Annotated in this window: 52 protein-coding genes (2 of these 52 cut by a window edge); 26 read left to right on the top strand and 26 right to left on the bottom strand. The window is 60.7% G+C overall.

What is annotated here, in order from left to right:
• The 4 genes from J2046_RS18940 to J2046_RS18925 all read left to right on the top strand — a co-directional run.
• Positions 1–176 carry the 3' end of a GntR family transcriptional regulator gene (locus tag J2046_RS18940; RefSeq protein ID WP_210054488.1) on the top strand. Its footprint begins 541 nt before the window's first position, so 176 of the gene's 717 nt are visible here — the last part of the coding sequence; its start codon lies off the left edge, out of view; its stop codon occupies positions 174–176.
• A 67-nt stretch (positions 177–243) separates the two neighbouring features.
• A complete protein-coding gene (locus J2046_RS18935) occupies positions 244–1533 on the top strand; it encodes an NAD(P)/FAD-dependent oxidoreductase (protein ID WP_210054486.1) in 1290 nt (429 codons plus the stop codon).
• A gap of 50 nt (positions 1534–1583) precedes the next feature.
• The gene (locus tag J2046_RS18930) at positions 1584–1964 is read left to right on the top strand and encodes a cupin domain-containing protein (protein WP_210054485.1); all 381 of its coding nucleotides are present in this window, start codon (positions 1584–1586) and stop codon (positions 1962–1964) included.
• A 61-nt stretch (positions 1965–2025) separates the two neighbouring features.
• Positions 2026–2907, top strand: coding sequence for a creatininase family protein (locus tag J2046_RS18925; protein WP_210054483.1), 882 nt, complete (start codon positions 2026–2028; stop codon positions 2905–2907).
• A 289-nt stretch (positions 2908–3196) separates the two neighbouring features.
• Here J2046_RS18925 and J2046_RS18920 read toward each other — a convergent pair whose 3' ends face one another.
• The 4 genes from J2046_RS18920 to J2046_RS18905 are packed head-to-tail and all read right to left on the bottom strand — an operon-like array spanning position 3197 to position 7254.
• The gene (locus tag J2046_RS18920) at positions 3197–4342 is read right to left on the bottom strand and encodes a threonine synthase (protein WP_210054481.1); all 1146 of its coding nucleotides are present in this window, start codon (positions 4340–4342) and stop codon (positions 3197–3199) included.
• A gap of 11 nt (positions 4343–4353) precedes the next feature.
• On the bottom strand, positions 4354–5865 hold the full coding sequence (locus tag J2046_RS18915) for a tripartite tricarboxylate transporter permease (protein WP_210054479.1): 1512 nt from the start codon (positions 5863–5865) through the stop codon (positions 4354–4356).
• Positions 5866–6288 carry a tripartite tricarboxylate transporter TctB family protein gene (locus J2046_RS18910; RefSeq protein WP_210054477.1) on the bottom strand — a complete coding sequence of 141 codons (423 nt, stop codon included), beginning with the start codon at positions 6286–6288 and terminating at the stop codon, positions 5866–5868. It abuts the gene before it with no gap.
• A 3-nt stretch (positions 6289–6291) separates the two neighbouring features.
• Positions 6292–7254 carry a tripartite tricarboxylate transporter substrate binding protein gene (locus J2046_RS18905; protein ID WP_210054475.1) on the bottom strand — a complete coding sequence of 321 codons (963 nt, stop codon included), beginning with the start codon at positions 7252–7254 and terminating at the stop codon, positions 6292–6294.
• Between the two features lie 211 nt (positions 7255–7465).
• Between J2046_RS18905 and J2046_RS18900 the strand changes: the two genes are divergently transcribed.
• The 4 genes from J2046_RS18900 (at position 7466) to J2046_RS18885 (ending at position 10232) form a co-directional block, all read left to right on the top strand.
• Complete coding sequence (locus J2046_RS18900; RefSeq protein ID WP_210054473.1) at positions 7466–8647, top strand: M24 family metallopeptidase; 1182 nt, start codon at positions 7466–7468, stop codon at positions 8645–8647.
• A gap of 107 nt (positions 8648–8754) precedes the next feature.
• The gene (locus tag J2046_RS18895) at positions 8755–9525 is read left to right on the top strand and encodes an IclR family transcriptional regulator (RefSeq protein ID WP_210054471.1); all 771 of its coding nucleotides are present in this window, start codon (positions 8755–8757) and stop codon (positions 9523–9525) included.
• 9 nt (positions 9526–9534) lie between these two features.
• Positions 9535–9705 carry a hypothetical protein gene (locus J2046_RS18890; protein WP_210054468.1) on the top strand — a complete coding sequence of 57 codons (171 nt, stop codon included), beginning with the start codon at positions 9535–9537 and terminating at the stop codon, positions 9703–9705.
• A gap of 323 nt (positions 9706–10028) precedes the next feature.
• The gene (locus J2046_RS18885; RefSeq protein WP_152601074.1) at positions 10029–10232 is read left to right on the top strand and encodes a hypothetical protein; all 204 of its coding nucleotides are present in this window, start codon (positions 10029–10031) and stop codon (positions 10230–10232) included.
• A gap of 179 nt (positions 10233–10411) precedes the next feature.
• Here J2046_RS18885 and J2046_RS18880 read toward each other — a convergent pair whose 3' ends face one another.
• Positions 10412–11266 (bottom strand): LysR substrate-binding domain-containing protein, encoded by an 855-nt coding sequence (locus J2046_RS18880; protein ID WP_210054466.1) that lies wholly within the window; start codon positions 11264–11266, stop codon positions 10412–10414.
• 154 nt (positions 11267–11420) lie between these two features.
• Here J2046_RS18880 and J2046_RS18875 point away from each other — a divergent pair, with 154 nt between their 5' ends.
• From J2046_RS18875 to J2046_RS18850, 6 genes are all read left to right on the top strand, one after another.
• Entirely contained in the window at positions 11421–13028 is a 1608-nt protein-coding gene (locus J2046_RS18875; protein WP_210054464.1) for an ABC transporter substrate-binding protein, read from the top strand.
• Positions 13029–13094: 66 nt separating this feature from the next.
• Positions 13095–14498, top strand: a complete 1404-nt coding sequence (locus J2046_RS18870; protein ID WP_210054463.1) for a class-II fumarase/aspartase family protein — start codon at positions 13095–13097, stop codon at positions 14496–14498.
• On the top strand, positions 14498–15481 hold the full coding sequence (locus J2046_RS18865) for an ABC transporter permease (RefSeq protein WP_210054461.1): 984 nt from the start codon (positions 14498–14500) through the stop codon (positions 15479–15481). The genes J2046_RS18870 and J2046_RS18865 overlap by 1 nt, the downstream gene beginning before the upstream one ends.
• Positions 15478–16689: an ABC transporter permease gene (locus J2046_RS18860; protein ID WP_210054459.1), complete on the top strand. Its 1212-nt coding sequence runs from the start codon at positions 15478–15480 to the stop codon at positions 16687–16689. The genes J2046_RS18865 and J2046_RS18860 overlap by 4 nt, the downstream gene beginning before the upstream one ends.
• Before the next feature lie 14 nt (positions 16690–16703).
• The gene (locus J2046_RS18855) at positions 16704–17672 is read left to right on the top strand and encodes an ABC transporter ATP-binding protein (RefSeq protein WP_210054457.1); all 969 of its coding nucleotides are present in this window, start codon (positions 16704–16706) and stop codon (positions 17670–17672) included.
• Positions 17673–17685: 13 nt separating this feature from the next.
• Positions 17686–18687, top strand: coding sequence for an ABC transporter ATP-binding protein (locus tag J2046_RS18850; protein ID WP_233470082.1), 1002 nt, complete (start codon positions 17686–17688; stop codon positions 18685–18687).
• A 366-nt stretch (positions 18688–19053) separates the two neighbouring features.
• Here J2046_RS18850 and J2046_RS18845 read toward each other — a convergent pair whose 3' ends face one another.
• The 11 genes from J2046_RS18845 to J2046_RS18795 all read right to left on the bottom strand — a co-directional run bounded on the left by J2046_RS18845 (position 19054) and on the right by J2046_RS18795 (position 30265).
• On the bottom strand, positions 19054–19434 hold the full coding sequence (locus J2046_RS18845) for a COG4315 family predicted lipoprotein (protein ID WP_210054453.1): 381 nt from the start codon (positions 19432–19434) through the stop codon (positions 19054–19056).
• A gap of 195 nt (positions 19435–19629) precedes the next feature.
• Positions 19630–20406 (bottom strand): anti-sigma factor family protein, encoded by a 777-nt coding sequence (locus J2046_RS18840; RefSeq protein WP_210054451.1) that lies wholly within the window; start codon positions 20404–20406, stop codon positions 19630–19632.
• Positions 20403–20927, bottom strand: coding sequence for a sigma-70 family RNA polymerase sigma factor (locus J2046_RS18835; RefSeq protein WP_210054449.1), 525 nt, complete (start codon positions 20925–20927; stop codon positions 20403–20405). The genes J2046_RS18840 and J2046_RS18835 overlap by 4 nt, the downstream gene beginning before the upstream one ends.
• Positions 20928–20979: 52 nt before the next feature.
• A complete protein-coding gene (locus J2046_RS18830; RefSeq protein WP_210054447.1) occupies positions 20980–22434 on the bottom strand; it encodes a YncE family protein in 1455 nt (484 codons plus the stop codon).
• A gap of 13 nt (positions 22435–22447) precedes the next feature.
• Complete coding sequence (locus J2046_RS18825) at positions 22448–22948, bottom strand: DUF305 domain-containing protein (RefSeq protein WP_210054445.1); 501 nt, start codon at positions 22946–22948, stop codon at positions 22448–22450.
• A gap of 303 nt (positions 22949–23251) precedes the next feature.
• Positions 23252–24766, bottom strand: coding sequence for a gluzincin family metallopeptidase (locus J2046_RS18820; RefSeq protein ID WP_210054444.1), 1515 nt, complete (start codon positions 24764–24766; stop codon positions 23252–23254).
• Complete coding sequence (locus J2046_RS18815; protein ID WP_210054442.1) at positions 24763–25800, bottom strand: ABC transporter ATP-binding protein; 1038 nt, start codon at positions 25798–25800, stop codon at positions 24763–24765. Before J2046_RS18815 ends, J2046_RS18820 begins: the two co-directional genes overlap by 4 nt.
• Positions 25797–26834: an ABC transporter ATP-binding protein gene (locus tag J2046_RS18810; RefSeq protein WP_233469988.1), complete on the bottom strand. Its 1038-nt coding sequence runs from the start codon at positions 26832–26834 to the stop codon at positions 25797–25799. Before J2046_RS18810 ends, J2046_RS18815 begins: the two co-directional genes overlap by 4 nt.
• On the bottom strand, positions 26834–27679 hold the full coding sequence (locus J2046_RS18805) for an ABC transporter permease (RefSeq protein ID WP_210054439.1): 846 nt from the start codon (positions 27677–27679) through the stop codon (positions 26834–26836). Before J2046_RS18805 ends, J2046_RS18810 begins: the two co-directional genes overlap by 1 nt.
• Positions 27676–28614: an ABC transporter permease gene (locus tag J2046_RS18800; RefSeq protein ID WP_037148332.1), complete on the bottom strand. Its 939-nt coding sequence runs from the start codon at positions 28612–28614 to the stop codon at positions 27676–27678. Before J2046_RS18800 ends, J2046_RS18805 begins: the two co-directional genes overlap by 4 nt.
• Before the next feature lie 73 nt (positions 28615–28687).
• Positions 28688–30265 carry an ABC transporter substrate-binding protein gene (locus tag J2046_RS18795; RefSeq protein WP_210054437.1) on the bottom strand — a complete coding sequence of 526 codons (1578 nt, stop codon included), beginning with the start codon at positions 30263–30265 and terminating at the stop codon, positions 28688–28690.
• Between the two features lie 173 nt (positions 30266–30438).
• On the opposite strand from J2046_RS18795, the gene J2046_RS18790 reads away from it, so the two are divergent.
• Genes J2046_RS18790 through J2046_RS18760 form a run of 7 tightly spaced genes read left to right on the top strand, consistent with a single transcriptional unit; the run spans position 30439 to position 37701 of the window.
• Positions 30439–31449 carry a GntR family transcriptional regulator gene (locus J2046_RS18790; RefSeq protein ID WP_210054435.1) on the top strand — a complete coding sequence of 337 codons (1011 nt, stop codon included), beginning with the start codon at positions 30439–30441 and terminating at the stop codon, positions 31447–31449.
• Positions 31450–31464: 15 nt separating this feature from the next.
• Entirely contained in the window at positions 31465–32166 is a 702-nt protein-coding gene (locus tag J2046_RS18785) for a creatininase family protein (RefSeq protein WP_210054433.1), read from the top strand.
• Positions 32163–33182, top strand: a complete 1020-nt coding sequence (locus J2046_RS18780; RefSeq protein WP_210054431.1) for a ketopantoate reductase family protein — start codon at positions 32163–32165, stop codon at positions 33180–33182. The genes J2046_RS18785 and J2046_RS18780 overlap by 4 nt, the downstream gene beginning before the upstream one ends.
• The gene (locus J2046_RS18775; RefSeq protein WP_210054429.1) at positions 33179–33925 is read left to right on the top strand and encodes an SDR family NAD(P)-dependent oxidoreductase; all 747 of its coding nucleotides are present in this window, start codon (positions 33179–33181) and stop codon (positions 33923–33925) included. Before J2046_RS18780 ends, J2046_RS18775 begins: the two co-directional genes overlap by 4 nt.
• Complete coding sequence (locus tag J2046_RS18770; protein WP_210054428.1) at positions 33922–35337, top strand: dipeptidase; 1416 nt, start codon at positions 33922–33924, stop codon at positions 35335–35337. Before J2046_RS18775 ends, J2046_RS18770 begins: the two co-directional genes overlap by 4 nt.
• Before the next feature lie 2 nt (positions 35338–35339).
• A complete protein-coding gene (locus tag J2046_RS18765; protein WP_210054426.1) occupies positions 35340–36701 on the top strand; it encodes an amidase in 1362 nt (453 codons plus the stop codon).
• Between the two features lie 58 nt (positions 36702–36759).
• Complete coding sequence (locus tag J2046_RS18760; protein ID WP_210054424.1) at positions 36760–37701, top strand: acetamidase/formamidase family protein; 942 nt, start codon at positions 36760–36762, stop codon at positions 37699–37701.
• A gap of 158 nt (positions 37702–37859) precedes the next feature.
• Here the strand turns inward: J2046_RS18760 and J2046_RS18755 are convergent, their stop codons facing one another.
• On the bottom strand, positions 37860–39356 hold the full coding sequence (locus tag J2046_RS18755; protein WP_210054422.1) for an ABC transporter substrate-binding protein: 1497 nt from the start codon (positions 39354–39356) through the stop codon (positions 37860–37862).
• A gap of 388 nt (positions 39357–39744) precedes the next feature.
• Here J2046_RS18755 and J2046_RS18750 point away from each other — a divergent pair, with 388 nt between their 5' ends.
• From J2046_RS18750 to J2046_RS18740, 3 genes are all read left to right on the top strand, one after another.
• Positions 39745–41268 carry an ABC transporter substrate-binding protein gene (locus J2046_RS18750; RefSeq protein WP_210054419.1) on the top strand — a complete coding sequence of 508 codons (1524 nt, stop codon included), beginning with the start codon at positions 39745–39747 and terminating at the stop codon, positions 41266–41268.
• A gap of 89 nt (positions 41269–41357) precedes the next feature.
• Positions 41358–42275, top strand: a complete 918-nt coding sequence (locus J2046_RS18745; RefSeq protein WP_210054417.1) for a succinylglutamate desuccinylase/aspartoacylase family protein — start codon at positions 41358–41360, stop codon at positions 42273–42275.
• 76 nt (positions 42276–42351) lie between these two features.
• Positions 42352–43119 carry a transporter substrate-binding domain-containing protein gene (locus tag J2046_RS18740; protein WP_210054415.1) on the top strand — a complete coding sequence of 256 codons (768 nt, stop codon included), beginning with the start codon at positions 42352–42354 and terminating at the stop codon, positions 43117–43119.
• Between the two features lie 161 nt (positions 43120–43280).
• Here J2046_RS18740 and J2046_RS18735 read toward each other — a convergent pair whose 3' ends face one another.
• The 4 genes from J2046_RS18735 to J2046_RS18720 form a co-directional block, all read right to left on the bottom strand.
• Entirely contained in the window at positions 43281–44621 is a 1341-nt protein-coding gene (locus tag J2046_RS18735; protein WP_210054413.1) for an HlyD family type I secretion periplasmic adaptor subunit, read from the bottom strand.
• A gap of 14 nt (positions 44622–44635) precedes the next feature.
• On the bottom strand, positions 44636–46801 hold the full coding sequence (locus J2046_RS18730) for a type I secretion system permease/ATPase (RefSeq protein ID WP_210054411.1): 2166 nt from the start codon (positions 46799–46801) through the stop codon (positions 44636–44638).
• 11 nt (positions 46802–46812) lie between these two features.
• On the bottom strand, positions 46813–48885 hold the full coding sequence (locus J2046_RS18725; RefSeq protein ID WP_210054409.1) for a hypothetical protein: 2073 nt from the start codon (positions 48883–48885) through the stop codon (positions 46813–46815).
• A gap of 116 nt (positions 48886–49001) precedes the next feature.
• Positions 49002–50693 carry a hypothetical protein gene (locus tag J2046_RS18720; RefSeq protein ID WP_210054408.1) on the bottom strand — a complete coding sequence of 564 codons (1692 nt, stop codon included), beginning with the start codon at positions 50691–50693 and terminating at the stop codon, positions 49002–49004.
• Between the two features lie 637 nt (positions 50694–51330).
• On the opposite strand from J2046_RS18720, the gene J2046_RS18715 reads away from it, so the two are divergent.
• Together J2046_RS18715 and J2046_RS18710 are read left to right on the top strand one after the other, a co-directional pair.
• Positions 51331–52146: a response regulator transcription factor gene (locus J2046_RS18715; RefSeq protein ID WP_210054406.1), complete on the top strand. Its 816-nt coding sequence runs from the start codon at positions 51331–51333 to the stop codon at positions 52144–52146.
• Positions 52091–52624, top strand: a complete 534-nt coding sequence (locus J2046_RS18710) for a hypothetical protein (protein ID WP_052182745.1) — start codon at positions 52091–52093, stop codon at positions 52622–52624. The genes J2046_RS18715 and J2046_RS18710 overlap by 56 nt, the downstream gene beginning before the upstream one ends.
• Before the next feature lie 182 nt (positions 52625–52806).
• On the opposite strand, the gene J2046_RS18705 is transcribed toward J2046_RS18710, so the two are convergent.
• The 5 genes from J2046_RS18705 to J2046_RS18685 all read right to left on the bottom strand — a co-directional run.
• Positions 52807–53721, bottom strand: a complete 915-nt coding sequence (locus tag J2046_RS18705) for a polysaccharide deacetylase family protein (protein ID WP_210054405.1) — start codon at positions 53719–53721, stop codon at positions 52807–52809.
• Between the two features lie 9 nt (positions 53722–53730).
• On the bottom strand, positions 53731–55122 hold the full coding sequence (locus J2046_RS18700) for an MmgE/PrpD family protein (RefSeq protein WP_210054403.1): 1392 nt from the start codon (positions 55120–55122) through the stop codon (positions 53731–53733).
• 113 nt (positions 55123–55235) lie between these two features.
• The gene (locus J2046_RS18695) at positions 55236–56066 is read right to left on the bottom strand and encodes an ABC transporter substrate-binding protein (RefSeq protein ID WP_210054401.1); all 831 of its coding nucleotides are present in this window, start codon (positions 56064–56066) and stop codon (positions 55236–55238) included.
• Positions 56067–56125: 59 nt separating this feature from the next.
• Positions 56126–56896, bottom strand: a complete 771-nt coding sequence (locus J2046_RS18690) for an amino acid ABC transporter ATP-binding protein (protein ID WP_210054399.1) — start codon at positions 56894–56896, stop codon at positions 56126–56128.
• 14 nt (positions 56897–56910) lie between these two features.
• A protein-coding gene (locus tag J2046_RS18685; protein WP_210054397.1) for an amino acid ABC transporter permease crosses the window boundary here: on the bottom strand, positions 56911–57671 show its 3' portion. Its footprint extends 112 nt past the window's final position; only the last 761 of its 873 coding nucleotides appear in the window; its start codon lies off the right edge, out of view — the gene reads right to left on this strand; the stop codon is at positions 56911–56913.

Here is a 57671-nt window from a genome sequence, read left to right as displayed (position 1 = left end):
AACTGCGGGACGTGAACAACGAGACGACCGTATCCCACCACCAGATCGTGGAAACCTTGGCCCGTGGTGACCAGACGGCTGCACGGGAAATCATGATCCGCCACAACGAACAGACGCGCCAGGGCCTGTTCCAGGCGCTCGCGACAGGGCGGGGATACGACCTGATTAATCTCTAGCACGGGGAGATCTCGCTCCGAAACTCGAAAGGCGAGGGGCCAAGGTCCCGCATGAACAGGAATGATGATGGAAGTCGGGTCATTGTGGGAGGCTATCACGCCATCCCCGCCCAAATGTGCAAAGCTGACGGGAACGATCGCCGCTGATGTCGTGGTGGTGGGTGCGGGTTACCTTGGCCTTTCATCCGCCCTGCATGCGGCTGAGGCAGGGCTCGACGTCGTTGTGCTGGAAAGTCAGCAGCCCGGCTTCGGCGCGTCCGGGCGCAATACAGGCTTTGTGGTTCCGAGCCTCAAGACATCGCTGGGGCCCTCAGAGGTTGTGGCCGTACTCGGCGCCGATCATGCGGGGCGCCTGCTGAAACTTGTCGCTGAATCCGGCAAGGCGGTGTTCGACCTGATCAGGCGCCACGAGATCGATTGCGATGCCGTCCAGAACGGCTGGTTGCAACCTGCACATTCGCGCGCGGCCGAGGCGACGCTTCATGGCCGCATGCCGCGGCTGGTAAACGCCGGCGTCGATGCCGAGTGGCTCGATCGCGACGCCATGCTGAAACGCACCGGCCTGCCGTCGCTGCATGGCGGGATCCGGGTGGCATCGGGCGGCCAGATCACACCGCTAGCCTATGCGCACGGGCTCGCCCGTGCCGCTATCTCCGCAGGCGTTCGGCTGTTCGGCGACAGTCCCGTGAAGAGCATCGATCCCGATGGTCAGGGTTGGCGCCTGCTGACGACAGGCGGCGAGGTCCGTGCCCGCCGCGTGCTGATGGCCACCAACGCGCTGGTCGGCAACCTGCTGCCGGAATTGCGCGCTTCGATCATACCCGCGCGTGTTTTCCAGATTGCTACTCAGCCGTTGCCGAAGGATTTCCGGGTGAGCCTTTTGCCGGACCTGGCGCCGGTCGCGGATACGCGCCGTCACACATTCGCATTGCGTTGGTCTCCGGACGGACGGTTGGTGACCGGCGGGATGGTACCGCCGCTGCCCGGCCGCATGGCGTTGGCGCGCAGGCTCTTCGCAAATCGACTACGCCGCATCGTGCCTGATCTTCCGCAGATCAGGGTGGACTACTCTTGGACGGGAATCATCGCCGGAACGCTGGATTTTCTACCGCGGATGATGCGAATCAAGCCCGGTATCGACGCCGTGATCGGCTGCAACGGCCGTGGCGTGGCACTGACGACGGCTTTGGGACGTGAGATCGGCCCTTGGCTCGCAGGGCAGGTTGCCGACGCGGATCTCACATTGCCACTGACGGCGCCGCGCCCGATCCCTTTCAGCCGCATATCAGGACTCGGGCCACACTTCATTCTTCCGGTCTGGGAGGCGCGAGACGCTTTCGAAGCACGGTTCCGATAAAGCCGCGACACATCTGCAAATCCAATTTCTGCAAATCAAGGAGTCATGACATGAGCGAAGAAACAGTCGGCGGCAAGATCAAATGGTCGCGCCAAGAAGAGGTTGCGCTGACCTGGGTGCACCCGGGCCAGGAGTTTAGCCACCGGCTGGTCACCAAGAAGCTGCATGGCTCGTCGATTTCCTTTCACATCACTACCTACATGCCGCACTTCGACACGATGGTCGAAGGTGACGGTGTGCATGAAGTGATCCTCTACTGTCTGCATGGCTGGTCGAAGCAGATCGTTGAGGAAACCGGCGAGGAACACATCTTTAGGCCGGGCGACGCGATGTATCTGCCCAAGAATTATCGATACCGCCACATTATCGGCGAAGCCGGCCTCGTGATTGCCGTCTGCGCCAATCCTTCGAAAGAGGCGGGCGATATGTAAATCCAGTACAGGCGCCGTAAAGTGGCAGTTGCCAGTTGCGCCACGCACGAGGAAAACCACTATGACAGGTATCGCACCCCGGCATTTTGCGCCGTCTTCGCTCATATGGGCCGAGTTGACGCGCGCGGAACTCGCGACCAAGCGGGACGCAGGTGCATTGGTCGTCGTGCCGACAGGGGCGATCGAACAGCACGGCGACTTCCTCCCCGTGGAGACCGACACGTTCCTGGCGTCCGCGGTTGCAGAGTTGGCCGCAAGCCGCGTGACCGGCGTAGAAATCGTCGTGGCACCGGCCGTGCCCGTCGGCTTTTCTCCGCATCATCTCAGCCATCCCGGCACGATCAGCCTGAGGCTGGAAACCTATCTGGCCGTTCTTGCCGATACAGCGCGGTCAATTCTCGACGCCGGATTTCCGCGCCTCGTCTTCGTCAACGGTCACGGAGGCAATTCGGCGCCATTGCGCTCGCTCTGCGCCCAGATGGTGACCGACGGATATGCAGTCGGCATGGTCGATTATTTCGCGCCGGGCGAAAAGGATTGGCTGCCTCTCCTGAAAGGTGGACTGCCTCGAACCGGCCATGCCTGCGAACAGGAGGCGGCGCTAACAATGGCATTGACATCCTCCGAAACCCAGCAGCGGATTCAATCGGCGATCGAAGGGCTTCCGGCTCGTCTGGTGCAGCCATGGATCGCGCCAGGTCACGTGGATGACCCCATAACGGCGTTTGGTGCAGCCTGGCCGCCGATCTTCCAGGCAGACGACTGCGGCTATTTCGGAGATCCGGCAAAAGCGACCAGTGAAAATGGCACTTTGATCCTTGAAATGACGGTCAAGGGGCTGGCAGCCTATCTGGAAGCATTCGCACGTACACCGTTGCGGCTCGGAATTGCTCGCGATCCCGCCTCACCGAGGATAACCAGTGAAACTCCAGATCGGAAATGAGCACCTTGGTCACATTGCGGCCTTTGGACTTGTTTCATTCAACGCGTGGCAAGCTTAGGTGACGGCCGCCGGTTCATATCCTCAAAACCCTGACGGGATCTTCTTGTTTCGACCGCCAACCGGACAGCTACGTTGTTTTAGCGAAATTCCTTCCATCCTCGGGTGGAAGCCGGTGGTACGCGAGGGAGGCGGATTATCTTCCTCCTCCTCCTATGCTTTCGACAGGCCGAGCTGAGCAGTGCGCACCCAAGTGCGCGACGGCTTGCCCGGCATCAACTTGCGCGAGGTCTCAGCTTTCCTTGTACCCGTGGGACGTTGCGACGAAAATCGCCCGGCGAATTGATTTATCTGATCTTTTGACAAGTGCCCGCAACGCTGTAACGCCCGCCACCGCCGACAACTCCAGGTAAAGTCCGTTGCGGGCGAGAGCCTTCTGATCGGATAGCGTATCGGCTTCGCTGACGGCCACGGCAGAGCCGAAACCACGTCGCAGCGCCTCGAGCGCCTGATACGTCACCGTTGCCCCGCCGATCGAGGCAAGCTTGTTCGCACCTTTAAAATGGCTCCGATAGTCTTCGCCCTCAAGGACGCGCTGTATCCGTGGAAAGGGCTCGGCGACCAGAAGGCTCGGCATCCTGCGGCACAGTCCCATCGCCAATGCCTCCGACAGGCCCCGGTAGATGCCCCATAGGAGATCGCCGCGGGACGTCGGCACCACGACGACATCGGCTTCGGTGGCTCTGCTGTCCTGCGCAAGCTCATAGCCCAGCGTCTTGTAACCCTCCACGCCATAGGGATCGCTGCCGACCGGTGGGTCTAGATAGTTCGTCGCGGTGGCGTAGCCTTCCTCGCGGACCTTCTGACGGACGATCTCCCAGCGCTGCATGCTGTCTTCGGCGTAGACGATTTCCGCGCCGGTCATATCGATGGCCCGGCGCCAGGCCGGTGTCATGCTCCGCGTCGTGACGATGGTGCAGGGGATGTCTGCAAGGGCGGCATAGGCTGCAAGCGAAGCGCCTGCATTGCCGCTCGAGGCGGCGATGACCGCGGGTGCTCCACGATGTTTCGCTCGGGCGACGAATTGCGCGCTCATGCGATCCTTATGGGAGCCGGTCGGATTGGCGCTTTCCAGCTTGGCATGGAGACTCTCCAGTCCGAGTTCATCCGCCAGGCGGGGCAGCGAAACCAGCGGCGTATCTCCTTCCCCGAGCGTATTGAAGTCGCTGTAGGGCAGCCGTGCACCGAACCGAGCCATGCCGTGTCGCTCCACGGAGGGGCCGAGTTTCGGCAGATCGGCGTCGTAAAACGGCACCACGCTTGCCGGATAGCCGGCGTCGAGGCAAACCGGGCAGCCTTCGGGATAATCGGCGACAGGAAAGCGAGCCGCGCAGCGGACACATTCGAAGCCGGCCAGATGGGGGTTGAGGATGGGCATGCTGGTCTCTTTCATTGAGGCAGGTTCCGAAGTCTGCCGCGCGCGAGGCGCGACAACACGGGCGGCAAGGTGATGACCGAGAAGGCGACCGCCAAGAAGACGGCGCTGAGAGGGCTCAGAACGAAAGCGCTGAGATTTCCGTGCGAGATGATCAGCGCCTGCATCAGGCTTTCCTCCAGCAGTTCGCCAAGAACGAAGGAGAGCAGTAGCGGGGCCACGTCGAACCCGGACTTGCGCAAGCCGTAACCCGTCACCCCGAAGGCCAGCATGACGCCGACATCGAACATGCTGTTGTTCAGGCTATAGGCGCCGATCACGCAGAAGAAGGTGATCAGGGTGGCCATGATGGCGCGGGGTACCCGCAACAGCCATACGAACAGCCCGACCAATGGCACATTGAGGATGACGAGGATGAGGTTGCCGACGAACATGCTGGCGATGACGCCCCAGAAGAGCTCGGGATGTTCGACGATCAGCCGCGGCCCCGGCGTGACGCCCGCCATCAGCAGGGCACCCATGATGACGCCGATCGTCGCGTTGGCGGGTATGCCGAGGCAGAGCAGCGGAATGAAGCTCGCCTGGGCACCCGCATTGTTGGCTGCCTCCGGTCCGGCGACGCCCGCGACAGCGCCCTTGCCGAAATGCTCCGGCGTTCTCGATATCCGTCGCTCCAGCATGTAGCTGGCGAAGCTCGAAATCAGCGCTCCGCCACCGGGCAGCAGGCCGAGGCCGAATCCGAGCACGCTGCCGCGCAATGCGGGGGCCGTGGCCTGCCGGATCTCATCGCGGTTCGGCAACAGGTTTCGCATGCCGGTGGGGGGCCGCAAGGTACTGTCGATGTCGTCGCTGTCTTCCGCCATCAGCAGAACCTCGCTGATGCCGAACAGCCCCATGGCCAAGATCGGAATGCTGAAGCCATCGCGAAGAGCTGGAATATCGAAGACAAAACGTTCGTCGCCCGAAACCAGATCCACGCCGACGCAGGCCAGCAGCAGGCCGAGGCCAATCATTGCAAGCGATCTGATTTTCGATCCTTCGCCGATGCCAAGCACCAGCATGAAACCCAGAATGAACAACGATGTCTTTTCGAGCGGGCCGAAGGCCAGCGCATACTGCGCCATGCTTGGCCCAACGAGGCCGATCCCCACCGTAGCCAGGATGCCGGCCACGAAGCTCGTGAAGGCCGAAAGGCTGAGGGCAGCCCCTGCGCGGCCCCTGCGCGCCATCTGGTATCCGTCGATACAGGTAATGACGCTTGCGGCCTCGCCGGGGATCTTGACGAGGATCGAGGTGATCGAGCCGCCATACATCGCGCCGTAATAGATGCCGGACAGCAGGATGATGGCGCTCGTCTTGTCCAAATAGATCGAGATCGGCAAAAGCAGGCTGATCGTGGCCGTCGGGCCGAGGCCCGGCAGCACGCCGACAGCCGTGCCGACGAAACAGCCGGCGAGCGCGATGATGAGGTTGAGAGGTGTGACAGCCTGGCCGAAACCTAAGGCGAGGTTTGAAAGGAGATCCATTTAAAGCGACCAGATCCAGCCCTGCGGAAGCGGAACGAGCAGCAGGCGCTCGAAGAGCAGCCAGCTTCCGCAGGAGACGACAACTGCGACTATCGCCGAGCGCCAAAAGGGCATCCGCTCCACGTAGCTGAGCAAAATTACCGACAGCACGGCGAGGGCGGGCAGCAGCCCGATCGCGTCGGCGACCGGCACCAACAGGAAAAACCCTGTCGCGTAGGCCGCCGGCACCCTCGAAACCCCGAGTATAAACGCCTTCCGGCGCTCCTTGATCGCGATCGCCAGGCACGAGAGGACCACGATGATGCCGCCGGCAAGCGGCATCAGGCCCGAGCCGGGCATGCCGAACGACCAGACGCTGTAATGCGACTGGCTATATGCCATCGCGGATGCAGCCGCGACGGCCAAAAGCAAAGCTCCGATCATGGTCTAGATCCCGAGTTCCTTGATCGTCTTGCCGAGATTCACATAGGTCGACCTGGCGCGTTCGGTGAATTCGGTGCTGTCCCAATAAAGCCTCCCGCCTTTTGAGATCTTAAGGTAGGCATCGAATTCCGGCGAGGACTGCAAGTCGCCGATGAGCGTGTTCCAGTAGTCGACAACCTCCGAGGACAAGCCTGCCGGCCCTACGAGGCCATAGGTCGCCTCGATCGCCAACGGCTGGCCCAGTTCCGCGAAGGTTGGCACCTGCGGATGGCCGACGATCTTCTCGCTGCCGGTCGCGGCCAGCAGCCTGACCTGGCCCGCATCCAATTGCGGCCCGAAGTCGGAGGAGACGGATGCCTCGATGTGCCCGCCGAGCAAGGCTGTGATCGCTTCGGCGCCGCCCTTGAACGGAACGAAGGTCGTCTGGGCCTTTGCCTTGCGGAAGGCCGCTTCCGTCGCGAGATGAGCGGCGCCGCGAACGGCAGCCGTGCCCCAGCGCAGCTGGCCGGGATGATCGACGGCAAATTTCACGATCTCGTCCCATGACTGGAACTTGCTGTCGGCCTTCACGTAAAAGGCGATCGGCACGTACACATAGGCGGCAATGTAGGTGAAGCTGGTCAACGGATCGTAGGCAACCTTCTGCAGGTGCGGGGCCGTGCCAAAAGGGCTGACCGAATAAAGTCCGATCATCGTTCCGTCAGGCTTAGCTTCAGCGATCTGCGCCGTACCGAGAACAGCTCCCGCACCGGGCCGGAAATCCACCCCCGTGGCGTTACCCCGCTTGTTGCTGGAAAAATCCGCAACCACGCGCGCGGTGAGGTCGCCCACGCCACCGGCGGCGAAGGGAACGATGACCGTGACCGGCCGGCCTGGATAGGTTTGCGCTTTCGCCGAACTGGCCGTGCCGACAAGGCTCGCGCTTGCAAACGCTGCTGCTGAGACAAGAAATCGACGACGTTGCATGGTTCTGACCCCTCTTTTATTGTTCCTATAATAGGAACATCGTTTCTATATTTAAACGTTAGTCACAAGGAACTGCGATTGTCAACGGGCGAGTCGGGGAAATCTAACAACTGAGTGAACACCGGAAATGTCTGCAGGTCGATTGACATGCAAGGTGCGTAGATCAATAATCGATACAGTGTTGCAAATATAGGAACGAATGGAGTTAGCATTGGACAAGACCATACTGATCGCCGGGCTGGCACAACTGACAGCCGATCGGCTCGATCGCGTGCGAGGCAGGATGGAAACGGAGGGCATCGGTGCCGTTGTCGTCGCATCGCCGGAAAACGTCCTCTACGCGTCCGGCTACGAAAGCATGGGGGCAACCATCAACCGTCGGTATGCCTATGCGGCGATTGTTACCTTGGCGGATGTTCTCCTCGTCACACCTGCCGCGGATTTTGCCCCCGCCATCGATGCAGGATTGAAGCCCGATTGCGTCTACCCGTTCGGTACGTTCTTCTTCAGCGGCGAGACGTCTTCCGCTCACAGTGCTATGCGGCACGTCTCCTTCGATGCGGCCTTTGCCGAGGCCCTGTCCCGGATTGCGCCGACAAGGACGATTGTCGCCGAAATCGCCTTTCTGACCGGTGCGGCGCTGGATGCTCTGTCTAGAAGGGGGGAAAAGGTGGTCGATGCGTCCGCCTGGATGCTTGGACTTCGTGGCACGAAGCTGCCGTTCGAGATCGCGCTTCTAAAGCAGACAACGCGAATGACGGAACGGGCGATCGAAGCCGGCATTGCGGCGGCAGCGGTCGGCGTCACCGATAAGGAGGTCGCTGCAGTCGTCGCGTCGCAAATGTCGCTCAGTGGCGGCTTGCCGCGCAACGTTACTGTCGTCGGCGGCTTGCGTAGCGCGCTTGCCGATGCAATGAGTACGGAACGGCCGCTGGAGCGAGGCGACCTGCTGCGCTTCGATGTCGGCTGCAGTTTTTATGGCTATAAGTCTGATGTGGCCCGCACGGCGGTGATCGGAGAGCCGACGAAGCTGCAGGCGTCGCGTTATGACGCCCTTCTTGCCGGGCTCGAAGCGGAGATCGGGATGCTGAAGGCTGGGGTCCGCGCATCCGATGTCTTCCGGAAAGGTGTCGGCGTCGTGGAGCATCACGGTCTTAGACCGTTTCGACGCCAGCATATCGGCCACGCCATCGGTATGGCCGTTTACGAATATCCGGTCATCACGCCCGATTGCGAGGAGAAACTCCTGGCCGGTTCGACCTTCTGTATTGAAACGCCTTATTACGAGCCCGGCTGGGGCGGCATGATGGTCGAGGACACCGGCCTTATCACAGATGACGGCTTCGAGCTGTTCTCCTCCACTGACCGGTCGCTTAGGATCGTTCCCGATTGAGAGGATATCGGCATGTCTTGCCGTGGTCTCGTCGTGGGCCATGGCACCGGCAAGGTTCAATATGATAGGACGTTGCGGTCAGAAACTGCAGTTAAAGGGGGAATAGATTGGCGGGTAGTCAGTCCTTGGAGCGCGGACTTGAGATTCTCGATTTGCTCGACAAGTCGCCGAGACCTTTGGGTGTCCGGGAAATATCCCGGCAAATGGATATCAGTGCGGCGATCGTGCAGCGGCTCATCAATACTCTGGCCGAATATAATTACGTCGCGCAGGATAAAGAAACGCGGCGATACTCAATCGGCTATCGCGCGTTTGGACTGGGTTGGAGCTTGACCCGGAAAGACAGGCTGATTTCCGTCGCCAAACCGGAACTCGACAGGCTAGCTTCCGATCACCTGCTCAACTGTTACCTCGGAGTTCTCCGGGGGGGGCGGGCGATCTACATCCTGTCCGTCCAGAGCGACGGACCCATCGCGATCCGTAGCGCGCCCGGGTCACTCACCTACCTTCACAGCACCGCGCTCGGAAAAGCGCTTCTCGCGGGGCTTGCGGATAGCGACGCTTACCGGCTGTTAACGGCAGAGCCGCTTGCCCAGGTAACGCCACACACCGTGACTGATCCTGACAAGATCATGGCCGAACTCGCCGACATCCGGAAGAGCGGTTATGCCACGGTCAGGAGCGAGAACATTCAGGGCGTCATCTCCGTCGGTGCTCCGGTTCATGACACTTCAGGCTCCGTCATCGCAGCTCTCAGCACGGCCTTTGCGGAATGGTCGACGCCGGAATTCACCGTCGAAGAGGTCGCGAAACTGGTGATGGACAGTGCCGCGCGCATCTCCCAAGCCCTCGGCCACCAGCCCCAACTGCCGGTCTGAAGCACGGCCATGTCTGAAGTCCATCTCACGATATTTCCGGGCATCGATCCCGAGCGCGTGCTGAAGGTTGAGGAGATGCGCTTCTTCCTGATACCGCCTGTACAGGATCCTGTCTTCTCGATTGACTGGATGGCTGTCGGTTCTTCGAAAGCTTGTCTTGGCCGAAATGGGATCTGGTGATCAAGACGAGCTCCACCTGCCGATGAGGTACGGCTTAGATCTGCGGGGTGCCCTCCTGATCGTGCCGGAAGGCGCCAGCGTCGGCGGGTCCACGTGTTCTGGAGAATCTCCAAGCCTTTCCGGCGCCGCTGCCGAAAGGGCCTTGGAGCCTTTCGCGGCAAAGCGCTCTGGCCAGCTATATGCTTCATGACTGGAGAGCGCCTAGCCTCATGAAGGCAGCGGAGTTGCCGACGACAGGCGGCTTAATGGCGCATTAACCCGCGCTGACTAACAGTTGATCTCGCGCGAAATGACCTCCGCGCCTAACCTCTATGGGGATCAACATGTATGTTGTATCGGTGCTCGATAACGGCGACCAACGGACATTTGTGTCCGAAAATCTGAAAATAATAGACCGTGTTGTCTATGCTACCATTTGCGGCGCTCCGAAGGAGTTCATGCTCTCGGAGATCGTCGATATTGTTCCCGTTGATGCAAAGCCTTCGAAAGAGTCTACCGCACGTCTGCGCGCTGCGCTGACCCAGTAGCGTTCGCGGCCAAATTGCGCTCCCGCCAGACGTGGATTGCGCTTTGAGCCTCAACGCTTGACCTATCGCATCGCTTTCACACTCTCATCCCAAAACGTCGCTGCCGCCGATCACACATGGGCGAGCAGCTTCGTGGGCTCGCCGGCAAAAGTCGGCGAGCTTTCCAAATGCAGCCCGAATCATTGAGCTACGGCATGGTTCAACCATTTCCGGAGGAAACGGAAACTGTCCGATCGCAGCTTCGGTTCGGCGAACATGAATACATAATGCTCGCGCACCATGTGGTCCGCAAAAAGCGCGACAAGCTGACCTTCCGCCAATTCCTGCCTGACCAGCCTTTGTCGAACGATCGCGATGCCGAGGCCCTCCACGGCCGCAGTCAATTCGAGGCCCGAACTCTCCAGATCGATGAAGCGGGCATTAGAGAATGTTCTCGCGGCGCGTGGCCCCAGCCAGCGTTCCCAGTTGCGGGTGAATTCGGCAGAACGCAGCAGGACATGCCGTTCGAGATCGTCAGGTGTATCAAGAGGCGGCGCGCGCCGAAGATAGCCTGGACTACAGACCGGGGTGAGATCCGCATCAGCCAAAACCTCACACACAAAACCCTTCCTGCTGACAGCCTCGCCTACATAAATCGTCCCGTCCGCTCCTTCGCTGTCATGCCCGCCTGTCACGAATTTCACGACAATGTCCGGGTGGCGCGCATAAAGCGTTCCCAGCACCGGCATAATGCATTTTTGCAAAAAGACGCGAGGGCTGCCGATGACGAGCGGTCGCCGGTTGACGCCGACGGATAGGTCGCTGGTAACGGCGCGTATCTCGCCGAGCGAAGCCTGGATTCTGCCCCAATAAACTTCGCCAACAGGGGTAAACGCGATCTTTCGGTTCGTTCGCTCGAAGAGAGGGCAGCCGAGAAAGGCTTCCAGGTTTCGGATCTGGCGACTGACGGCGCCCGCCGTGAGGCAGAGTTCGCCCGCTGCCTTGGCAATACTCATATGCCGCCCCACCGCCTCGAATACGGGAAGCGAGGTCATTGGTGGCAGTCCTCTGCGCGATTTTTGCATCTGTTCTCCTCCCTTCTACTCTAGTGTTCAGTTGAGAAAAACTCAATCGAGAGGAAAAAAATTCGATTTTTCCTGCAGCCGGCCCACGGTACCGTTCCCTCACGAAATGAATGGGAGGAGGACCATGAAAAGCCTGTCACTAGCATCTTTCGGCGTGGTGTTCGCAGCCGCGACATCGCTTGCGCCGTCTCCGGCTGCGGCCGAACAGTTGCGCGTGGGCCTTGCCGCACTCGCGACGTCTGTCGATCCGCATTTCCACCGAGCCGGCTACAATTTCGATCTTCGCGAGAACATCTCGGATGCACTCGTCTACGCCAACGGCGTCAACGGCAGCGTCGAGCCGCGTCTTGCGAAATCGTGGGAAATCCAGGGGGAGACCAAATGGGTCATCATGCTCGAGCCGAAGGCGAAATTCCAAGACGGAAATGCGCTCGGAGCCGATGACGTAATCTATTCGATCTGCCGGGTGCGCAATGTGCCGAATAGTCCCGGCCTCTTCAGCAGCTTCATCGCCACCATTGCCGATATCAAGGATGCCGGTGAGGGCAGGATCGAGATCGACACCAAGAAACCCGATCCGAACCTACTGCGCAGCTTGAGCAATATCGGCATCGTCCAGAATCCGACCGGCGCTACGCTGGCCTATGACGACAAGACCTGCGGCAACGATAATTGGTTAGAGACGGCCGACTTCAATAGCGGAAAGGTATCGCCCGGCATCGGCCACTACCGCGTCAAGAAGTTCGCGCCCGACGTTGAGATCGAACTGGAGCGCAACGATCACTATTACGGCGCGCCACCCGCTTACGATTCGGTGCTGATCAAATCGCTGCCGGACAACAGCGCCCGTATCGCCGCTCTGCTCGGCGGCTCGGTGGATGTCATCAACGCCGTCCCGATCAATAGCATCGACAGCATCCAGTCGTCGGGCAAGTATCACCTGTCGTCCATGCCTTCGACGCTGCTGATCTTCCTGTTGCCCGACCAGGGACAGGAAAAGACGCCGAAGGTTTCCGGTACAGATGGAAAGAACCCCTTCCTCGATCCGCGCGTGCGCAGGGCGCTCAACCTCGCCATCAACCGCGAGCAGATCGCCGAAACCGTGATGGGTGGCATGGCGCAGCCGGCGAGCCAGATCATTGTCGACGGCGTTTTCGGGCACAATCCGGACCTGCAGGCCTATCCCTACGACCCGCAGGAGGCCAGGCGACTGCTGGCCGAGGCCGGCTATCCGAACGGCTTTTCGTTGACGCTGAACGCTCCGAGCGACCGTTATGTCAACGGCGCTCAGGTCGCCCAGGCCGTAACTGCCATGCTCTCGCAGGTCGGGCTGAATGTAACGCTGGAGACCTTCCCCTTCAGCATCTACTTCACCAAGGCGAGCGCATACGAGTACAGCCTCTATTTGGCGGGTGCTGCAGCCGACACAGGCGAAGGCCTGAGCCAGATGATCAATCTTGCCGGCACCCGAAATCCCGACCGCGGTTGGGGTGGAGCGAACCGCGGACGATATTCCAGCGAGGTCACCGACAAGGCGCTCGAAGACGCACAATCGACGTTGGACGACACCAAGCGGGAGGAACTGATCCGTGCGGCGGTGGCTGAAGTCTACAAGGACGATGGCTATGTGCCACTCTACCACGAGTTCGGTGTCTGGGGCGTTCGCAATGGCGTGCACTACGACGCCAACGCCAACCTGACCAACATCTTCTACACCGCGCGTCCCGAATAAGACGATATCGGCAAGGCTGGTGGTCAAGCCGGCCTTGCTCTTGTTTTCATGAAAGTGCGAAGCCGGATGGGTACAGAATTCAACGACGCGCTAACGTCGCAATACGACTACCGAGGACTGCGGGACGCTTTTGCGCCGCCGGCCATGTACCAAGCCTTCCTGGACGTCGAGAAGGCCGTGGCGACCGCTCAAGGAGAGCTCGGCATGATCCCCATCGCCTCAGCGGAGGTGATCGCGGAACATTGCCGTTACGAGTATTTGGACATGAGCCGCCTGGACACATCGTACCGGACAACCCGGCACCCTCTCATGCCGGTGATCAACGAGCTCGTCCGGCTCTGCGGCCCACAGCACGGCGGATATGTCCACTGGGGTATCACCACGCAGAACGTCATCCAGACCGGACTGCTGCTGCTCGCCAAGCGCGCTCAAGTGGTGCTGGACGAACTGCTCGCGGACATCCTGCGTCATCTCGGCCGTCATGCCCGTACCCATGCCAACACCATCATGGCCGGACGCACCCATTATCGCCACGCTGTGCCGATTACCTTCGGCTTCAAGGTGGCGGTCTGGATCGAAGAATTCCTTCAGGCGATGGACCGGCTCAAAGAGACTGAGAAACGTGCCTTCGTGGTCATGAGCGGTGGTGCCGTCGGCTGCTTTTCGGCTCTCGGCAGACAAGGCCCCGCATTTCAGTCACGCGTGGCAGCACTTCTCTGCATGGGCGATATGGCCATTCCCTCCCGGGCGATCCGCACGCACATGTGTGAATATGTCAATGCGTTGAGTTTGACGGCGTCCATTTGCCACAAGATCGCCGAGGAGGTCTACCAGAGCTCGTCGGAGGAATATGGGGAACTGCACGAGGGCCGCATCGAGGGCACCATCGGTTCCTCCACCATGCCGCAGAAGATCAATCCTATTCTGTGCTACGGCATCATCGCCAACAGCAACAAGCTCTATTCGTGCGCGGGAATGCTGATGGCGACCGCCCACCGCTCGTTTGAATCAGACGGCAGTGCCAACCAGATGTTCGAGGATGGACTGGCGGATGTCATCGGTGCAATTTCCGAAATCCTCGTGCGGACCGAACTTCTGGTGCGCGACCTCTATGTCGATACGGAGCGGATGCGGGCGAATCTGGACCTGTCGCACGGGGCCATCTTCGGCGAATTTGCCATGATGCGGCTCGGTGAGACGCTCGGCAAACACAAGGGGCACGAACTGGTCCATGACGCTGCTTTGGCGGCGGCAGGCGGTAAAGCTGCTTTCCTGCAGCAATTGTCGTTGCTGCCGGGTGGCCCGGTGCTTCGGGCAGAGATCGAGAATCGGCTTGAAAATGGCAGTGCCAGCGGCATATGCGCTGAATACGCGGTGCATTTTGGATCGCTGGTTCAGGATATCGGAGCCGGATCGTTTCCGACCGTCGAGCAGCGCAACATCAACGCCTACCTGAAGGTTGACCGCTGATGCTGTCCTTCGTGCTGCAGCGCCTGCTGCAAAGCGTCATCGTCGTGTTCGTGCTGTCGATCGTGCTGTTCGTCGGGGTCTGGCTGATCGGCAACCCGGCGGATATCCTGATCTCGTCGGAAGCTTCGGAGGCTGACCGGCTTGCCGCCATTGCCGCGCTCGGCCTCGACAAGCCGCTTTGGCACCAATACCTGGTCTTCCTCGGCAATGCTGCACAGGGGGATTGGGGGGCCTCCTTCGTCTACAAGGAGCCGGTCGTCAGTATCCTTCTGCAGCGGCTGCCCGCCAGCCTGGAGCTCGGCTTGGTGGCCTTCCTCATCGCCGTTGGCATTTCCATCCCGGCGGGCCTCTATGCCGGTTTGAAGCCGGAATCGCTGCTCGGTCGAGGCATCATGGCCTTCTCGCTGATTGGAGTGAGCATCCCGACGTTCTGGCAGGGCATGCTGCTCATCGTCGCATTCGGCATTGCCCTGCCGATCTTGCCGGTCGGCGACCGGGGCCAACTGGCAACGCATTTCGGCATTACCTCCAGTCTCTGGACGCTCGACGGCTGGTCGCACGTCGTCATGCCGGCCTTCAGCCTGGCGCTGCTCAAGATGTCGCTGCTGATGCGCGTGACGCGCGCAGCGACCATGGAAATCTCATGCCTCGACTTCGTCAAGTTCGCTTATGCCAAGGGCGTGAAAAGCCGCAAGGTGATCGTCGGCCACATTCTGCGCAATGCGCTGGTTCCGCTCGTCACCGTCACCGGGATCGAACTGGGCAATCTTCTCGCCTATGGCGTGATCACCGAGACCGTTTTCTCCTGGCCGGGGCTTGGCAAGCTCCTGATCAACTCGATCAAGGTACTGGACAGGCCGTTGATCGTGGCGCAGCTCACCTATACGGCGCTCCTGTTCATCGCCATCAATTTCATCGTCGACATTCTACACACGGTCATCGATCCACGCGTCAAATCCGTTATGAGGCGGCGCACCGCATGAGCAGGGCTGGCCTTAAAGATTTTATCGGGCGTTTTGCCGAAAGCCGCTCCGCCGTCGTCAGTCTCGCGGTGAGCATCACATTCGTCGCCTGCGCTATCTTTGCGCCACTGCTGGCACCGACGGATCCATACGACCTGACGCAGTTGCAGCTCTCGGACGCGTTGAAGCCCACGGGCTCCAAGCGCATGCTGCCGGGAGAGGAAATCAGGGCGAATATGTGGGTCGAGGGCGGCTCTGCATCGGTCGAGCCCGTTTCGCCGGCCAAGACCCGTCTTGCCTTTTTGACCGAGCCCTGCGCACCGAATTGTCTGAGTGTCATTGTCCGGCCCGAGGATGTCAGGCTTGCAAGTCTGCAGATCCGCAACCTGCCGGCAGGCGTGACTGTCGAAGGCGCCAAGAAACACCCGATCCAGCCCTGGTGGACCGTTGACACCCCGCAGGGCAGCAAGGTCAGGCTCATCTCGAGCGCCCCATTGCCCGCGAGCTTCACTTTTTTGGCTATTGCGAAGTCCATGGAGCAGGAGACGGACTTCATATTTCGTCTCGGCACCGATGGTTTCGGGCGCGACATGCTCTCGGCCATCCTCTACGGCATCCGGATCAGTGTTTTCGTCGGGTTGGTAGCGGCCGGGGTCGCCATGGTGTTCGGCACTGGGCTCGGGCTTCTCTCGGCCTGGCGTGGCGGCGTAACAGACGCGATCATCATGCGCGCTGTCGATTTTATGCTCGGCCTTCCGGCGCTCTTAGTCGGGCTGGCGATCCTCGCCGTCCTCGGCAATGGCGTCAGCAAAGTCGTGCTTGCCATCGTCATCGTGCAATGGTCCTATTATGCTCGCACCGCCCGCTCTTTCGCCCTTAGTGAACTCGGCAAGGAATATGTCGAGGCGGCGCAGTGCCTGCGGCTGTCGCCGACGCGCATCATGCTGCGCCATGTGCTGCCAAACTGTATGCCACAGATTATCGTACTCTTCACGCTCAACATCGCCGCGGCGATCTCGCTCGAATCCTCGTTGAGCTTCCTCGGCGTAGGCCTGCCGCTCACCAGGCCTTCTCTCGGCATGCTGATCGCCAGCGGCTACGAATTCATCTTTTCCCACAAGTATTGGATCAGCATCTATCCGGGTGTGGTGCTGCTGGTGATGATCGTTGCCATGAACCTGCTTGGCGACCGGTTGCGCGATCTCAACAATCCGCGGCTTGATCGCTAGGAGAACCCGCGCGAATGACTGAACCCTTTTTCCAAGTCGACGGCCTCAACACCTGGTTCTTCACCCGCCAGGGCATGGTTAAATCCGTGCGCGATATTTCCTTTGATCTTACTCGTGGCGAGGTGCTTGGTATCGTCGGAGAATCCGGCTCGGGCAAATCGGTTACCGGCATGTCGATCATGGGCCAGATCGACGAGCCGGGCCGCATCGTTTCCGGCTCGATCACCCTTAATGGCGAGGAACTGACGACCCTCGATTTCGAGGAGATGCGCCGCTATCGAGGCCGGAGGATCGCCATGATCTTCCAAAACCCGTTGATGACGCTCAACCCTTTGATGCGAGTGCGCGACCAGATGTACGAGGCGATCGGCGCGCATGAGGATGGTTCTCGCCGGAAGATGCATGATCGCTGCATCGAGGCACTCAAGGCCGTCGGCATTCCGTCGCCGGAGGAGCGCTTCAATGCCTATCCGCACGAAATGTCGGGCGGCATGCGCCAGCGTGTCGTCATCGCTATCGCGCTTCTTCTCGGGCCGGATCTGATCATCGCCGACGAGCCGACGACGGCGCTCGACGTCACGATCCAGGCGCAGATCATCTATCAGATCCGCCGGCAGATCGATGAGCGCGGCCTCGGCATGATCTGGATCACCCACGATCTGTCGACGCTTTCGGAACTCGCCGACCGGATCATGGTCATGTATGCGGGGGCGATGATGGAGATCGGCACGACGCAGGAGATCATCGGTTCCGCCCGTCATCCCTATACGCGCAAGCTTCTTGATTCCGTTCCCTCGCGCAACACGCCGGGAGAGAAGCTGAAGCAGATTCCCGGCAACATGCCCTCGCTGCTTGCGCTCGGAAAAGGCTGTCCCTTCGCCAGCCGTTGCGAACGGGCGACGGAAATCTGCGGCGAGCCCGTACCGGCGACCCAACTGTCCGGCACGCACCGCATCTGGTGCTACCATCCATTCGAGGATTGACCACTTGAACGAGATGATCTTCGAGGCAAAGGGCCTTTCGCGCAGCTTCACCGTCGGAGGCAGCCCAATTCGTGAATTTGCCAATCATTTTCTCCGCGATCGGCAGCCAACGGTGCTGCGGGCCGTCGACAACGTCTCGCTGACGCTACGCGAAGGCGAGACGCTCGGCGTGGTCGGTGAGTCCGGCTGCGGGAAATCGACGTTAGCGCGGATGATCGCCGGTATTCTGCCGGCCTCTTCCGGCGAGCGGTGCTTCCGTGGCGAAGCCTATGACAGCTTCTTGGCCCGCAAACGCGACGCGCTGAAGATCCAGATGGTCTTCCAGGACCCGCTTTCCTCCCTCAATCCGCGTCTGAGGGTAGGGGAGATCGTCGGCGAGGCAGCGGTGTTGCACAGACTAGTGCCGCGTTCGAAGGCAAAGGACTATGTCGTGGACATTCTCGCCCGCGTCGGCCTGCCTGCCGACAGCATCAATCGCTATCCGCACCAGTTTTCCGGCGGCCAGCGCCAGCGCGTCGGCATCGCCCGGGCGCTTGCGGTCAAGCCCCACATGCTGATCTGCGACGAAGCGGTTGCGGCTCTCGACGTCTCGGTGCAGGCGCAGATCATCAACCTGTTGATGGATATCAAGCGTGACAGCGGCCTTGCGATGATCTTCATCAGCCATGATCTCGGCGTCATCCGCCATCTCTGCGACCGGGTTGCGGTGATGTATCTCGGCCGCATCGTGGAACTCGCCGAAACGAAGCAGCTCTTCGCCTCGCCGACGCATCCCTATACGCGTATGCTACTCGACGGCATGCCCAAGATTTCGCTGCAACGCCGCCGGTTCATGCCGATCCAGGGCGAAATACCTTCACCGCTCCATCCGCCCCTCGGCTGCCATTTTCATCCACGCTGTCAGATCGCCACCGAACACTGCAGTCGCGTCCGGCCCGAGCTGCGACAGATCGCGCCGGGCCACGTTCACGCATGCTTGAACATCGAATGTCGCTCTGCCTTAGGCGAGATGTAGCTACGGCCGCCCAGGCGTTTGAGCCAACGGCGGTTCCATCGCGTTGCCCAAACTGCGTGGAGGGCATGCCCAGTGGGCAACGCGAATACAGCCTTTTCAATCCTTCAGATCTTTCCGAAACTTCACGGTGTTGCGGGAGATGCGGTGGAGATGGCGATCGCACCGCACTCCTGCCTGAGGCGACTGATTTCGACTGATGGGGCGGTATTCGCTTGCGGAGGCTGGCACCTTTCGATGCAGGCCTGAAGCAGGTCGTCGGGTCAGCATTAAAGCGGGCGGGGCGTCGCCAATAGCGCCGGAGCGGGAAACGAGGGCCAGAACCTGGCCCTCGAAACTTCGGGTGCGGATGTCTTCACGCGACAAGACTCAAGGACGAGCGAGATCCCAGACGCCAAGAACGCCGTCGCCGGTGACGTCGCCCTGCTTCATGTCCTTGACCCAGTAATAAAGCGGCATGCCATCCTTCGCCCACTGCTTCTTGCCGTCCTTCCGGGTGACGATCGAATAGCCGTGACCAGCCGTGGCGCTCGCGTCAGCAAACAATGGCGGCCAATTCTTCTCGCAATCGCCATAGCAATTGGAGACATCCTTCTTGTCATTCCTGAAGGTGTAGAGGCTCTTGCCCTTCTCGCCGGCAAGGACCTTGCCCTTGGCGGTATCGACACTGGTGACCGACGGAGCAGCCAGGGCGGCCGTGGCGGCGAATGCGGCGACGGCAAGCGCCGACAGGAATTTCGTGGACTTCATCGTGTGTCTCCTAAGGTTCTGACATGCGTTCTTGCGATGCCGACGATAAGACACACGAGGCGGCGATTTTATTCCCTCGCTCTGGCGATAATTATAAGAAAAACAATATATTGAGCCATCCGCCGCATACAGACAAACCCCGGGGGAAACTATCTCATCCGGGGTTGGTCTGTATCAAATGCGGCCACCAAACGATCAAGCCTCGCCCAGAACCTGCTTGCGAATCTCGTTGGCAACGGGGTGCAAGGCCTCCGAGGGAAGAGAGCCAACAAGACTATAACCCATCCCATTCGACGCCCAGCTCCAGCCGTCAACCTTGCCTTGAGAATGCGGCGTCATCGTTCGCGTCTGATCCACCGCCATAGGCCTCGTCAACATGACAAGGCGCGTGCCATGATCGTTGTCATACATCAGCATCAGGCCGGCGCCGTGAGGCGTGGAGACGACGCGGCCGCCCATCAGCCGGTATCCGGATTTGGATAAGTCCGGCAGGACAGGCTTCTGCCCCATCCGCTCGGTCGCCCAATCGACCAGCTCGACCATGTTTTCGGCCCGTAGCTCGACCGGCCTGATCCTGTCGGCTGCATAGGTGGCGAAACTGTCAGAGGCTTCCCGGGCGAGGGCGACCACGCCTTCTGTGGGAGGGGTCATCATACCGTGCATGTACCAGCCACCGGAGCCGCCTGCGAACAAGAGCACGATGGCCGCCGCCGCAAGCCTCAGGGCGGAGACACGGTTCTGTCGTTTCGCGGCGATCATATGATTGAGATTGAGGCTGACAGGGATAGGCTCTTCGGTGACAGGATCGAATACGGAGCGTAAAGCGGTGCGCTGGGCAGAGTAGGAGGCAAAACGGTTGGCGACATCCGGGTGCCTTTCGAGATAGATCGAGACCTCGGCACTACGGGCGTCGTCGAGCCGACCGTCTACATAGGCGTGAAGGTCATCTTCCGTGATTGGCCTGTCAGTCATTTCACTCTCCGCAGATGCGAACCCGGTCTAGCGACGCTCGCAGGATCCTCCAAGATCTGCCGCAGGCGCTCGCGTCCTCGCGACAGCCGAGACATGACGGTCCCGATGGGGATCGCCAGCACTTCGGCGACCTGGGCATAGGACAGGTCCTCGACCGATACCAGCAGAAGTACGCTGCGCTGTTCTTCCGGCAATCGCTGAATCGCCGCCATGACGTCCGCCTTCGTAAGTCCGTCTTCCTGCGTCGGCTTATGCGCAATAAAACTCTCGCCAATGTCGTCGATCGTGACATGCTCTCCGCGCCTGGAGGCCTGTCTGAGGCGATTGACCGCAAGATTGTGCAGGATCGCGAACACCCAGGTGCGGGCATCATCGTTTCGGCGCCGGTGCCAATGAGAAATCACCCGTTCAAGGCAGTCCTGTACGAGATCGTCAGCTGCGACCGCGTCGTGGATGAGACCGCGGGCATAGCGCCGCAGCGCCGGGATCATCGGTTCGACTTGAGAGAGGAGATCATCCATAACGCACCTGTTGCCGGTGGATGGCCCGCCTTGAACGGGCGGGCCACTATACTTACTCCGCCTGAACCTGCACAACCTCGCCAGGCTTGCCATCGGCTGAGGTCGCAACCACGAGATATCGCTTCTCGTCCTTGTGCCTGGCCTCGACGATCTGTCGGATCGGACCGACCGCGTTGACGATGGCCGAACCGGCAGGATTGGTCATGAACGTCGCCAATCCCTGGAGTTGACCGCTGCCATCGGGCTTGTCGGAAAGAGCAAGGACGTAGGGTTTCTTGGGATCAAGGCCGGCGACGGCAGCCTGGAGCACCTGCGTCAGCCCCTGATTGAACAGGGTAACGCTCGTCGATTGCTTTTTGTCTTTGTCTCCCGTGGCTGCTAGCTTCAGGTGAGCGGCGTCTCCGGCAGTGCCGAGCGGCACGAGGTTTTGCATTCCGTCGCCTTCGGGAACAGCATTCGGGACATAGGCGACCGCCTGCGGCGCCTGGCCGATCGGAATATTGGCGATGACCTTGTTCTTCAGCGTGTCGATGACCGCGAACTGATCGGCGTTTTCGAGCCCGACATAGACGCGCGTGCCGTCGCCCGATGGCCAGATGCCGTGTGGCAGATTACCGACCGGGATCGTCGCGACCTGCTCGAAATTGTCCGTGCGGAAGACCTTGACCTCGTTGAGACCGCCGACCGTTACATAGGCGAAGCTGCCGTTCTTGTTGATAACGAGGTTGACGTGGTTGGTAATCGGTCCGGTATCGATGGTCTTGATGAGGTCAAAGGGTGCCTCGGCATTGAAGACCTGTGTCTTGCCGATATCCTTCAGCGTAAACCAGACCTGCTTGCCGTCGGCCGAGGCGGCAATGTTGGGGCAAAAGGGGCTTTCCTGCTTTACGTGGCCGACGATCTGGTGGTCGGCGACAGTGACGACTGAAACGTCCGGATTGAAGGACGAGCAGATGTAGCCGTATTTGCCATCCGGCGAGAAGATCTGCATGCCGGGGCCTGGAGCAACCTTGATGCGGGTCTTTTCTTCGAACGTGCTCGCGTCGATGACAGAAATATAGTCCTCGCCGCGCACGGTGACCCAGACCTCCTTGCCATCGGGCGTGTAGAAGGCCTCATGCGGCGAGCGACCGACATAGGTCGTGTGCTTGACGGCATTGGTCGTGGTATCGATGAAGGTGACCGAGTTGGAACCGATCGAGACGACGGCAAGCGTCTTGTGGTCGGGGGAGAAGCCCATGCCGTGGACGAGGACCTGCCCCTTGTAGAGCGGGCTCAGGTTGCCGGGCTGCGGATCGCCGAGCTTGATGACGCCGAGCAGCTTGTTGTCGACCGGATCGGATACCGAAACCGTGTTGGAGAATTGCTCCGCGGCATAGATGCGATCCTTGTGGCTGATCGGAATGTCCGGATCGGAGGCCAGGCCAGGGGCCTGACCGGCAAAGGCTACCACGGGTAAAAGCATGGTGCTTGCAAGCAAAGCAAAGATCTTCAGGTTGGTTCTCATATCTCGGTCCTTTTCAGTTGGCCGGTTTCATCATCATCATCTGGATGGTCGGAGCCTTTGATGTCTCTTCGTCGGAACTCCGTGTTGTCGTTGCCCCACCTGATTTGACCTGCGTCGGTACGGCGTCGGATGCGGGCAGCGGATCGCCTACTGCAATGCGCATGGCGGCGATTTCCTGCTGCTGATCGACGATGATTTCCTGCGCGAGGCGCTTTAGCTGCTCGTTATTGCCGTAGCGCAGATACGCGACGGCCATGTCGATAGCGCCCTGGTGATGGGGGATCATCATCTCGACGAAGTCGCGATCCACATCGCCGGTCGGCTTGACTGCCATATCGTTCATCATTTTCACCATCGCGGCGTCGTTTTCCTGCAGGAACGGACTTTCGTCCGCCGTGGCAGCCGCGGCTTCGTGGTGATGAGCCGGCGCATCGTGGGCAAAGGCCGATACGGAAATGACGGCGAGGAGGGATGTTGTCACCAGAACGCGGGTGCTGCAAAAGCAGTGAGTCATTGTTGTCTCCTGATCCTTCTCGAAGAGTTCAGGAGGGTAGACATCGTGCTTTTCAGATTATTCCCACCGGCGGGATCTTTTTCATGGGTTCGTTTCAACGGTAGCAGGCATGGCGCATCTTCGCTCCACGCATCTGTGTAGGTGAAACCGGTTTTCTCTTGGACTTGCGGTCGGTCAGCCATGACTGCCCGATGGCCCGAGATGTCGCAGGCCAAGCAATCTGATCGTGCTGCGTGCGGAGGTCATGATCAGGTTGCTGCGAAACAAGCCGGCGCGGCGATCGGTTATTCCCGCCCGCTGCCGTTATTCCGTCAACTCTTTCACCTTGTGTGCGAGGTCGGCGATATAAGCTGCCGTCGAAAGATCGGAACCGGTCGCATCCATCAGCAATTGGCTCGGGCTCTTTGAGCGGCCGAACTGATGGACGTTGTCGTTCAGCCATGTCTTCAGCGGCAGATAGTCGCCCGCGTCGAGTCCGAGCTCCACCGCGGTCTCTTTGCGGGCGGCTGCAAAGAACTGCGAGGACATGATGTTGCCGATCGTGTAGGTCGGGAATGACCCAACCATGCCAGCCGACCAGTGCACATCCTGCAAGACGCCGAGTGTATCGCTCGGCACATCAAGACCGAGATAGACCTTGATCCTCTCGCGCCAGATGGCCGGCAGCTCGGCGACGCGGATCTCGCCCGTCATCAACCCCGCCTCGATTTCCGAGCGCAGCATGATGTGGAAATCGTAGGTCAGTTCGTCCGCCTCGACGCGAATGAAACCGGGACGCGCGGCGTTGACGGCGCGCCAGAAGTCTTCGGCCGAGACATCCGAAAGCTGGTCGGGGAAGGTCTTCCTGAGGTCGGCAAAGTTCAGTTCCCAGAAGCGCCGCGAGCGGCCGATGCGGTTTTCCCACAGGCGCGACTGGGATTCGTGCGTGCCGAAACTCGCCCCACCGACAGCATAGAGATTGACGAAATCGGTGGCGAAGACCGAACGCGAGAACTCTTCGGTAATGCCCTGTTCATACATGCCGTGGCCGGCCTCGTGCCAGACGGCGAAGAGCCCGCCCGGCAACCAGGTTTCGCGAAAACGGCCGGTGATGCGCACGTCGGAGCGGGTGAAGGAGATTTCGAAAGGATGGACGGTGTCGTCGAGACGGCCGCGGTTGAAATCATAACCAAAGCGGGAGGAGATCAAGCTCGAAAAGGCCCGCTGCCTGTCGACCGGATATGCTCGGTCGAGGATTTCGGCACGGACATTCGCTTCTTTCACCTCGGCGAGGAGGGGCAGAAGGGCTTCGCGCAATTCTCCGTAAAGACCACGCAGGCGATTCCAAGTCATGCCCGGCTCGTAGGTCGCGACCAGCGCGTCATAGGGATGGTCGTCATAGCCGATCGCCGTGGCGATTTCGCGCTGCATATCCATCGTGCGCTCAAGCATGGGGGCGAAGGCCGTGAAGTCGTTGGCGGCCCGCGCCTTGCTCCAGGCCGCCTGGGAGACGGTCTTGAGTTCCGCCGCGGCGCCGACGAGTGACGCCGGGATGCGGGAAAGCGTGCCGATTGCATCGGCCGCCTGTTCGACGGCAAGAAGGCGGATATCACCGGGAGCGACGCCGGAAAGCTCCGCGCGGGCGTCCTCGATTGCCCGCTGCAAACCGTCGCCGGTCGCGATGTCCCGGGCGAGGCCGATCAGGGTCGCGATCTGCTTGCCACGGGCATCGACGCCGCCCGGCGGCATCATCACCCGCGAATCCCAAGTGAGCAGGTTCACTGCGCAAAGGATGTCGTTGACCTTGGCGACCTCGCTTTTGAAGGCTTCGTAGCTCATGGAAACAAGAGTCCTGTTGGATTGTTTGCGTTTGGCGCCGGCGTGCCGAAATCAGTCAAATGGCAGGCGGCGAACTGACCGCGTCCACGGGGCGAAAGAAGCGGCCGCTCGGTGCGGCAGCGATCGAAGACATGCGGACAGCGGCCTGCGAAGGGACAGCCGGGCGGCAGGTTGAGCGGGCTCGGCAGTTCGCCGCGCAACGCGACCTTGCGATTGCGCTGGCCTGGGTCGAGCTCCGGCGCGGCTTCGAGCAGCGCCTTGGAATAGGGGTGACGCGGCGCGGTGAACAGGCCTTCCGAGGTGTTTACCTCCATCACCTGGCCGAGATACATGACCGCCACCCGGTGCGAGATATGCCGTACCAGGCGCAGGTCATGGGCGACGAAGACGACGGTGAGATGGAGCCTTGACTGGAGCTGCAGCAGCAGGTTGATCACCTGCGCCTGTACCGAGACGTCGAGCGCTGAGACGAGTTCGTCGGCAACGATCACATCGGGTTCCACGGCGAGCGCCCGGGCAATACCGATGCGCTGGCGTTGACCGCCGGAAAATTCATGAGGGTAGCGCCCGGCCGCATCCTGTGGCAGGCGGACGAGGTCCAGCAGTTCGGCGATGCGGCCGGGTATCTCCGGTTTCGGCCGCATCCGGTGGACGAAAAGCGCTTCACCCAGGATCTGCGATACGGTCATGCGCGGGTTGAGCGAGCCGTAGGGATCCTGAAAGATCATCTGCACACGCCTGTTGAAGGCGCGCCGTTCGGTGCCGCGGAAGAGCGAGATGTCCTTGCCCTCGAAACGCACGGCGCCATCGTCGGCCTCGTGCAGGCGCACCAGGCAGCGCGCCAGCGTAGACTTGCCGCAGCCGGATTCACCGACGATCCCGAGCGTCTCGCCGCGATGGACTTCGAGCGTCACGTTGTTCAGTGCATGCACGATGAGTGGCGGTTCGCCTTTCAGGCGCCGCATCAGAGAATAAGGGCCGCGAAACCGTTTCGAGACGCCGTCGATCGAAAGAATAGGAAGGGTCGCGTTCACAGGATCGCCTCCGCCTCCGCCACTCGCTCGTGGTGGAAACAGGCGACCGTGCGGGTTGGCGAGGTCACAGCCTCCAGCACCGGGCGTTCCTTGAGGCAGATATCCGTTGCGAAGCTGCAGCGCGGATGAAAGGCGCAGCCGGTCGGCAGGTTGGTGAGACTCGGCGGCGTGCCCTCGATAGATTGCAGCATGGTGCGCGAGGTGCCGGATCGGGGCACGGAGCCGAGCAATCCGCGCGTATAGGAATGACGCGGCCGAGCGAAGACCTCCGCCACCGCGCCCGTCTCGACGATGCGGCCGGCATACATGACCGCCATTCGGTCGCAGGTCGCGGCAACCACGCCGAGATCGTGGGTGACGAGCACGACGCTCATCGCCATCCGGTCGCGCAGATCGAGCAGCAGTTTGAGGATCTGGTCCTGGATCGTCACGTCGAGCGCCGTCGTCGGTTCGTCGGCGAGCAGAAGCTTCGGCGAACAGGCGAGCGCAATCGCAATCATCACGCGCTGCCGCATGCCGCCAGAGAACTGGTGCGGATATTCGTCGAGACGTCGGTCGGCGGCGGGAATGCCGACGATGTTCATCAGCTCCAGTGCTCGCGACCGTCGCTGCCTGGTGGTGAGCGTCGTATGAGCGATCAGATTCTCTTCGATCTGCAAGCCGACCGGCAGGACCGGGTTGAGCGCCGTCATCGGTTCCTGGAAGATCATCGCGATCTCGCTGCCGCGGATCCTGCGGAGTTCCTCTGACGACATGGCAACGAGATCGCGGCCGCGCCAGTCGACATGGCCGGTCGTGCGTCCCGGCTTGCGGATCAACCCCATGATGGAACGCAGCGTGACGCTCTTGCCCGAGCCGGATTCGCCGACAAGCCCGACGATCTCGCCCGGTGCCACATCGAAATCGACATCGGCCGCGGCGATCGCCTGCCCGCGCGGCGTATCGAACGTCGTGGTCAGGCCGCGCACGACGAGCCCGGCATTCTCGTTTCCGTCGGTGTTTCCGTTCGGCCCCATGTTTGCGGACATCGCCATCACCGCCGCACCCTCAAAAGTTCCGCGACCCCGTCGCCGGCGAGGCTGAAGCCGAGACCGGTCAGGACGATTGCCACACCCGGGAAGACTGAGATCCACCAGGCCGTGTTCATGAAATTCTTGCCGTCGGCGATCTGCACGCCCCATTCGGCGGCTGGCGGCTGAGCGCCGAGGCCGAGATAACCAAGGCTGGAGCCGAGCAAGATCGCCAGCGCCATGTCAGTCACCCAGTAGACGATCGCTGGCGTAATCGCGTTGGGCAGCAGATGCCGGAAGATGATGCGCAGTGGCGTGTAGCCCATCACCCGACCGGCATCGGCATAATCGAGCCGTTTCTGCACTTTGATCTCGGCCGCCACCAGCCGGGCATAGAAGACCCAGCCAACCACGCCGACGGCGACATACATGTTACCAAGGCCGGGTCCGAGTACGGAGACGATGGCAATGACCAGGACTAGGAAAGGAAAAGTGATCGTCGCATCGACGATGCGTCCGAAGATCGCCTCCCAGAGGCCACCGGCATAACCGACGAAAGCGCCGACGATCGTGCCGAAAATGAAAGGGCCGATGGTTGCGAAGATCGCGATCTGCATGTCGATCGTATAGGCATGGATAACGCGCGAGAGCACGTCACGGCCGAAATTGTCGGTGCCGAAGGGATGCGCCCAGCTCGGCGGCGCCAGCAATGCGCTGTAGTCGAACGCGGTCGGATCATAAGGTGCCAAGAGAGAAGGCCAAAGCGCCAGGACAAGGCTGAGGCCGAGAATGACGCCGCCCGATACAAGCGATCGCGGCAGCGCCTTCAGGCGAAAGGCGGATCTTGCCGCAGCCCAGTCGGCGCTCATCGGGCAATCCTTGGATCGAGCCAGGCCTGGACTATGTCGGTGATCAGAAAGGTCAGCGAGACGAGAACGGCGAGCGCGATCGTCAGCCCCTGCAGTACCGGATAATCGCGGCCGTAAATGCTGTCGATCAGCAGACGGCCGGCGCCAGGCACGGCGAAGACCGTTTCGGTGATGACTGCGCCGCCGAGCAGCGTGCCGATTTGCAGGCCGAACAGGGTGACGGTGGAGATCAGTGCGTTGCGTAGGATATGCCGGAAGAGGATGACCCGCGAGCGCAGGCCTTTGGCCGTGGCGAAATCGACATATTCGGCATTCATCACCTCGATGATCGAGGCGCGCAGGTTGCGCATCAGCACTGCGGCGAAACTCAGCGCCAGCGTCAATGCCGGTAGGAAAAGATGGTAGAGCCGGTCGCCAAGTGTGTCGCCATAACCGCCGACCGGGAAGAGTTTCAGCTGGGCCGCAAAAACGGTGAGAAGTACGATGCCGACATAGAAAACCGGCATGGAGAGCCCCATCTGGAACGCACCGCGGATGATGCTGTCCGGCAGCCGCTCCCGTTTCGACGCCGCTATGAAGGCGAGCGGCACGGCAAGAACAAGCGCGATCAGAGCCGACATGCCAGTCAGCATCAATGTCACCGGCAGGCGCTGGAGGATCAGTGACGAAACCGATACCTTGAGGCCGATCGAATTGCCAAGATCGCCGGTGACGACGCGCCTCACGAAATAGAAGAATTGCACGACGACGGGTTGGTCGAGGCCGAGCTGGCGGTTGATCCGCTCCACGTCTGCATCCCGGGCGCGGTCGCCGAGCATGGCGCTGGCGGGATCACCGGGAAGAAGACGCACGAGGATGAAGGTGACGATGAGGATGAAGATCACCGTCGGTATCATCTGGAGCAGGCGGCGGATAACGAAACTGAAAAGTGGCAAAAGCCTCTCCCGGACTTTCTATCGGAAAAAGGCCGCAGGCCTCGAAAGCGAGGCCTGCGCAACAGGCTCGGAATTATTTCTCTTTCCAGGTCTTGGCGAAGATGTTGTTGCCAAGCGGAATCTGCAGGAAGCCGTGAACCTTCTTGCTGAGCGCCACCGGATAGGGTGTCTCGTAGAGCGGCACGGTCGGACCTTCCGCGTTGTAGATCTCCTGCATCCGGGCGTATTGCTCGGCCCGCTTCTTCGGATCCATCTCCTTCTGCGAGGCTTCGAAGAGCTGGTCCGCCTCGTCGCTCTTCCATCCGGTATGCAGAGCGTCGATGGTCTTCGAATAGACAAAGTAGGAGGTGATCTCGTTCGGATCGGCGATGTCGTCGGTCCAGGCGGCATTGCGCATCACGAAGGTGCCGTCGCGGTACTGCTGTGTGCGGGTCGGGTTGTCGACCTGCTGCAATTCCAGCTTGATGCCGATCTGTGCCCACATCTGCTGCAGCGCTGTCGAGGCGGCGATCTCGTCTTGGTTGCCTGCGAGCACGAGGATGCTGGTCGAGAAGCCCCCCTCGAAACCGGCCTCCTTCATGAGGAGCTTCGCCTTGTCAAGGTCGTAAGGATAAAGCGGCTTGTCGCCGACATGCAGCGGCGTCGCGGTGGACATATAGGAGGTCTGCGGTTTGCCGACGCCATGGGTGACGATCTGGATGATCGCTTCCTTGTTGACGGCAAAATTCATCGCCTGGCGCACTTTCGGATTGGACAGCGGATTGTCCTTGCCGCCGAGCTGCGGGCGTACATTGAGCGTGATGTAGGCGACGCGTGTGGAGGGGAAGAGCTCCATGTTGAGGTTGCCCGAGGACTTCAACTCGTTGACGCGGGAATAGGGGATGAATTCGGCTCCGTCGATCTCGCCGGACGTAAGTTTCAGAATGCGCGTGGCGTCATCCGGGATCAGCTCGAAGTTGATGCCGTCGAGATAGGGTAGCGGCTGGCCGTCCTCGCCTTTGGCCCAGTAATATTCGTTGCGGACCAGCTTCATGCTGGAACCGCGATCCCAGGACTTCAGCACGAACGGGCCGGAACCGATCGGATGCTCGGCGAAGGCCTTGGCCTTTTCCTCGTCGGTTGCGCCCGGCGAAGCCTCGAACTGCTTCTGCGGCAGGATCGCGGTATTGAAGACAGTCAGTGCGGCCAGGATGGCCGGGTCCGGATGTTTGAGCTTGATGAGGATGGTCTTATCGCCTTCGGTCGTCACATCGTCGATGGACTCGATCATGAAACCCCATATGCCGTTATCCTTCTTGGCGGCACGCTTGAGCGACCATGCGACATCGGCGGGCGTGATGGGCGAGCCGTCGGAAAACCTGATGCCGTCGCGCAAGGTCAGCGTCAGGTTCATGCCGTCGTCTGCGAGCTTGTATTCGCTCGCGAGCCCCGGCTGAACTCCTTTGCCATCGTCCGTCGGCAGAAGCAGAGTGTCGTAAAGGTTGGAGAGAATCCAGATATCGACATTGGCGTCGTTCAGGACCGGGTCGAGAAAAAGGCTGTCGGCGTAGCGGCCGTAGGTCAGCGTGCCGCCCCGTTCCAAGGCGAATGCCGAGAGGCTGGTTCCCAAAAGAAGTGCAGCGGTAAACACCGCCCTAGCGATTGTTTTCATGGCCATTCCCCTGGTTATTTTACGAAAACTGTTCTTGTTGGCAATAACGATTTCATGCGCTGGAAACGCTGTCAACTGAATTTCCGCGCCAAACATTGGATAGTTCTTGACCGCACCTTCTGTGGAGCGATAATCGTTATATTCAACTATAACGGACAATGACGAACAGCTTCATGGAATTTTTCATCGACCGAGAGCTGCCTGTGCCGCTGCGCACACAGCTTCAGGGGCTTATCGAATATGGCATCACCTACGGGGAACTGGCGCCTGGGGAAGCCTTGCCTTCGGTGCGGGAGCTTGCCGAGAAGATCGGTGTTGCGCCGATGACGGTGAGCCAGGTCTATGCCGATCTGAAAGCGGCAGGCCTCATCGATACGAGGCCGGGCGCCGGCACTTTTGTCAGTGACAGCCAGCAGGCGCGGGTGGCTGGCAGGACCGAGGCCAGCGGGTTACGCCAGCATATCGATCAGCTGATCGACGAAAGCCGGGCGCTCGGCATCCGGCCGACCGAACTCGTCTCGCTGGTCAGTGCCCGTGTCTTCTACCGCGACAGCGTCGGACCGCGCCTCAGGATTGTCATGATCGGGCTGTTTCAGGACGCGACTGCGAGCTATGCCCGTTTCATCGCCGCCCGGCTGGGGCGCGATGTCACCGTGGAGCCGGTGACGGTCGCGGCCCTGGAGCGGGATGCCAAGATCAAGGCGCTTGCCAATTCCGCCGACCTCGCCGTCACCATCGCCAACCGGCACCGAGACGTGGCGATGCTGGTGCCGAATACGAAGGTCGTGACGATCAGCTTCACGCCGTCGGAGGAAACGCGCCGGGCGCTCGCCTCGCTGGACTCGCTTGCCCGCATCGCCGTCATCTCGCGGTTCCCTGAATTCCTGCCGATCATGAAGAGCGGCGTGCAGCGCTTCGCGCCACATGTGGGGGAGGTCGTCGCCGGCGTGCTCGATACGCCGGGCCTCGATGCGGTGATCGCGAATGCCACCGTCGTCGTCTACGCCTCCGGGGCGGAAAGCATTCTCGCTGACGTTCCAGAAGGTGTGCCGGCGATCGAATATCGCCATGCGCCCGATACGGCCGATATCGAGCGGGTGATCGTGCCGATCATACGCGCTGCCGGCGTCTTGCCGCAGCCCGTGGACGACGCGAAACGAGCGCCGATCGATGCGCAAGGATAAGGAAGGCAGGCGGAGATGAGAATATCGGAATGTAACTGGCAGCAGATCGAGGCCTATCTGAAGACTGACGACAGAGCAGTCCTGCCGCTCGGCAGCACCGAGCAGCATGCAGGACTTTCGCTATCCGTCGATTCCATCCTGTCGGAAAAAGTGGCAGCGGAGGCGGCCGCACCGCTCGGAATTCCGGTCTTTCCCGTGGTGGCCTATGGCATCACGCCCTATTTCCTTTCCTATCCGGGCACCATCAGCATTCGCCAGGAAACCTATGTCCGTCTCGTCCGCGATATCCTCGACGGGCTGAGGCGGCAGGGTTTCCGCCGCATCCTGATCGTCAACGGCCATGGTGGCAACCAACCGGCCGGGAGCCTTGCGGTGGAATGGATGGCGGACAATCCAGACACCGCCGTCAAGTTTCACAACTGGTGGAACGCGCCGAAGACCTTCGCCAAGGTACAGGAGACCGATACCGTCGCCTCGCACGCTTCGTGGATGGAGAATTTCCCCTGGACGCGACTTGAGGGCGTCGCGCAACCCTTGCAGCGCAAGCCCATGATCGATACGGCTCGGATGCGGGTGATGTCGCCGGAGGCCGTCAAGACCTATCTCGGTGACGGCAATTTCGGCGGCTATTACGAGCGGCCGGACGAGCAGATGCAGGCGATCTGGGACGTAGCGATCGAAGAGACGCGCGCGCTTCTCGAAGGAGGCTGGGCATGAGTGGGCCGGTCCTGATCTGGGGCGCCGGCGCGATCGGCGGGACGCTGGGGGCTGCCTTCATCCGGGCCGGCGAAGAGGTGATCTTCATCGACAATGTCAAGGAACATGTTGACGCGATCAACGAGAAAGGGCTGAAGATCGTCGGTCCGATCTTCGAGGACGTGGTGAAGGCGAAGGCCTATCTGCCGGAAGAACTCGAAGGCCAATATAAGCGTACCTTCCTCTGCGTCAAAGCCCATCACACGGAAGAGGCGGCAAAGGCGCTGGTCAGACATCTTGCGCCGGACGGTTACGTCGTCTCGGCGCAGAACGGCCTGAACGAACGGGTGATTGCCCGCATCACCGGCGATAGCCGGGTGATCGGCTGTTTCGTGAATTTCGGCGCCGATTATTTCGAGCCCGGTGTGGTGCAATATAGCGGTCGCGGCGCCGTCGTCATCGGCGAGCTCGACGGCCGTTTCACGGACCGCGCCGAAAGCATCTACCAGCTCATGAAGTCGTTCGAGCCGAAGGCGCTGATCACCAACAATATCTGGGGTTTCCTCTGGGGCAAGCTGATCTATGGCGCGCTGTTGTTCGGCACGGCGCTCACCAATGACAGCATCGCCGATGTGCTCGATAATCCGGTCGCCCGGCCGGTGCTGCGCAAGCTCGCGCTGGAAGTGGCGACCGTCGCGGCCATCAACAATATCAAGCCAGAGGCCTTCGACGGCTTCGACCCCGCAGCCTTCGGGCCGCTCGCGACGCCGGAACAGACCAACAAGTCCTTCGAGGACATGGTGGCGCATAACCGCAGGTCGGCCAAATCCCATTCCGGCATCTGGCGGGATCTGGCGATCCGCAAGCGGAAGACCGAAGTGGACGCGCAGGTGCTTCCGGTGGTCGAGATCGGCCGGGAATCCTGCGTGCCGACGCCGCTCGCCGCGCGCGTCATCGAGATGATCCATGAGATCGAGGACGGCAAGCGGCCGCTCGACATGGCCAATATCGACGAACTTGCGAGGGCTGCGGCATGAACATTTCCTTCGACGGCAAGATAGTCATCGTCACCGGCGCGGCGCACGGCTTCGGCCGAGCGATCGCACAAGGGTTCGCAAGCCGCGGAGCAACGGTGCATGTCTGCGACATCAATGCTGCGGGGCTCGAGGAAACGGTAAAACTCTGCGGCCCGAACGCGTCCGCGCACGTGCTCGATGTGGGCAGCCGCGCCGATGTGCAGAAGCTCGTCCCGATCTTCGGCGACGTCGATATTCTCGTCAACAATGCCGGCGGCGTGTGCGGCCAGGTCGGCCGGCCGATCGAGGAGATTTCCGAAAGCGACTGGCAGACGATTTTCGACGTCAACCTTTCAGGCGCCTTCTTCATGGCGCAGGCGGTGGCGCCGGCCATGAAAAAGAAGCGGGCAGGGCGCATCATCAACATTTCCAGTGGTGCCGGCATCGGCATCTCGCTGACCGGCATCCAGGCTTATGCCAGCGCCAAGGCCGGCCAGATCGGGCTGACCCGCCAGCTCGCCCACGAACTCGGCCCCTGGAACATCACCGTCAACAACGTCGCGCCCGGCTTCGTGCGCTCCAACCCCACGACGGAAAAGCAGTGGGAGGCGATGGGCGAGGAGGGACAGGCGCGGCTCCTTCAGAACATTGCGCTGAAGCGCCTCGGCGCGCCCGATGATATCGCCGCCATGGTGATGTTCTTTGCGTCGGACTATGCCGGATGGATTTCCGGCCAGATTATCAGCGTGGACGGCGGCAAATGAGCGTCGAGGCTTTTCTTGACGCCCATTATACCGCCGGTCTGGAAGACCTGAAGGCTTTCTGCCGCATTCCGAGCGTCAGCACCGATCCGGCCTATGCGGAGGGCATCAAGGCGGCTGCACATTTCGTGGCAGATCGGCTCACCCGTGCGGGCTTTTCCGAGGTTGAATTGCTGGAAACAGGCGGCCATCCCGCCGTCTACGGCGAGATCGTAGGTGACCCGTCGCTACCGACCTTCCTCGTTTACGGCCATTACGACGTGCAGCCGCCGGACCCGCTCGACAAATGGAAGACGCCGGCTTTCGAACCGGATGAACGGGATGATCGGCTCTATGCCCGCGGGGTCTCCGACGACAAGGGGCCGCTTTTGATCCCGATCCTCGTCGCCGAGGCGTTCGTGCGCGAGGAGGGGCGGCTGCCCGTCAATCTCAAGGTGCTGATCGAGGGCGAGGAGGAATCCGGCAGTCCGCATTTCGAGTCGACGCTCGAAAAGTACCGTGAAAAGCTTTGTTGCGATCTCGTGCTTTCGGCCGATGGCGCCATGTGGCGGCCGGACAGGCCGTCGATCACAGTCGCAAGCCGCGGCCTCGTCGCGTTGGATGTCACGGTGACGGGCGCCGCGAAGGACCTGCATTCCGGCCGCCATGGCGGCAGCGCGCCGAACCCGATCGCGGCGCTTGCAGCGCTCCTCGCCTCGATGCACGGGCCGGACGGCCGCGTCGACGTCGACGGATTTCTCAACGGCACGAGCCCGCCGGATCCGCGCATCATCGCGGCGATTGAGGCTTCGGAGTTCGACAATGAAGCCTATTATCGCGAGATTGGCGTTCCGGGAGCCGCCCCGATCGAGACCGGCCGCGAACTGCTGATCCGGCAATGGCTGGAGCCGACGCTGGAATTCAACGGCATTTCCGGCGGCTACCAGGGCATGGGCACCAAGACCGTCATCCCGAATTCGGCGAGCGTCAAGATCACCTGCCGGTTGGTCGCCGGGCAGAAGCCGGACGCGGTGGTTGCTGCGATCACTCGCCATCTCGAAAAGCGCCTGCCGAAGGGGTTCACGCTCCAAGTCCACCGCCACGGGCCGGGCAGCGAAGCGGATTTCATCGATCCGGATCTGCCGGCATTGAAGATTTCCGAGGATGTGCTCGGCGAGTTGCTCGGCCAAAAGCCGCTGCGCGTTGCCATGGGCGCGACGATCCCGATCGGCAGCGCTTTCCGCAAGCATCTCGGCTGTGCTTCAATCTTCTTTTCCTTCTCGACCGCGGACGAGGATTACCATGCTCCGAACGAGTTCTTCCGGCTGGAGAGTTTCCGCTTTGGTATGAAGGCCTGGGCGATGCTGTTGAGACGGCTTGCCGAAACCCCACTGATATCGTCGCAGGAGCGGAGGATTTCGCAAAAGGAGGAGTGAGCGTGGAAGGGATACGGCGCATGCCGGAAGGCGATATCGGTTTTCTTGGCGTGGAGGAGTTCGCTGCCCGTTATCGGAACGGCTCCCTGTCTCCCGTCGACGTGGTGGCGCAGGCGCTGGAGCGGCTTGAGGCGCTCGAACCACGCCTGAACGCCGTCGCCCATGTCATGCCCGAGGAGGCGACGCGCGATGCGGAACGCGCCGCCGCTGCATTTCGTTCCGGGACAAACCTGGGGCCGCTGCACGGTATCCCGGTCGCCATCAAAGATATCATCGACGTTCGCGGTGCGCCGACCGGTTTTGCAAGCCGTGTCCGCAAGCCGGCCATTGCTGCGGATGACGCGCCGCTCGTCACCCGGCTGCGCACCGCCGGCGCCATCATCCTTTGCAAGACCAATCTGCTCGAATATGCCTATGGTATCGCGCATCCCGATATCGGCCAGACCAACAATCCGCATGATCCGTCGCGCACGTCCGGCGGGTCGAGCGGCGGTTCGGCGGCGCTTGTCGCAGCCGGCATCGTGCCGCTTTCGGTCGGCACGGATACGGGTGGCTCGATCCGCATTCCCGCCTCCTATTGCGGCATCGTCGGGCTGAAGCCGAGCTATGGGCTGGTGCCGACGGCAGGTGTCTTCCCGCTCTCCTGGAGCCTCGATCATGCCGGGCCGCTGGCGCGCAGCGTCGCCGATGCGGCGTTGATGCTCGGTTGCCTTGCCGGCCGGAATATTGCGCTGTCGCCGCCGTCGCTTTCCGGCCTGCGGATCGGCTTTGCCAGCTATCATTGCGACAGTCCCGAACTGACACCGGCGGTGGCGCAGAACCTCACGGCGGTCGTCGAGGCGCTGAAGGAGCGCGGAGCGATCGTCAGGACGATCGACATTTCCGAACTGTCGCAGGCCAATTCCATGCTGCGCCATATCATCAAGCCGGAGGCGTCGCTCATCCATGCGGACCTGCATCTTGAAAATCCGCAGGGCTATGCACCGCGGACGCTGGCACAGGTCGTTTCCGGTTTCGAGACGCTGGCCGTCGACTATCTGAGGGCGCAGCAGTTTCAGGCAAAGCTCCGGCAGGCGGTGGAAGCGCGTCTTGCGGATGTGGATGTGCTGCTGAGCCCAAGCGTTCCCTTTCCAGCGCCCGTCGAGGATCCGGAATTCACCGAGGACGGCGAGGAGGGAGAAATGTTGTCGAGCGGCTTTTCCAACATGACCGGGCATCCCTCGATCAGCATCCCCTGCGGCATGGACGGCCATCTGCCGCTCGGCATCCAATTGACAGGCAGGCTCGGCGGGGATGAGAAATTGCTGCAGGCCGCGCATTCCGTCGAGGCGGCGCTCGGCGCCTATCACCGGCCGATGATTTAAGAAATTTAAAAGCGCTCCGCTTCAGATCCTGCGGGGCAGAACAATGGAGCATAAAGCCATGTTACATAAAGTGCCGGCATCCTCGAACAATTGCGCCTGGGGCTATTTCGATCCCGCCCGGGAGCCGGTCGTCACCATCGACAGCGGCGACACGGTGGTGATCGACACGGTCTCCGGGCCGGTCGAGGTGCTGCCGAAGGAAGGCTTCACCATCCTTCCCGAACATCTCGAGATCCATGAGAACTGCCGGCCGATCATGCAGGGCCATATCCTGACCGGCCCGGTCGCGGTGCGCGGCGCCAAACCCGGCCAGGTTCTGGAGGTGAAGATCCTCGATATCGAGCTTCGTCAGGACTGGGGTTACAATGTCATCCGTCCGCTCGCCGGCACGTTGCCTTACGATTTCGAAACTTCGCGGCTCCTCAACATTCCGCTCGACAAGGAGAAAAACGTCGCGCGGCTGCCCTGGGGGCTCGACCTGCCGCTCGCACCCTTCTTCGGCGTCATGGGCGTCGCGCCGCCGCCGAACTGGGGCCGCATCACCTCGATTATGCCGCGTGCGCATGCCGGCAATATCGACAACAAGGAACTCGTCGCCGGCACCACACTTTACCTGCCGATATTCAACGAGGGTGCGCTGTTTTCCTGCGGCGACGGTCACGGTGCGCAAGGTGATGGTGAAGTCTGCATCACGGCGATCGAAACAGCGTTGCGCGGCACGTTCCAAATGACCGTGCGCGAAGATCTCGATTTCGTCTATCCCCGTGCCGAGACGCCGACCCATTACATCACCATGGGCATGGACCCGGACCTCGACCAGTGCGTCGTGATGGCGCTCAGGGACATGATCGTTCTGCTCGGCGAAAAGGGCGGGCTGTCGCGGGAAGACGCCTACACACTCTGCAGCCTGGCCGGCGACTTGCGCGTCACGCAGACGGTCAACGGCTGCAAGGGCATTCACATGATGATGGCGAAGAAGCTCGTCCACCGGGAGGCCTGAGGGAAAGGGCCGGCCCATGCTCGGACCTGTCGCGAGCATCTGCACACCGTCGACGTCTGTAGGTATTCGGCACAAGGTCGAGGATGGCGCCGAGTGAAAAGCAGGACAAAGGGCCGGCCTGTTACAGGCAGACCCTTCCGGGCGCATCGGACCGGGACCTATGAGGCTCTGGTCATGCCCTTGATGCTGATCAGGCCGGTCGGCAGCGGCGTGAAGCCCTTCAGGTTCTTGGCAAGTACGAAAGGCCACGGCTGGTGGTAGAGATAGATGATCGGCAGCTGGTCCTGCAGGATCGACTGGGCGTCGTCATAGAGCTTCTTTCGGGTCTCGAAATCGCCCGTCACCTTGGCGGTATTCAGGTCCTTGTCGACCTGTTCGTTGCAGAAGCCGGCATAGTTGAGCGATGCCTTGCAGGTGACGAACTGATGCAGGTTGCCGTCCGGATCGTAGCGACCCGACCAACCGGTCAGCACGGCATCGAAATCGCCGGTCTGGGTCTGGGCGAGCATCGAGGTGAATTCGACGGCGCGCAGCTTGATGTCGAAGCCCGCTTCCGCCGCCATGGCCTGAATGAGTTCGGCGACCTGCTGGCTGGTCGTGGAATTGGCGAAGAGCAGTTCGAACGAAACCTTGTCGACGCCCGCTTCCTTCAGAAGCGACTTCGCCTTGGCGACATCGCGGGCCGTTACCTTGATGTCCTTGTTGTGATAGGGGCTGACGCCGGTGAACGGCTGCTGCGCCGGCTGAAAGATGCCCGAGCCTACCACGTCGTTGATGACGTTGCGGTCGATGGCGAGTTCGAGCGCGAGGCGGATGCGCTTGTCCTTGGCGAGCAGGCCCTTGGCGCGCGTTGTACCGTTGCCGACATTGATCGTCATGCCCTGGTATCCGACGCTCGTGATCTGCGCGAGCTGCAATTTGTCGTCCGCCTTGACCGAGGGAATGTCGGAGGGGGCGAGACGTTCGAGCATGTCGAGCGCGCCCGATCTGAGGTTCGCGAGCCTGACCGTCGTGTCCGGGATGATCATGAATGTCAGCTTGTCGAAATGGTAGTCGGCCGCGTTGCGGTAATCGGCGAACTTCTCCAGGTCAATCTTGTAGTTCTGCTGGCGGGCGACGAACTTGTAGGGACCGGAGCAGGAGGGCGCGGTCACGGCTTTCTCGAAGCTCGCCGGCGACAGCATCATGCCGGCACGGTTGGAAAGCTGCGGCAGCGGGGTCGGATCCGGCTGTTTCAGCGTGATCTTGACCGTCAGACCGTCGACCACCTCGACGCCCTTGACCGATTGCAATTCCGATCTGCGCATGCTGTCGGGCAGGGTGACGGCGCGGTCGAGATTGGCCTTGACGGCGGCAGCATTGATGGCGCTGCCGTCATGGAATTTCAGGTTCGGGAAAAGCGCCAGGGTCAGCTCGGTGCCGTCGGCGTTCCATGACCACTTTTCGGCGAGTTCGGGTTTGACGATAAGGTCGGCCCCAACGGCGACGAGGCTGTCGCACAAGGATTCGAACACGACCTCGCCGACGAAGGTGCGCGAGCGGGCCGGGTCGAGACCGTCGAGATCGTCCTGCAGGCCGATCTTCAGGTCGTCGGCCTGGGCGCCGGCCGCGATAAATGCGGTCATCACGGCGGGCAGCAGCGACGAAAATCTCATTTTTATTCTCCTCTGGTTGCTGGTCTTTCGCCAGGAAGAGCCGGTCCGATGGTCCTTGCCGGCCTTCTTCCGGCGGGCCGGATGGGAGGTGGCGCCGTGAAGGACCGGAAGGAGATCGGAGTCGGCTCAAAAACTATAATCGTTATACATCTTTATAACAGAGCAGGCGGTTGGGTATGTCAATAGGAGCCGGACGTTTCGTTGATTTCAAATTTTTATCGGATGATTGCCGAAAATGGCCGAGAAATTTCTAAAATAACAACTGTGGCAGAGCCCATAAAATGGGCAATGCACGATATTGTGCATTGCTGTTATCTTGTGCTAGTACAATTTTAGAACTGCTTTCCGGCAGCGGGTACCTTCCGCAAACAAGAGAGAGGTATTGTCCATGACTTCCATGACCGGGCGGCGCGACATCGGATCGATGTCCGCTTTCCTCGCCGCAATTCTCTTCGCCGCTTCCGCCTCGGCGGCAGACCTCAAGATCGGCCTCAGAGCCGATCCGGATGCTCTCGACCCCGCGACCGGAGGCTCGGTTGCCGGCCGCGTGATCTTCGCGGCGCTGTGCGACAAGCTGATCGATACGACACCCGAAGGTACGTTCCAGCCGCAGCTCGCCACGTCCTGGTCATGGTCCCCGGACAGTCTGACGCTGACGCTCAAGCTGCGCGATCACGTGGTCTTCCACGACGGGCAGCCAATGGATGCCGCTGCGGTCAAGGTGAATCTCGACCGCTACCGCACCGATCCGATCTCCAGGCGCAAGACCGAGCTGAAGCCGGTGGCGAGTGTCGATGTCGTTGATCCGCTGACGGTGGCGATCAAGCTCAGTCAGGCCTATGCGCCACTCGTCAGCGTGCTCGCCGACCGAGCCGGCATGATCATGTCGCCGGCGGCGCTCGCGAGGGACAGCGCCAATATCGGAGCGCATCCCGTTTGCGCAGGCCCGTTCCAGTTCGTGGAGCGCGTGTCGCAGGACCACATCACTCTGAAGCGTTTCGACCAATACTGGAACAAGGACGCGATCTCGCTCGATTCCGTCACCTACCGGATGATCCCGGACGATGCCGTGCGCCTGCTGAGCCTGCGTTCCGGCGACCTCGACCTCATCGAGCGGCTGTCGCCGAGCGATGTCGCGGCGATCAAGGACGACAAGGATGTCAAGGCCATACAAGGGCCGTCGATAGCCTTCGACGTCATTTCCATCAACATCGCCCATGGCGAAAGCGCCGACAATCCGCTCGGCAAGAACGCCAAGGTGCGCCAAGCGCTGGAGCTTTCGATCGATCGCGGCGCGATCAGCGAGGTTGTTTATGAGGGCCTGTTCCCGCCGGCCAACCAGACGGAGCCTGTCGGGGCACCCTATTACGATCCGACCCATGCGTTGAAGGGTCGCGATGTCGCCCGGGCGAAGACGCTGCTTGCAGAAGCGGGCGTGACGAGCCCGTCCTTCACGCTTTCCGTCGCCAACAGCCCGACGCTCGCCCAGGTCGGCCAGATGATCCAGGTCATGGCGGCGGAGGCTGGCTTCGACGTGAAGATCCAGTCGCTCGAATCCTCGACGCTCGCCGCCAATTCGGATGCCGGCAAATACCAGGCCTCGATGGCGATCTGGAGCGGGCGGCCCGATCCGGACGGCAATATCAGCCCGTGGGTCGCCTGCGACGGCTTCCTGAACTGGGGGCGCTACTGCAATCCCGAGCTGGACAAGCTGCTCGCCCAGGCGCGGCAGATCACCGATGAAAAGGAACGCGCCAAGCTCTATGCGCAGAGCGTCGGCATCTATCTCACCGACGTGCCGTTCATCCCGCTCTATCACTACAAGTCGATCTGGGCGGCACGCAGCAATGTCGACGGCTTCGTTCCTTATCCGGACGGGCTTATCCGGCTGCAGGGGGTAAAGAAGAGCTGACCAGCTCCGCCGGGAGAGACGCCGATTTCGCGGAAGGCGCTCAAGCGCCTTTCGCCGAGCAGGTTCAATCGCTTTGAGGATTTTGTTCGATGAACGTCTTGCCAGCTCTCCGTAGCGGGAAGCCGCGTGTGGAATTCGGCCATGTCCATCCGACGGAGGAGCTCGAAATCCCCTTCGCCATCATTGAGGGCGCCGAGCCGGGTCCTTGCCTGCTGATCACGGCCGGCGTGCACGGCTCGGAATATTGCTCGATCGAAGCGGCGGTCCGCCTGATGCAGACGAGGCCGGTGGAGATCAAGGGGACGCTGCTGATCCTGCCGATCCTCAACACGCAGGCGTTCCACAGGCGTAACATCTACATCATGCCGCAGGACGGCAAGAACCTGAACCGCATGTTCCCCGGCAGGCCGGACGGCACGACCAGCGAGCGGCTCGCCCACTGGCTGGTGACGGAAGTGTTTCCGAAAGCCGACGCGTATATCGATTGCCATGGCGGCGACCTCGACGAAGGTCTTCAGCCCTTCACGATCTTTCCCGCCGGATGCGAGAAGTCGAAGGCGCTTGCGGTCGCCTTCGGCATTCCGGTCGCCGTCGCGGCCGGCGGAGCCGGTTATACAGTGGATGCGGCCCACAAGCTCGGAGTCCCGAGCATCCTGCCGGAGGTGAGCGGCAACGGGCTATGGGGAGACGCGACCGTCGCCCAGATGACGGACGGCATTCGTGGCGTCATGCGGCATATCGGCATGCTGCCAGGCGCGGCTCCGGTCACGCCGCTCGACGTCGTGACGATGTGGGTGCCGGTGGCGCCCGCGACCGGGCTCTGGTACCCGCGCAAGGATCTCGGCGAGCCGGTCGCCCAGGGCGAATTGCTCGGCGAAATCCGGACCGTGTTCGGCGAAGTGCTGGCCAGCATCCATTCGGAAAAGCAAGGCTTCATTCTCTACCGGCTGACGAGCCTGTCGGTGAACGAGAAGGAAGCGTTGCTTGGCGTCGGCACGCCGGTTTGAAGATGACGGCCTGGATCTTTCTGCTATGGGGAAGGGGGCTTGCCGCGCCCTGTGGATCAGCCAAGGGAGTCTTTCCATGTCATCGACCACCACGGACGCGGTCGCCCGCGACGATCTCGTCCTGCGCGAACTCACCCCGACGGGAAGCCTGCGGATCGGCATCGTCGCCGCACCGGCGCCATCGGCCCTGTTCGCCGTCTTTGATGCGGAAAGCCAAGCTTATCGCGGCGTGACCGTCGATATCGGCAATGCGCTCGCCGCAAGGCTCGGGATTGCGGCGGAGATCGCCAATTTTCCGAACTCCGGCGCCTGCACGGATGCGGTCGAAAATGAAACGGTCGATGTGAGCTTCATGCCGGTCGATGACGAGCGGCGCCGGCGCGTCGCCTTCGGTCCGATCTATTACGTCCTCGAAAGCACCTATCTCGTGACCGCCTCGTCAGGCATCACCACCTTGGAAGAGGTCGACCGGGAGGGCGTGCGCGTCGTCGGCATCGTCAATACGACGACAATCCGCAGCGCCACGCGTTCCCTCAAGACGGCAGTCCCCGAAGCAGTGGAAACGATTGCCGAAGCCGTCGATCGTCTGCTGCAGGGAAAGGCGGAAGCCTTGGCGCTTTCCCGCGACGCATTCCGAACGCTGCTTGCGAAACTGCCGGGCGCTCGCGTCCTCGACGGCGGCTTCCAGCAAACGGGGATCGCGATCGCCGTTGCTCATGGCAAGCCGTCCGCTCTTGCCTTCGTCAGTGCATTCCTGGAAGAGGCGAAGGCTTCGGGCCTCGTCCGCAAGGCGCTCGATGACGCGGGCTTTGCGGACGCGCCTGTGGCCCCGCCGGGCGCCTGATGCGCAATCCTGACCGAAATGGCTCCGTGTCGCGGAAATCAAGGTTCTATAGCTACTCCCGCCGGGAGTTCAGTATTCCTCAGCCCGCTTCGGCGGGCTGCTTTTTGCTCTCATCGGAACCATCGAAGCTGTGCGTGTTGATTTCCGCTAGGGGGCCAAGCTCAACGCTCGGAAAATGCCCTCGACATACTGTCGGTGATCGGTTTCACGATATAGCTGAAGAATGTCCTGACCGAAGTCTGGATCATGATTTCCGCCGGCAACCCGGGTTGCGGGGTGAAGCCCCTGACGCGCGCGATCTCGTCTGAAGAGAGATGGATACGCGCGATGTAGACGTCGTGGTTGACAACGCCGGCCTTGCTGTCCTCCAGCGCGTCGGCGGAAACATAGAACACCTCGCCGTTCAGGATCGGTGTCGTCCGCTGGTTCAATGCGGTGAGCCGAACGGTAGCCTTTTGACCGACCTTCACATTGTCGATTTCGTTGCGGGGAACCTTCGCCTCGATGATCAGCGGCACGCCTGCGGGTAGTATCTCCATGATCCCTTTGCCGCTTTCGATAACGCCACCGGTCGTATGGTAATAGGTCCGAACAATGGTGCCGGAGACGGGCGCGACGATGGTCGTGCGACGCAGAATGTCATCAGCCTCGCGCGACTGTTCCCGGGCCGCGTCCCGCTCACCCTGGATGGATTGGAGCCGATCAAGAGCATCCTCCCGATAAGCCTCTTCGGCATGGGCTACTTCCTGCTGGGCCTTCAGCAATTGTGCGCCCGTTTCAGCGATTTCGGAGTTGAGCCTTCCGATCTGTCCCTCAGCATCCGCCATCGCGCGCTGAAGCGCCTTTACCTCTGTTGCCCGAAGCAGGCCCTTGGCCAACAGGGCTCGCTTCGTCTCATACTCTTCCCCCAGCAAAACAAGCTGGCGGGAGATTGCGTCGCGATGTCGGGTATAGCCTTCGCTACGGAACTCCAGCGCCTTCATGTTCTGCCTCAGCAAGGAAAGCTCGGTCGCGAATTTAACGCGCTGGGCTTTGAAATTGAGTTGCTGGGTCAGCAAGATCGAGGAGACATCCTGGTCATTCTTGAAGTCGCCGAGGATATCGGGGATTTTTATGACATCAGTGCCTTCAGCCTGGGCCACAAGACGCGCCGCGGTTGCTTCCAGCCTGATACGCCGCAGGAAAATCTCCCGCCTCTTTGAAAGCGCGGCGGTCTCGTCAAGTTTGACCAGTGGCTGGTTTTCGACGACCTGGTCGCCTTCACTCACCAGCAGTTCCTTAATGATCCCGCCCTCGAAATGCTGCACGACCTTGTTGCGGCCGGTTGCAACAAAGCTGCCCTGAGCAATGACCGCGGCCGCGAGGGGGGCGGTCGATGCCCAGGTGCCGAAACCGCCGAAGGCGACGATCAGGAGAACCAGACCGGCCAAGGTCTGTTTCCAAACCGATCTTGGGACTTCTGCATACCATTCGAGATCGTGAACTTTTGCAACGGAAGACATGATTTCCGCTCCCCCTATTGCAGTTGATGACCGAAAGAGCCGGTGTTGAGGTTGATCCCCCGGGCTTCGATAGCCTTCAGGACATCCATGCGCGTGCCGAACAAGGCAACCGTGCCGTTGACGAGCAGGAGGATCTTGTCCACGTTGTTCAAAAGCGCTGGCCGCTGGGTGATCGTCGCAACCGTTATCTTGTTTTCCTTGGCATGCTGGAGCGCCCGCAGCAGCGCGGCGTCGCCGGCGTTGTCGAGGTTGGAATTCGGCTCGTCGAGTACAACCAAATGGGGATCCCCGAAAAACGCGCGGGCAAGGGCTATGCGTTGTTTCTGGCCGCCCGACAGAGGCGCGCCGTCGGCTGCGACCACAGTCTCATAGCCGTGGGGAAGGCTTGCGATCATCTCATGAACGTCCGCCAGCATGGCTGCACGGTAGATCTGCTCGTCGCTCGCGTCCTGCCGCATGCGCGCGATATTGGCCTTGATCGTGCCGGGAAACAGCTGCACGTCCTGCGGGAGGTAGCCGATGTTTTCGCCGAACTGCCGCTGATCCCAGTTGCGCAGGTCCATGAGGTCCAACCGGACGTTTCCGGAGGTCGGCAGGATCGATCCGACAAGCATTTTTCCCAGGGTCGTCTTTCCCGCGCCGGAATTACCGATGATCGCCAGGGAATCGCCCGGTTGGAGGGAGAGGGATATGCCGTTGAGCACCACGCGTTTCGTGCCCTGCGGCACATAGAGCAGCCTTTCGACATCCAGTCGCCCCTCCGGCTTGGGAAGGTTCAACCGCTCGAAATTGAAGGGAGACGACGTCAAAAGCGTCGCTATACGGCCATAGGCGGCCCGGGACTGACTATACTGATTCCAGCCGTCGATGGCGCCTTCGATCGGCGCCAGCGCACGGCCGGCGATGATGGAAGCCATGATCACCATCCCGCCAGTGATCTGACCTTCGACCGATAGGAACGCTCCCCAGCCCAGCATGGCGATCTGCGTCAGGAGCCGGAAAGCCTTTGAAATAGCCGCGATGGTGATATTGCGATCCTGCGCGATGACCTGAGACTTCAGGGATGAAGCTGTGTCCTTGCCCCATATCTGGACGGTCTCGGGGATCATCGCGAGAGCATTGATGATCTGCGAGTTGCGGGACATGGATTCCAGATGCAGGTTGGCTTTCACCTGTGCGGTATTTGCCTCCGAGAAGGGTTCTGCCGTCATGCGCTGGTTGAGTTGGGTGAAGATAAGCAGCAACACCGCCGTCAGGACCACGATAAATCCGAGATGCGGGTGAATCAGGAATACGGCCAAGACGAACAGCGGGGCGATCGGTGCGTCGAGGAACGAAAGAAGCGTTCTGGACACCAGGAAGGAACGGACCTGCTGCAGGTCGTTCAGAATTTGATATTCACGCCCGTTCCCGTAGAGGGATGCACGGGCGGCAGCGCTGAGGATCGGAGCGCCCAGTTGTGCGGCGACTTCCACTGCGGTGCGCATCAGAATAAATCGACGAAGCGCATCGAATGCGGCTTGCAGGATGACGGCGCCGACGATCACAACGGTCAGCATGATCAGAGTGTCGATCGACCGGCTTGTAAGAACGCGGTCGGATATCTGGAACAGGTAGACGGGGATCGCGAGCACCAGGATGTTGCTTGCAACCGTAAACAGCATCACAATGCCCAAATTCACACGCACGGCTTTGATGCCGGCCCTCAGACTTGCCGAAAAGTCGATGGGTGCGAGACGTTTGTGAAATGGTGCGCCGCCATTGCCCGAGCCGGTGCCTCCGCCTGACGAAGGAGATTTGCCGATTGTCCTGCTGTCGATCTGGAGAGGGCCGGTGTCGCCATCGATGGTGATCATGCCCTCGGGGCTCTTCGCTTGGGGGGCTTCCCGCGCCGGTGTTCTGGATTGAGCTCCGATTTCCGTTTCCGTGACGTTGTCGGGTGTCGGCGAGGGCACGACTTCAGCATTTGCGGTGTGTTCCTCCTTTCTAGAGGTATTTTGCGGGGTGTCTCTGGGGTCCAGTCGAGATATTGTTGCCGATGTCGCCGCGTTATTTGTTGACAGCTTCAGGCAGTCTTCCACGGCGCGCTCCAGCGTTGCATAGATTTCCTCATCGCTAATTTGTGGGTCCCGACGACCCGAAGCCTGCAGGCGTTCTGCCCGCCTTTGTGTGTCCGACATGCTTCCCCCCTCTATCCGAGCACATGTTGTAATCCGTCGTTTTGATAGTGCCCGTCATGGTCTGTGGGCGTCGAGATGCCCGGTGCCTCGTAGTTCCCGTTCCCTTCCAGCATCGTTTCGTCCAGGAAGACCACCGCCTCGTTGACGAGTGCATCCGGATCCCGCGTAAGGAGCTCCGGCTGATGTGAAATCATTTCCGCTTGAAAGAGTGTTTCCTGGGAATATTGTTCGCCGCCGACATAGGTTTGCCCGAAGGAGTCAAGATCCAGAATGGCGGCCTTGTTGATCAGCACGTTGCCACCGGTCGAAACAGACCACGTGGCATCGGCACGCGGATCGATCGCGTTCATGGCGAGGGTGATCTGATCGCTATCTCCGATAATGTTGGTCTGGCTGACATACTGGATGTTCAGCAGGTCGCCGCTGACATAGAGAACCCGCAATCCGGGGAGGTCCGCGAACATGGGATCCGTGAGAACGCCGCTGGACAGGTGATAATTTCCCGCAGCGAAATCGTTCGCAGCATCCAGATACGCGGAGGGCAACGTTTCGAAGCGCTCGGCTCCCCCCACATTTTGGATGTAAGCCTGGTTCCAGAGCAGATTGCCTGAACTAGCAACGTTTCCTTCGCCGTTGGTTTCAAAACCCGAGACCGCGCCGACGACGTCGTTGTCGATCAACACATTCGTCTGGTGGATGATATTGGCGTCATAGAGGGAGCCGCCCACGATTATGAGGTCATAGGAGAAACCGAGTTCGAAAATCGATGTCTGGTTGGCGCTTGTGTTGTCTCCGGCAATGACCTGCGTCGTAGCGCCTGATGCGGATAGGACACCGACATCGTTGTCGGACATGAACACATATTGCTCGAGCCAGTTGGTAATGAGCAGATCGCCCTGGATTTCGGCAACGGCCCAGGCTGCGGGAAACCCTCCCGCGGCTGCCTCCGTGTCTGGAGCATCCTCCAATGGGTCGTCCCGCTTGAAGGTCGCAATATTGAAAACCTCGTTTGCAGCGTCCTCGCTCGCCCAGGTATCGACGGCGGAGGTCACGGAATCCGTGTCCCATAAGGCATTTGTCTGAACGATCGCATTGACTTCGACATGGTCGCCGACGACTGCCGTAACAGTTCCCGCCGTCCAGAGATTTTGGATCACGGCTTCGTTGACGGCTGTGTTGTTTCCCGCAACGAGCTCGACGGAGTTCTTGACAGTGACAGAACCATCTTCGGAAATGACGACATTGGATGGCTGACCGTCATCCTCCTCGGCGTCTCCATCGACAATTTGCTCCTGCTCGCCGCCGTCAGTCGCATCGCCCGCGTTCTCGTCTTCAGCGGCTTCCTCGCCGAAAGAATGATAATCTTCCAGCTTGGGTGTCTCCTCGACGATCTCGCCATTCACATAGATGCCTTCGATCGCCTCGGATTGCTGGACGGAGATATCCGTCGGTCCTTCTGAGGTGATGTCCGCCAGAGCTTTGAGTTGAGACGCAACGTTGTTGATGATGTCGATGAGTTCGGCGTTGGTAGCCGGCATATCGAGACCATCGATCGGCGCTTGGGAGAACACCTCATCCGCCGCATCCAAGAGGTCTTGATCGCTGACGGGCTGCGGATTGAACTCGATATTGCTTCCGCCGACGTTGAAATCGTCGTCATCGGAAAGCGACGCTGCCTGCACGATATAATTTGCGACCGAACCGGGGGGCTCGATCGTCAGCATCTCGGCCGGACCACCGGTATGATGTCCGGGCAGGTCTTTTTCCGGATGATACGGCGGGGGGGCGGGGGCCTCATCCTCGACCGTCGGGATTGAAGAACGATCATGCCACGACAGAGGCTTCGTGTGATCGACCGGCCTTAGATAAATCGGTGCTCTGTAGGAGATTTGCGGATCGAAGCCGATAAATTCATAAGGCGCATCGAAATCCGAGAGGGCAACCGGTTGGGAATGCAGATTGCTCTTCTGGGCATGATAGGAGAAATCGGGATAAGCGTCCCGCAGGCGTGCCTCCTCGATCCTCATGTGAAAGAGGCCGATGAAATGCGCAATTTCGTCGGTAATCTGATCCATCGCCGTCATGACATGGAGCCTTGTGTCGACATTGCCTGCTGATCACACTCAGCAAAGGTTGGACTGCGCAGCGATGCGCAGTCCATGGCGTGCTCCCGCTCCAATGAGCGGAGTTGAGCTATGGGTCAGGATGTGCTGTCGTCGCCATCTTCGCCGACTACGGTGCTCGTGAGGCTGCCGCCGACGATCGTCATGTCGATCGCATTCTGCTGCAGGTTTGCACCGAGGACGATTTCCTGGTTGAAGGCATGCGTCTCGACGAAAGCATCGGCCGACGCGCTGCTCGTGCCGGTAACGTAACCATCGTCACCGTTGCTCGAGCCCCATGTGCCGCCGTCCCCGCCGGCTCCACCAAAGCCGGTCGTGGCGATGCCGCCCATGCCGCCCGCAGCACCAGAGCCGCCGACTGCCCAGCCACCGACAGCACCGCCGCCGGTTCCATCGGCCCAGGCGCCGCTCAGGGCGTCGCCGCCCACGCCGCCATATGCCAATGCGTCACCGCCCAGGGCATCGCCACTGGTCGCAGCGCCGCTGACACCGGCCCCGCCCGCACCAGCACCGCCTGCGGCGCCATTGCCGCCGGCACCGCTACCGGCGCCTGCACCGAACCCGGCACCGAGGCCAGCACCGAGGGCGTCGCCGCCGGCACCGCCAGCGCCGCCAAATCCGCCAACGCCACCGTTTCCGCCATCGGCATCGCCGCCTTCTCCGCCTTCGCTGTCTCCGCCGTCACCAGCGTCTCCACCTTCGCCGCTTTCATTGTTGACGAAGATCGGATTGATGAAGCCGAGGCTGCCGCCGACGAGAGCGCCCGCATCGCCGCCGGTGGAATCGCCGCCGGTACCGCCGTTACCTGCATTGCCGCCATTGGCATTTCCGGCATCCCCGCCGTCTCCGCCATCGGCATCACCACCTTCGTCGCCATTGCCGGCAAATGCCAGTCCTGCACCGAGGCCCAGACCCAGACCCAGGCCCAGGCCCAGGCCGTCGCCGCCGTTTCCGCCGCGACCACCATTGCCGTTTCCGCCATTGGCTTCGCCGCTGTCAGCGTCACCGCTGTCGGCTTCGCCACCATCGGCATCTCCTCCGTCACCTTCACCGCCGGCCGCTACACTTGCCGCCAGACCGCCAAGGCCAATGCCGCCAAGGGCAAAGCCGCCAAGGGCCGCGCCGCCGCTTCCACCGTTGCCGCCGTCGGCGTTAGCATTGCCGCCGCCGTCGCCGCCACCGGTATCGGTGCCAATGCCTTCAGACGCGATCGCAATGCCACCGTCCGGATGAGCATCAAGATCGAAGGAGCCGCCATTGTTGACCGACGCGCTGCCGAGATGATCATTGTCCTGGATGTTGGCGACTTGCGAGATGACATTGGCGACGTCGTTGCCGGCGCCGGTCAAGGCATCGTTCAGAACATCGTCGATGCGAATATTGAACATCCCGTCGATATCGCTGTTGTCGATATCGGCAAAGTCGTTGTCCTCCGGCAGGTAGTCGTCAAGATTCAGCCCGACATCGACATTTACATCGACGGTCGTCTCGCTGACATTTTCGTTGAAGTTGGCGTTGCCGTTCAGGTTAGCGTTGCCGTTACCGTTAAGGTTGAGGCTGCCGTTACCGTTGAGGTTCAGATTGCCGTTGCCATTGCCGTTGTGGTTATCCGACTCGCTGCTCTGGCCCTGATACTGGCCCTGGCCCTGATCGGACGACTGCTGCTGCTGCTGGCGTTCCTGTTGCTGCTGCTGTTGGCGTTCTTGCTGTTGCTGCTGCTGTTCTTGACTGTCATCGTCGAACAGATCGTAAAAACTGCGCTTTGCCATGACATTGTCCTTTGGATGGAGCGACGCCACGACCGCCATTCATCTTCTTTGGTGGCCTTTGTCCGTCGCTGTTGGAACAAACATGCTTTAATCGGGGCGATAGGGCGCGCATCGACGCGACCATCAGCCGGCTCTTTGTCCGTGATGTCTGTTTTTCGTTTTCTCCTCTTTTCTCCCCGGTGCTCCCGAAGGGCCTGGAGCGGGCGCTTGCGTGACCGCGTACTCGCGACATTGCGTCCATGAAGCAGCGTCCGGTCTTCAAACGCTTCGGACGGCGCATACTGTGGCGCGATTGGGTAGAAGAGATAAGGTAATATATCGATCTAGCGCGGCTGGCTGACCGGCGGCACAGGATAATCAAATAGGTGTAGGGGGCATGACCAAGAAGACGTAAGCTCTGACTTCGGTATTTCTCCCTGCGAACGAACAGATTTTTTGAAAAAACGCAAAAGAGATCATAAATTCATGTTTTGTTCATGCGCAAATAAGCTTTTTGGCTGAAGCGCATCATCTATTCGATCTATTTTCTAGCTTATTCGGTCTATTCCCAACCCTCTGGTCCTGGTCTACCGTCTCCCGGAAAAAGAGGCGAGAAGTGCGTTTCGCATAGGCGCCCGACAAACGGGAGGGGAATTTCATGCAAGTTTCGCATACTGCTTCGCAACATGCCGGCGTGGATCTGGCAGGTTCTTTGTCGAGGATGAATGCTGCCCGGACACTGCTTTTCATCTGCTCACCCGGGACGATATCCGGCGCGATGATTGCCGCTATAGAGAGTGAATTTCCCTGGCTCTCGGTGAAAACGGTCTCCGATCTGCACTCCGCTCTAATAGAGCTCGATACCTCGGTTCAGCTTGTGCTTGCGGATACCGTATTTGCTCCAGCCCTCCGCGAGCATTGGCCGAAGCTCGCAAGGCTTCATCATAATGTCAGTCTCGCGCTCATGGGCAGCGGCGACGATATGACTTCAAGTGAGTTGGGGATGCAGGGCACGGAAATCATCCAGGGAATCGTGCCGTTCAACGTCAATCTGGATGTTTTTCTGTCGATCCTCCGCATCATATTGAAGGGCGGTCGATATTTCCCTTCGAGATTTCCTCTCTCGCAGCAGGAAGAGCCTTTGGAAAAAAGCCGCGATGGCTCCGAAACCCAATTCCGGCAGCAGGTTTCCAGCGGTTCTCCTGTTCGAATGCTTGACAGACTGACAAAGCGCGAGAGGGAGATCTTGGCCAGGATAGCGATGGGCAATCAAAACAAGATCATTGCCGCCACCCTCGGCCTGTCCGAACACACGGTCAAAATTCATATTCACAACATCATCACCAAGCTCGGCGTACACAACAGGACTGAGGTCGTCGCTCTGTATTTTGAGCAAAGACGCAAGGATACCGCTGGCAATGCACACGATCCCAACCGTCGCCAAGACGGCGGCAAACGCTCAGATAACGAATAGCAGGCTTCAGGCGATCCTGCTCCTGATCGGGCAGTTGAACTACACTTGGACCAATACTGAAAGCCTGCTCATTCACATGATTGCCGGCCTTGCCAATGTGGATAAGGAGACGGCGATCGTCATTTTCCTGACTTTGAATACGACCCGAGCGCGTATCGATCTCGTCGAGCGTCTGACCAAAATGAAGAAGACGCCGGCGACCTGCCGCCGAGAAGTGCTCGATGCCACCCGCCGTCTGTCAGACGAGGCAAAACTTCGCAACAAATACAATCACTGCATCTATTCTTTCGATCCCGACAGCGGTCGCAGCATTACGCAATCAATGCGGATCTTCGAAAGCCGGGATGAAATCAAATACGGAAAGATAGAGGAACTCGACGGAGCGGAAATCGGTCGAATACAGGAAAGCATCAATTCTCTCGTCAGGATCAACCGCATGTTCTGGGACATCACGGAACGTTACGGCTTTCCGAAATAGAGCGGGTGATCGGGTCGTCGGGTCCGGTAATTAAGTCGTTTTGAGCGACTTGCGACATGCGGTTCGCTGTCGACACGGTGACGCCGCTTTCGGCGATGCTCAGGGAGATCGCCGGCGTTCTGAATAACCATGGCAAGTCGCTGTCGCCGGCCGCCGGCCCGTAGTCGAAGAAGAGGCCCCCATCATTCAGGGCCAGCGTTTGTTCCCAGAGGTACCATCGTAGAACGACGGTGCAACTCTTCCAGCATTTCAAAATGATCAGTGATCTCCTGGCCTGTCGCAATCCAGACGTCGGATTTCTGCCGAGCATGGAGGAGGAAGTCGCGCAGCAGATGCCAGCGCATCGGGCGACCGGAAACCTGCGGATGGAGCACCATCGTCGTCACGCCACCCCAGGCATGGGTGGCTTCGAACTCGTCGATCCACAACGACAGGACGGCATCCCGGCCGAAGATCGGCCGCGGGCTGGTCCGGCTCGACATGCCGAAGTTCCAGTCGTCGAAAGCGAAATTCACCGGGATTTCGACGAGGCCCTCCTGATCGCCTTGGCCGGCATGCCGATAGGGCAGGATATCGTCGCGGAAGGAACTGGAGTAACGCACGCCGCTCTTGGCAAGGTAGGCGAGCAGTTCGGGGAAATTTTCGCCCGAAGGCGCCCTGTAGCCGACCGGGCGGACGCCGAGTGCGGTCTTCAGTGCGTCGAAGCCGCGGTCGATCTCCTCGAAGGTCTCATCAAGGCGTTCGCGATCCGGCATCTTGTGCAGGTAGCCGTGATGGCCGATCTCGTGGCCGCCTTTCAGGATGCCCTCGCAGGCGGCCTGATGGGCAAGCGCCGTCCAGCCGGGCGTGAAGAAGGTTGCCTTGAGTGATAGCTCGTCCATCAACTGGAGGATTTTGGCGATGCCGACGCGTGCGTCATAGCCGCCATGGGAGGTTGTCACCATGCGGTCGACATTCGATGGATTGTTGCCGATCCATGCGGTTTCCGCATCGACATCGAACCCGATGAAAAGCGCGCTTTGGGCGCCGTTCGGCCAGATCATCGGCGGAGTTTTGGGAGCCGGGTTGAGAGGCCGCGGAGAGAGATCGTAACTCATCCTGTCTCCTTAGAGGAAAAGCGTGCGTTGATCGGCATTGCCGGCGAGAAGGGGAAGAAGGGCGCTGGCATCATCCAGCGTATCCAGGGCATGGATCGCTTGCCAGAGCGTATCAGCTTGGGTTGGCGCGAGGCTCATCGTGGCGAGCGTGTGGAACTTGCCGGCGACGTCCTCGGAAGACATTGGCCGTTCCGCCGATCCGGTCGCGCGAGGCACCATGCGCGACATCCGCGCTCCATCCGTAAATTCGAGGGTCACCACGGGTTCGTCCATGGGATGCATCGTATTGTCGACGGAAAGCTGCATTCGGTCCATCATGGCGGCAATGCGCGGGTCAGCCCGGCGCTCCTGCGCATAGGCTTCCAGCCCGGCACTGCCGTGGACGCAACGTGCGGCAAGGGCATAGGGAAGGCTCATCTGGGTTGGCGCCATCGCACCGTTTTCCTTGGCGCCGCACATGCCCATCAGCATGGCGCTCATGGCAAGCTCGATCTGTTTGATATCGCTCGCCGCCCGCCCGCTTTCGGCAAGCATGTCGTTCAACGCGTCGATGGCCGAGTGAGCGCCGCGGCACGACGCATAGGGCTTGAGCACGGCGCGGCGGATTTTGAAATTCTCGCCGAGCGCCTCGGTCAGTTTCTCCGGTTCGCAGGCCGCCTTGTTGAAGGTTCGGAAGAAGCCGCCCCAGACGTCATCGAAGACTTGTGATGGGCCTGCAAATCCGTCCGCGGCCAGCTTGGCGGCCAGAAGTCCGCCCTCGGCCGCGCGACCGGCATGGACTTTCTTGGCCTGCGAACCGTCATGGATGAATGCCCAGAGGCCGGAGGAAAAACTCGTCGAAAGCGTGATCGCGTCGCGGGTCGCGGAAGGATCGAGGTTGAAAACTCGCGACGCTGCGGCGGCTGCCGCAAACGTGCCGCATGTCGCGGTCGAATGCCAGCCAAGGCTGTTATGGGCGTCGTAGCCGCCAGCCGCTTCCAGAATGCGCCTGCCAGCATCGTAGCCGGCAACGATGGCTGCAATCAGTTGTCTGCCGCTCACTGGCCGCGCCGCTTCACTCATCGCTGCGAAGACGGCTGGAACGACAACCGCGCCGGAATGGTCGCAGCCACCGGAATCGTCGAGTTCGAAGGCGTGGGCGGCAACGCCGTTGACGAGAGCCGCATCGCGGGCACTGAGCTTGCGGTTGGTGCCCCAGACGGGTGCGGTTCCCTGTGCATCGGCGACGCGACCTGCAGTTCTCAATTCTTTCGAGCGGGTGCCTGCAAGTGCCGCCGCAAGCGTATCGGCGAGATGGATCTTGGTTTTTTCGACCACGTCGTGCGGCAGATCTTCGAACTGCAGCGTCGAAATGAATTGGGCCAGCCGGTCAACCGGCTTAATGCCCGATGTGAGAGACATGGTCTATATCCCTGAATAAATTTGAAAAACTCTTGCAGATCGAAGGTCAGTTTCGTGTCGGCTGCCGAGCCGGAAGAGGAAGGCCCCGGCTTGTTGCCGGAGCCTGGTCATCGTTACTTCGCGGCTTCGCCGTTGATGTAGATGCCGTCGAGCATCGTGCCTTCGAGACCGTAGGAGGCGAAGATCTTCTTGTATTCGCCGTTGTCCATCAGCGCCTTCAAGGCGGCGGCATAGGCATCACGCAGTTCGCTGTCCTTCTTGGCAAAGCCGATACCCTGATAGACGGCGGTGAAGGGCTCGCCGACAAGCGCGTAGGTGTCTTTCTCCAGCGTCATCAGATAGGGCAGGGTTTCGGAACCTTGGACGGCAGCGTCGACGCGGCCCTGCTTGAGCTGGGCGCGCGCGTCGGCGGAACCTTCGGTGCCGACGACCTTGATCGCCGGCTTGCCGGCAGCTTCGCAGTTGGCGGCGCTCCATTTTGCGGTTTCATCCGGGAAGGATGTGCGGCGGCTCATGCCGACGGTTTTGCCGCAGAGGTCAGACGGCGACTTGAACTCGTCCTTGCGCGCGGCGGCAGTGTAGAACTGGGCGCCGGATTTCATGTAATCGACGAAGTCGAGCGTGTCGCGGCGCTTCGGCAGGTCGCTCATGCCGGAGTGGATGAGGTCGACGCGGCCGGTCGTCAGCGAGGAAATCATCTGTTCGAAGCCGATGTCCGACCATTCCACCTTGACGCCGAGTCGCTTGGCGAGTGCCACGCCGAGGTCGATGTCGACGCCCTTGAGTTCGTTGGTCGCCGGATCGCGATATTCCATCGGTGGGTAGTTGGGCTGGTTGGCGACGACGACCTTGCCCGCGGACTTGACGCGCTCAGGCAGTTCCGCGGAGATCGCGGATGTGGCGGCGAGGCTTGCCACGGCGAGTATGACGAAATGTTTATTCATGAAGTTCCCCTTACTGGTCTCATCTGGGACGACGGCCGGTTATGCCGTCGCTGCTTGCCTCAGCTTTGAACGGCCTTGATGAATTCTGCCGTTCTGGCGCTTTTCGGAGTGCTGAGAACCTCCGATGCCAATCCTGTTTCGATCACCTTGCCGGCTTCCATGAAGGTCACGGTGTTGGCGACGTTGCGGGCGAAGCCCATTTCGTGGGTGACTACGATCATCGTCATGCCGGAGGATGCGAGGTCACGCATCACGTCCAGCACTTCCGAGACAAGTTCCGGATCGAGAGCGGATGTCGGTTCGTCGAAGAGAATAAGGTCGGGCTGCATGCCCATGGCCCGCGCGATCGCCACCCGTTGCTGCTGTCCGCCGGAAAGCTCCGAGGGGTAGTGGTCCTTCTTGTCCGCGAGGCCGACGCGTTCGAGCAGCGTTTCTGCTCGCTCGCGGGCTTGCCTGGCTGGCTCGCCAAGGACCTGGACTGGACCTTCGATGATGTTTTCAAGTGCCGTCATGTGCGGGAAGAGGTTGAACCGTTGGAAGACCATGCCGATGCGGCGGCGCTGCTGCGAGATCTCCACATCGGAGATTTCATGTAGCCGGTCGCCTTCGCGGCGGTAGCCGACCAGTTCGTTGTTGACCCAGATCGCGCCGCCGTCCAGGCGCTCCAGCAGGTTGATGCAGCGCAGGAGGGTGCTCTTGCCGGAGCCTGAAGGGCCAATGATGCAGCTCACCTCGCCGCGCGTTACCTCGAGATTGACCTTGTCGAGAGCCAGAAAGTTTCCGAAATGCTTGGTGACGTCGACGGCCTTGACGATGATGTCGTTGCTCATGTGATCCTCCTTCATCAGACCGAAGACCGGATCGATTTGATGCCGCGACCGAAATAGCGCTCGATATAATGTTGGCCGACCGACAGAATGGAGACGACAAACAGGTACCAGAAGCTCGCAACCAGCAGCAGTTCGAGCACGCGGGTATTGGCGAAATAGATGATCTGCGCGTTGTGCAGGATCTCGGAATACTGGATGACGCTGGCAAGCGACGTGAGCTTGACCATGCCGATGACCTCGTTGCCGATCGGCGGGATCATCACGCGCATGGCCTGCGGCAGCACGATGCGGCGCAGCATCTTCATGTGCGTCATGCCGATCGAGCGCGCGGCTTCATACTGGCCGCTGTCGACGGAAAGCAGCCCGCTTCGGACGACTTCGGATGTGTAGGCGCCCTGCGAGATTCCGAGCCCCAGCATGGCGGATACGAAGGGCGTCATGATGTCGACGGTCCGGAATTCGAAGAGGCCGGGAATGCCCATGGTCGGGAAGATCAGTGCAAGGTTGAACCACAGCATCAGTTGCAGAAGTGCCGGTGCTCCGCGAAAAACCCACACATAACCGACCGCGATCGAGGACAGCACCGGATTGCCGGAAATACGCATGATGGCGATGACGACGCCAAGCACGATGCCGAGTGTCATGGCGGCGACGGTCATCAGCAGCGTGTTGCCGAGACCGGCGATGATGGTCGGCGCGAACAGGAAGTCGCGCACATAGCTCCATTCGATCTGGCCGACGCTGAAGGCGCGGACGAGGGCTGCGAAAAGCAGCA

It is taken from the genome of Neorhizobium petrolearium, from assembly GCF_017873175.1.
Classification (GTDB): domain Bacteria; phylum Pseudomonadota; class Alphaproteobacteria; order Rhizobiales; family Rhizobiaceae; genus Neorhizobium; species Neorhizobium petrolearium.
The sequence above is the reverse complement of the archived record's forward strand: the minus strand, read 5'-3'. Positions and strand labels throughout refer to the sequence as shown.

What these genes read in the sequence shown, in the direction of transcription:
- J2046_RS18790 (WP_210054435.1), top strand. Translation starts at nt 30,439, where the DNA reads ATGGAATTTTTCATCGACCGAGAGCTGCCTGTGCCGCTGCGCACACAG.
- J2046_RS18705 (WP_210054405.1), bottom strand. Translation starts at nt 53,721, where the DNA reads ATGAGTTACGATCTCTCTCCGCGGCCTCTCAACCCGGCTCCCAAAACT.
- J2046_RS18825 (WP_210054445.1), bottom strand. Translation starts at nt 22,948, where the DNA reads ATGACTCACTGCTTTTGCAGCACCCGCGTTCTGGTGACAACATCCCTC.
- J2046_RS18930 (WP_210054485.1), top strand. Translation starts at nt 1,584, where the DNA reads ATGAGCGAAGAAACAGTCGGCGGCAAGATCAAATGGTCGCGCCAAGAA.
- J2046_RS18890 (WP_210054468.1), top strand. Translation starts at nt 9,535, where the DNA reads ATGTCTGAAGTCCATCTCACGATATTTCCGGGCATCGATCCCGAGCGC.
- J2046_RS18740 (WP_210054415.1), top strand. Translation starts at nt 42,352, where the DNA reads ATGTCATCGACCACCACGGACGCGGTCGCCCGCGACGATCTCGTCCTG.
- J2046_RS18845 (WP_210054453.1), bottom strand. Translation starts at nt 19,434, where the DNA reads ATGAAGTCCACGAAATTCCTGTCGGCGCTTGCCGTCGCCGCATTCGCC.
- J2046_RS18745 (WP_210054417.1), top strand. Translation starts at nt 41,358, where the DNA reads ATGAACGTCTTGCCAGCTCTCCGTAGCGGGAAGCCGCGTGTGGAATTC.
- J2046_RS18835 (WP_210054449.1), bottom strand. Translation starts at nt 20,927, where the DNA reads ATGGATGATCTCCTCTCTCAAGTCGAACCGATGATCCCGGCGCTGCGG.
- J2046_RS18755 (WP_210054422.1), bottom strand. Translation starts at nt 39,356, where the DNA reads ATGAGATTTTCGTCGCTGCTGCCCGCCGTGATGACCGCATTTATCGCG.
- J2046_RS18920 (WP_210054481.1), bottom strand. Translation starts at nt 4,342, where the DNA reads ATGCCCATCCTCAACCCCCATCTGGCCGGCTTCGAATGTGTCCGCTGC.
- J2046_RS18885 (WP_152601074.1), top strand. Translation starts at nt 10,029, where the DNA reads ATGTATGTTGTATCGGTGCTCGATAACGGCGACCAACGGACATTTGTG.
- J2046_RS18925 (WP_210054483.1), top strand. Translation starts at nt 2,026, where the DNA reads ATGACAGGTATCGCACCCCGGCATTTTGCGCCGTCTTCGCTCATATGG.
- J2046_RS18785 (WP_210054433.1), top strand. Translation starts at nt 31,465, where the DNA reads ATGAGAATATCGGAATGTAACTGGCAGCAGATCGAGGCCTATCTGAAG.
- J2046_RS18780 (WP_210054431.1), top strand. Translation starts at nt 32,163, where the DNA reads ATGAGTGGGCCGGTCCTGATCTGGGGCGCCGGCGCGATCGGCGGGACG.
- J2046_RS18730 (WP_210054411.1), bottom strand. Translation starts at nt 46,801, where the DNA reads ATGTCGGACACACAAAGGCGGGCAGAACGCCTGCAGGCTTCGGGTCGT.
- J2046_RS18820 (WP_210054444.1), bottom strand. Translation starts at nt 24,766, where the DNA reads ATGAGCTACGAAGCCTTCAAAAGCGAGGTCGCCAAGGTCAACGACATC.
- J2046_RS18915 (WP_210054479.1), bottom strand. Translation starts at nt 5,865, where the DNA reads ATGGATCTCCTTTCAAACCTCGCCTTAGGTTTCGGCCAGGCTGTCACA.
- J2046_RS18910 (WP_210054477.1), bottom strand. Translation starts at nt 6,288, where the DNA reads ATGATCGGAGCTTTGCTTTTGGCCGTCGCGGCTGCATCCGCGATGGCA.
- J2046_RS18860 (WP_210054459.1), top strand. Translation starts at nt 15,478, where the DNA reads ATGAGCAGGGCTGGCCTTAAAGATTTTATCGGGCGTTTTGCCGAAAGC.
- J2046_RS18880 (WP_210054466.1), bottom strand. Translation starts at nt 11,266, where the DNA reads ATGACCTCGCTTCCCGTATTCGAGGCGGTGGGGCGGCATATGAGTATT.
- J2046_RS18805 (WP_210054439.1), bottom strand. Translation starts at nt 27,679, where the DNA reads ATGAGCGCCGACTGGGCTGCGGCAAGATCCGCCTTTCGCCTGAAGGCG.
- J2046_RS18770 (WP_210054428.1), top strand. Translation starts at nt 33,922, where the DNA reads ATGAGCGTCGAGGCTTTTCTTGACGCCCATTATACCGCCGGTCTGGAA.
- J2046_RS18840 (WP_210054451.1), bottom strand. Translation starts at nt 20,406, where the DNA reads ATGACTGACAGGCCAATCACGGAAGATGACCTTCACGCCTATGTAGAC.
- J2046_RS18725 (WP_210054409.1), bottom strand. Translation starts at nt 48,885, where the DNA reads ATGACGGCGATGGATCAGATTACCGACGAAATTGCGCATTTCATCGGC.
- J2046_RS18810 (WP_233469988.1), bottom strand. Translation starts at nt 26,834, where the DNA reads ATGGCGATGTCCGCAAACATGGGGCCGAACGGAAACACCGACGGAAAC.
- J2046_RS18795 (WP_210054437.1), bottom strand. Translation starts at nt 30,265, where the DNA reads ATGAAAACAATCGCTAGGGCGGTGTTTACCGCTGCACTTCTTTTGGGA.
- J2046_RS18695 (WP_210054401.1), bottom strand. Translation starts at nt 56,066, where the DNA reads ATGAATAAACATTTCGTCATACTCGCCGTGGCAAGCCTCGCCGCCACA.
- J2046_RS18775 (WP_210054429.1), top strand. Translation starts at nt 33,179, where the DNA reads ATGAACATTTCCTTCGACGGCAAGATAGTCATCGTCACCGGCGCGGCG.
- J2046_RS18905 (WP_210054475.1), bottom strand. Translation starts at nt 7,254, where the DNA reads ATGCAACGTCGTCGATTTCTTGTCTCAGCAGCAGCGTTTGCAAGCGCG.
- J2046_RS18700 (WP_210054403.1), bottom strand. Translation starts at nt 55,122, where the DNA reads ATGTCTCTCACATCGGGCATTAAGCCGGTTGACCGGCTGGCCCAATTC.
- J2046_RS18690 (WP_210054399.1), bottom strand. Translation starts at nt 56,896, where the DNA reads ATGAGCAACGACATCATCGTCAAGGCCGTCGACGTCACCAAGCATTTC.
- J2046_RS18870 (WP_210054463.1), top strand. Translation starts at nt 13,095, where the DNA reads ATGGGTACAGAATTCAACGACGCGCTAACGTCGCAATACGACTACCGA.
- J2046_RS18865 (WP_210054461.1), top strand. Translation starts at nt 14,498, where the DNA reads ATGCTGTCCTTCGTGCTGCAGCGCCTGCTGCAAAGCGTCATCGTCGTG.
- J2046_RS18935 (WP_210054486.1), top strand. Translation starts at nt 244, where the DNA reads ATGGAAGTCGGGTCATTGTGGGAGGCTATCACGCCATCCCCGCCCAAA.
- J2046_RS18720 (WP_210054408.1), bottom strand. Translation starts at nt 50,693, where the DNA reads ATGGCAAAGCGCAGTTTTTACGATCTGTTCGACGATGACAGTCAAGAA.
- J2046_RS18715 (WP_210054406.1), top strand. Translation starts at nt 51,331, where the DNA reads ATGCAAGTTTCGCATACTGCTTCGCAACATGCCGGCGTGGATCTGGCA.
- J2046_RS18710 (WP_052182745.1), top strand. Translation starts at nt 52,091, where the DNA reads ATGCACACGATCCCAACCGTCGCCAAGACGGCGGCAAACGCTCAGATA.
- J2046_RS18735 (WP_210054413.1), bottom strand. Translation starts at nt 44,621, where the DNA reads ATGTCTTCCGTTGCAAAAGTTCACGATCTCGAATGGTATGCAGAAGTC.
- J2046_RS18855 (WP_210054457.1), top strand. Translation starts at nt 16,704, where the DNA reads ATGACTGAACCCTTTTTCCAAGTCGACGGCCTCAACACCTGGTTCTTC.
- J2046_RS18760 (WP_210054424.1), top strand. Translation starts at nt 36,760, where the DNA reads ATGTTACATAAAGTGCCGGCATCCTCGAACAATTGCGCCTGGGGCTAT.
- J2046_RS18830 (WP_210054447.1), bottom strand. Translation starts at nt 22,434, where the DNA reads ATGAGAACCAACCTGAAGATCTTTGCTTTGCTTGCAAGCACCATGCTT.
- J2046_RS18875 (WP_210054464.1), top strand. Translation starts at nt 11,421, where the DNA reads ATGAAAAGCCTGTCACTAGCATCTTTCGGCGTGGTGTTCGCAGCCGCG.
- J2046_RS18750 (WP_210054419.1), top strand. Translation starts at nt 39,745, where the DNA reads ATGACTTCCATGACCGGGCGGCGCGACATCGGATCGATGTCCGCTTTC.
- J2046_RS18850 (WP_233470082.1), top strand. Translation starts at nt 17,686, where the DNA reads ATGATCTTCGAGGCAAAGGGCCTTTCGCGCAGCTTCACCGTCGGAGGC.